Source organism: Arthrobacter sp. B2I5 (assembly GCF_030816735.1).
In the GTDB taxonomy this organism is placed as follows: domain Bacteria; phylum Actinomycetota; class Actinomycetes; order Actinomycetales; family Micrococcaceae; genus Arthrobacter.
The window spans coordinates 228,604-283,514 of the sequence record NZ_JAUSYF010000001.1 but is presented as its reverse complement, the minus strand read 5'-3'; the positions used below and the strand labels follow the sequence as shown (position 1 = coordinate 283,514).

At 66.7% G+C, this 54,911-nt stretch carries 55 protein-coding genes, 1 pseudogene and 1 riboswitch (2 of these 57 only partly in view); of the genes and pseudogenes, 34 read left to right on the top strand and 22 right to left on the bottom strand.

Features of this window, described 5'->3' with window-relative positions; translation table 11 throughout:
* The 5 genes from gcl to bcp form a co-directional block, all read left to right on the top strand.
* Positions 1-1,139, top strand: partial view of a glyoxylate carboligase gene (gene gcl / locus QFZ60_RS01280; protein ID WP_307087443.1) — the 3' portion only. Its footprint begins 652 nt before the window's first position; only the last 1,139 of its 1,791 coding nucleotides appear in the window; the start codon falls outside the window, past its left edge; its stop codon occupies positions 1,137-1,139.
* A gap of 2 nt (positions 1,140-1,141) precedes the next feature.
* Entirely contained in the window at positions 1,142-2,335 is a 1,194-nt protein-coding gene (locus QFZ60_RS01275; protein WP_307087442.1) for a glycerate kinase, read from the top strand.
* The gene (gene allB / locus QFZ60_RS01270; RefSeq protein WP_307087440.1) at positions 2,328-3,671 is read left to right on the top strand and encodes an allantoinase AllB; all 1,344 of its coding nucleotides are present in this window, start codon (positions 2,328-2,330) and stop codon (positions 3,669-3,671) included. Before QFZ60_RS01275 ends, allB begins: the two co-directional genes overlap by 8 nt.
* Before the next feature lie 9 nt (positions 3,672-3,680).
* The gene (locus tag QFZ60_RS01265) at positions 3,681-4,331 is read left to right on the top strand and encodes a winged helix-turn-helix domain-containing protein (RefSeq protein ID WP_307087437.1); all 651 of its coding nucleotides are present in this window, start codon (positions 3,681-3,683) and stop codon (positions 4,329-4,331) included.
* A gap of 81 nt (positions 4,332-4,412) precedes the next feature.
* Positions 4,413-4,892 carry a thioredoxin-dependent thiol peroxidase gene (gene bcp, locus QFZ60_RS01260; RefSeq protein ID WP_142117891.1) on the top strand — a complete coding sequence of 160 codons (480 nt, stop codon included), beginning with the start codon at positions 4,413-4,415 and terminating at the stop codon, positions 4,890-4,892.
* A gap of 66 nt (positions 4,893-4,958) precedes the next feature.
* Here bcp and QFZ60_RS01255 read toward each other — a convergent pair whose 3' ends face one another.
* Positions 4,959-6,353: an MFS transporter gene (locus tag QFZ60_RS01255; RefSeq protein ID WP_307087435.1), complete on the bottom strand. Its 1,395-nt coding sequence runs from the start codon at positions 6,351-6,353 to the stop codon at positions 4,959-4,961.
* A 97-nt stretch (positions 6,354-6,450) separates the two neighbouring features.
* Between QFZ60_RS01255 and QFZ60_RS01250 the strand changes: the two genes are divergently transcribed.
* Genes QFZ60_RS01250 through QFZ60_RS01240 form a run of 3 tightly spaced genes read left to right on the top strand, consistent with a single transcriptional unit; the run spans position 6,451 to position 8,099 of the window.
* Positions 6,451-6,849: a hypothetical protein gene (locus tag QFZ60_RS01250; RefSeq protein ID WP_307087433.1), complete on the top strand. Its 399-nt coding sequence runs from the start codon at positions 6,451-6,453 to the stop codon at positions 6,847-6,849.
* 9 nt (positions 6,850-6,858) lie between these two features.
* Positions 6,859-7,431, top strand: a complete 573-nt coding sequence (locus tag QFZ60_RS01245) for a GNAT family N-acetyltransferase (RefSeq protein ID WP_307087431.1) — start codon at positions 6,859-6,861, stop codon at positions 7,429-7,431.
* A complete protein-coding gene (locus QFZ60_RS01240; protein WP_307087430.1) occupies positions 7,428-8,099 on the top strand; it encodes a DNA alkylation repair protein in 672 nt (223 codons plus the stop codon). The genes QFZ60_RS01245 and QFZ60_RS01240 overlap by 4 nt, the downstream gene beginning before the upstream one ends.
* A 206-nt stretch (positions 8,100-8,305) precedes the next feature.
* Here the strand turns inward: QFZ60_RS01240 and QFZ60_RS01235 are convergent, their stop codons facing one another.
* A complete protein-coding gene (locus QFZ60_RS01235) occupies positions 8,306-8,587 on the bottom strand; it encodes a hypothetical protein (RefSeq protein ID WP_307087428.1) in 282 nt (93 codons plus the stop codon).
* 262 nt (positions 8,588-8,849) lie between these two features.
* On the opposite strand from QFZ60_RS01235, the gene QFZ60_RS01230 reads away from it, so the two are divergent.
* The 7 genes from QFZ60_RS01230 (at position 8,850) to QFZ60_RS01200 (ending at position 14,616) form a co-directional block, all read left to right on the top strand.
* Complete coding sequence (locus QFZ60_RS01230; RefSeq protein ID WP_307087425.1) at positions 8,850-9,962, top strand: PP2C family protein-serine/threonine phosphatase; 1,113 nt, start codon at positions 8,850-8,852, stop codon at positions 9,960-9,962.
* Positions 9,959-11,917, top strand: coding sequence for a glycosyltransferase family 2 protein (locus tag QFZ60_RS01225; protein WP_307087424.1), 1,959 nt, complete (start codon positions 9,959-9,961; stop codon positions 11,915-11,917). Before QFZ60_RS01230 ends, QFZ60_RS01225 begins: the two co-directional genes overlap by 4 nt.
* A complete protein-coding gene (locus QFZ60_RS01220; RefSeq protein WP_142117907.1) occupies positions 11,917-12,249 on the top strand; it encodes an STAS domain-containing protein in 333 nt (110 codons plus the stop codon). Before QFZ60_RS01225 ends, QFZ60_RS01220 begins: the two co-directional genes overlap by 1 nt.
* Positions 12,242-12,667, top strand: coding sequence for an ATP-binding protein (locus QFZ60_RS01215; protein ID WP_307087421.1), 426 nt, complete (start codon positions 12,242-12,244; stop codon positions 12,665-12,667). Before QFZ60_RS01220 ends, QFZ60_RS01215 begins: the two co-directional genes overlap by 8 nt.
* 225 nt (positions 12,668-12,892) lie before the next feature.
* The gene (uraD, locus tag QFZ60_RS01210) at positions 12,893-13,390 is read left to right on the top strand and encodes a 2-oxo-4-hydroxy-4-carboxy-5-ureidoimidazoline decarboxylase (RefSeq protein WP_307093165.1); all 498 of its coding nucleotides are present in this window, start codon (positions 12,893-12,895) and stop codon (positions 13,388-13,390) included.
* On the top strand, positions 13,387-13,725 hold the full coding sequence (uraH, locus tag QFZ60_RS01205; RefSeq protein WP_307087419.1) for a hydroxyisourate hydrolase: 339 nt from the start codon (positions 13,387-13,389) through the stop codon (positions 13,723-13,725). Before uraD ends, uraH begins: the two co-directional genes overlap by 4 nt.
* Positions 13,726-13,806: 81 nt before the next feature.
* On the top strand, positions 13,807-14,616 hold the full coding sequence (locus QFZ60_RS01200; RefSeq protein WP_307087417.1) for an IclR family transcriptional regulator: 810 nt from the start codon (positions 13,807-13,809) through the stop codon (positions 14,614-14,616).
* A 19-nt stretch (positions 14,617-14,635) separates the two neighbouring features.
* Here the strand turns inward: QFZ60_RS01200 and QFZ60_RS01195 are convergent, their stop codons facing one another.
* Positions 14,636-15,568, bottom strand: a complete 933-nt coding sequence (locus QFZ60_RS01195) for a LysR family transcriptional regulator (RefSeq protein ID WP_307087414.1) — start codon at positions 15,566-15,568, stop codon at positions 14,636-14,638.
* A 151-nt stretch (positions 15,569-15,719) separates the two neighbouring features.
* Here QFZ60_RS01195 and QFZ60_RS01190 point away from each other — a divergent pair, with 151 nt between their 5' ends.
* The 6 genes from QFZ60_RS01190 to QFZ60_RS01165 all read left to right on the top strand — a co-directional run bounded on the left by QFZ60_RS01190 (position 15,720) and on the right by QFZ60_RS01165 (position 24,921).
* Positions 15,720-17,024 (top strand): aromatic ring-hydroxylating dioxygenase subunit alpha, encoded by a 1,305-nt coding sequence (locus QFZ60_RS01190; protein WP_307087412.1) that lies wholly within the window; start codon positions 15,720-15,722, stop codon positions 17,022-17,024.
* Complete coding sequence (locus tag QFZ60_RS01185) at positions 17,021-18,436, top strand: ferredoxin reductase (protein WP_307087410.1); 1,416 nt, start codon at positions 17,021-17,023, stop codon at positions 18,434-18,436. The genes QFZ60_RS01190 and QFZ60_RS01185 overlap by 4 nt, the downstream gene beginning before the upstream one ends.
* 92 nt (positions 18,437-18,528) lie before the next feature.
* A complete protein-coding gene (locus QFZ60_RS01180) occupies positions 18,529-20,451 on the top strand; it encodes a BCCT family transporter (RefSeq protein WP_307087408.1) in 1,923 nt (640 codons plus the stop codon).
* 3 nt (positions 20,452-20,454) lie between these two features.
* Complete coding sequence (gene purU, locus QFZ60_RS01175) at positions 20,455-21,384, top strand: formyltetrahydrofolate deformylase (protein WP_307087407.1); 930 nt, start codon at positions 20,455-20,457, stop codon at positions 21,382-21,384.
* Between the two features lie 39 nt (positions 21,385-21,423).
* Positions 21,424-23,931 carry an FAD-dependent oxidoreductase gene (locus tag QFZ60_RS01170; protein WP_307087405.1) on the top strand — a complete coding sequence of 836 codons (2,508 nt, stop codon included), beginning with the start codon at positions 21,424-21,426 and terminating at the stop codon, positions 23,929-23,931.
* 252 nt (positions 23,932-24,183) lie between these two features.
* A complete protein-coding gene (locus tag QFZ60_RS01165; protein WP_307087403.1) occupies positions 24,184-24,921 on the top strand; it encodes a GAF and ANTAR domain-containing protein in 738 nt (245 codons plus the stop codon).
* Positions 24,922-24,963: 42 nt separating this feature from the next.
* Here QFZ60_RS01165 and QFZ60_RS01160 read toward each other — a convergent pair whose 3' ends face one another.
* From QFZ60_RS01160 to QFZ60_RS01150, 3 genes are all read right to left on the bottom strand, one after another.
* Positions 24,964-27,321, bottom strand: coding sequence for an FdhF/YdeP family oxidoreductase (locus QFZ60_RS01160; protein ID WP_307087401.1), 2,358 nt, complete (start codon positions 27,319-27,321; stop codon positions 24,964-24,966).
* Positions 27,322-27,424: 103 nt separating this feature from the next.
* Positions 27,425-28,045, bottom strand: a complete 621-nt coding sequence (locus QFZ60_RS01155; protein ID WP_307087399.1) for an MBL fold metallo-hydrolase — start codon at positions 28,043-28,045, stop codon at positions 27,425-27,427.
* Positions 28,042-29,148, bottom strand: a complete 1,107-nt coding sequence (locus QFZ60_RS01150) for an S-(hydroxymethyl)mycothiol dehydrogenase (protein ID WP_307087397.1) — start codon at positions 29,146-29,148, stop codon at positions 28,042-28,044. The genes QFZ60_RS01155 and QFZ60_RS01150 overlap by 4 nt, the downstream gene beginning before the upstream one ends.
* Before the next feature lie 282 nt (positions 29,149-29,430).
* Here QFZ60_RS01150 and QFZ60_RS01145 point away from each other — a divergent pair, with 282 nt between their 5' ends.
* The 3 genes from QFZ60_RS01145 to purM are packed head-to-tail and all read left to right on the top strand — an operon-like array spanning position 29,431 to position 32,615.
* Positions 29,431-29,745, top strand: a complete 315-nt coding sequence (locus QFZ60_RS01145) for a hypothetical protein (protein WP_142117935.1) — start codon at positions 29,431-29,433, stop codon at positions 29,743-29,745.
* A gap of 57 nt (positions 29,746-29,802) precedes the next feature.
* On the top strand, positions 29,803-31,473 hold the full coding sequence (purF, locus tag QFZ60_RS01140) for an amidophosphoribosyltransferase (protein WP_307087395.1): 1,671 nt from the start codon (positions 29,803-29,805) through the stop codon (positions 31,471-31,473).
* Positions 31,470-32,615, top strand: coding sequence for a phosphoribosylformylglycinamidine cyclo-ligase (gene purM / locus QFZ60_RS01135; RefSeq protein WP_307087393.1), 1,146 nt, complete (start codon positions 31,470-31,472; stop codon positions 32,613-32,615). The genes purF and purM overlap by 4 nt, the downstream gene beginning before the upstream one ends.
* Before the next feature lie 72 nt (positions 32,616-32,687).
* Here the strand turns inward: purM and QFZ60_RS01130 are convergent, their stop codons facing one another.
* Together QFZ60_RS01130 and QFZ60_RS01125 are read right to left on the bottom strand one after the other, a co-directional pair.
* Positions 32,688-33,467, bottom strand: a complete 780-nt coding sequence (locus QFZ60_RS01130) for a VOC family protein (RefSeq protein ID WP_307087391.1) — start codon at positions 33,465-33,467, stop codon at positions 32,688-32,690.
* 213 nt (positions 33,468-33,680) lie between these two features.
* Positions 33,681-33,914 carry a DUF3073 domain-containing protein gene (locus tag QFZ60_RS01125; RefSeq protein WP_142032484.1) on the bottom strand — a complete coding sequence of 78 codons (234 nt, stop codon included), beginning with the start codon at positions 33,912-33,914 and terminating at the stop codon, positions 33,681-33,683.
* Positions 33,915-34,185: 271 nt separating this feature from the next.
* Between QFZ60_RS01125 and QFZ60_RS01120 the strand changes: the two genes are divergently transcribed.
* Entirely contained in the window at positions 34,186-34,863 is a 678-nt protein-coding gene (locus QFZ60_RS01120) for a septum formation family protein (protein ID WP_307087389.1), read from the top strand.
* A 46-nt stretch (positions 34,864-34,909) separates the two neighbouring features.
* Here QFZ60_RS01120 and clpB read toward each other — a convergent pair whose 3' ends face one another.
* From clpB to QFZ60_RS01095, 5 genes are all read right to left on the bottom strand, one after another.
* Positions 34,910-37,552: an ATP-dependent chaperone ClpB gene (clpB, locus tag QFZ60_RS01115; RefSeq protein WP_307087387.1), complete on the bottom strand. Its 2,643-nt coding sequence runs from the start codon at positions 37,550-37,552 to the stop codon at positions 34,910-34,912.
* A gap of 125 nt (positions 37,553-37,677) precedes the next feature.
* Positions 37,678-38,769, bottom strand: coding sequence for a sulfate/molybdate ABC transporter ATP-binding protein (locus tag QFZ60_RS01110; protein WP_307087385.1), 1,092 nt, complete (start codon positions 38,767-38,769; stop codon positions 37,678-37,680).
* Positions 38,766-39,653 carry an ABC transporter permease gene (locus tag QFZ60_RS01105; RefSeq protein ID WP_307087383.1) on the bottom strand — a complete coding sequence of 296 codons (888 nt, stop codon included), beginning with the start codon at positions 39,651-39,653 and terminating at the stop codon, positions 38,766-38,768. Before QFZ60_RS01105 ends, QFZ60_RS01110 begins: the two co-directional genes overlap by 4 nt.
* Positions 39,650-40,456 carry a molybdate ABC transporter substrate-binding protein gene (gene modA / locus QFZ60_RS01100; protein WP_307087382.1) on the bottom strand — a complete coding sequence of 269 codons (807 nt, stop codon included), beginning with the start codon at positions 40,454-40,456 and terminating at the stop codon, positions 39,650-39,652. Before modA ends, QFZ60_RS01105 begins: the two co-directional genes overlap by 4 nt.
* Positions 40,453-40,863: a molybdopterin-binding protein gene (locus QFZ60_RS01095; protein ID WP_307087381.1), complete on the bottom strand. Its 411-nt coding sequence runs from the start codon at positions 40,861-40,863 to the stop codon at positions 40,453-40,455. The genes modA and QFZ60_RS01095 overlap by 4 nt, the downstream gene beginning before the upstream one ends.
* Before the next feature lie 116 nt (positions 40,864-40,979).
* Here QFZ60_RS01095 and QFZ60_RS01090 point away from each other — a divergent pair, with 116 nt between their 5' ends.
* The 3 genes from QFZ60_RS01090 to QFZ60_RS01080 are packed head-to-tail and all read left to right on the top strand — an operon-like array spanning position 40,980 to position 43,095.
* On the top strand, positions 40,980-41,849 hold the full coding sequence (locus tag QFZ60_RS01090; RefSeq protein ID WP_307087380.1) for a DUF4031 domain-containing protein: 870 nt from the start codon (positions 40,980-40,982) through the stop codon (positions 41,847-41,849).
* Positions 41,846-42,655, top strand: a complete 810-nt coding sequence (locus QFZ60_RS01085; RefSeq protein ID WP_307087379.1) for a 2-phosphosulfolactate phosphatase — start codon at positions 41,846-41,848, stop codon at positions 42,653-42,655. Before QFZ60_RS01090 ends, QFZ60_RS01085 begins: the two co-directional genes overlap by 4 nt.
* Positions 42,656-42,711: 56 nt before the next feature.
* Complete coding sequence (locus QFZ60_RS01080) at positions 42,712-43,095, top strand: VOC family protein (protein WP_307087377.1); 384 nt, start codon at positions 42,712-42,714, stop codon at positions 43,093-43,095.
* Here QFZ60_RS01080 and QFZ60_RS01075 read toward each other — a convergent pair.
* Together QFZ60_RS01075 and QFZ60_RS01070 are read right to left on the bottom strand one after the other, a co-directional pair.
* Complete coding sequence (locus tag QFZ60_RS01075; RefSeq protein ID WP_307087375.1) at positions 43,092-43,508, bottom strand: YccF domain-containing protein; 417 nt, start codon at positions 43,506-43,508, stop codon at positions 43,092-43,094. The genes QFZ60_RS01080 and QFZ60_RS01075 overlap by 4 nt on opposite strands.
* Positions 43,509-43,602: 94 nt before the next feature.
* Positions 43,603-44,214 carry a phosphoribosylanthranilate isomerase gene (locus QFZ60_RS01070; protein WP_307087374.1) on the bottom strand — a complete coding sequence of 204 codons (612 nt, stop codon included), beginning with the start codon at positions 44,212-44,214 and terminating at the stop codon, positions 43,603-43,605.
* Positions 44,215-44,319: 105 nt separating this feature from the next.
* On the opposite strand from QFZ60_RS01070, the gene QFZ60_RS01065 reads away from it, so the two are divergent.
* Entirely contained in the window at positions 44,320-44,889 is a 570-nt protein-coding gene (locus QFZ60_RS01065; protein WP_307087373.1) for a HutD family protein, read from the top strand.
* Here QFZ60_RS01065 and QFZ60_RS01060 read toward each other — a convergent pair.
* From QFZ60_RS01060 to QFZ60_RS01035, 7 genes and pseudogenes are all read right to left on the bottom strand, one after another.
* The gene (locus tag QFZ60_RS01060; RefSeq protein WP_307087371.1) at positions 44,873-46,147 is read right to left on the bottom strand and encodes a Gfo/Idh/MocA family protein; all 1,275 of its coding nucleotides are present in this window, start codon (positions 46,145-46,147) and stop codon (positions 44,873-44,875) included. The genes QFZ60_RS01065 and QFZ60_RS01060 overlap by 17 nt on opposite strands.
* Before the next feature lie 45 nt (positions 46,148-46,192).
* Entirely contained in the window at positions 46,193-47,011 is an 819-nt protein-coding gene (locus tag QFZ60_RS01055) for a hypothetical protein (RefSeq protein WP_307087370.1), read from the bottom strand.
* A gap of 67 nt (positions 47,012-47,078) precedes the next feature.
* Positions 47,079-47,381: pseudogene (locus QFZ60_RS21595) on the bottom strand (glycogen debranching protein); the annotation flags it as partial.
* Between the two features lie 173 nt (positions 47,382-47,554).
* Positions 47,555-48,643, bottom strand: a complete 1,089-nt coding sequence (locus QFZ60_RS01050) for an ABC transporter ATP-binding protein (RefSeq protein ID WP_307087368.1) — start codon at positions 48,641-48,643, stop codon at positions 47,555-47,557.
* Positions 48,644-48,666: 23 nt separating this feature from the next.
* Entirely contained in the window at positions 48,667-49,551 is an 885-nt protein-coding gene (locus QFZ60_RS01045) for a carbohydrate ABC transporter permease (protein WP_307087366.1), read from the bottom strand.
* Positions 49,548-50,336: a carbohydrate ABC transporter permease gene (locus QFZ60_RS01040; protein WP_307087364.1), complete on the bottom strand. Its 789-nt coding sequence runs from the start codon at positions 50,334-50,336 to the stop codon at positions 49,548-49,550. The genes QFZ60_RS01045 and QFZ60_RS01040 overlap by 4 nt, the downstream gene beginning before the upstream one ends.
* Before the next feature lie 125 nt (positions 50,337-50,461).
* Positions 50,462-51,790 (bottom strand): ABC transporter substrate-binding protein, encoded by a 1,329-nt coding sequence (locus tag QFZ60_RS01035; RefSeq protein WP_307087362.1) that lies wholly within the window; start codon positions 51,788-51,790, stop codon positions 50,462-50,464.
* A gap of 145 nt (positions 51,791-51,935) precedes the next feature.
* On the opposite strand from QFZ60_RS01035, the gene QFZ60_RS01030 reads away from it, so the two are divergent.
* The 5 genes from QFZ60_RS01030 to QFZ60_RS01010 form a co-directional block, all read left to right on the top strand.
* On the top strand, positions 51,936-53,117 hold the full coding sequence (locus QFZ60_RS01030) for an ROK family protein (RefSeq protein ID WP_307087360.1): 1,182 nt from the start codon (positions 51,936-51,938) through the stop codon (positions 53,115-53,117).
* Positions 53,118-53,203: 86 nt separating this feature from the next.
* Positions 53,204-53,268, top strand: a riboswitch (guanidine-III (ykkC-III) riboswitch).
* 10 nt (positions 53,269-53,278) lie between these two features.
* Positions 53,279-53,602, top strand: coding sequence for a multidrug efflux SMR transporter (locus QFZ60_RS01025; protein ID WP_056330883.1), 324 nt, complete (start codon positions 53,279-53,281; stop codon positions 53,600-53,602).
* A gap of 2 nt (positions 53,603-53,604) precedes the next feature.
* Positions 53,605-53,964: a multidrug efflux SMR transporter gene (locus tag QFZ60_RS01020; RefSeq protein ID WP_307093163.1), complete on the top strand. Its 360-nt coding sequence runs from the start codon at positions 53,605-53,607 to the stop codon at positions 53,962-53,964.
* A 9-nt stretch (positions 53,965-53,973) separates the two neighbouring features.
* On the top strand, positions 53,974-54,600 hold the full coding sequence (locus tag QFZ60_RS01015; RefSeq protein WP_307087357.1) for a nucleoside/nucleotide kinase family protein: 627 nt from the start codon (positions 53,974-53,976) through the stop codon (positions 54,598-54,600).
* 39 nt (positions 54,601-54,639) lie between these two features.
* Positions 54,640-54,911, top strand: partial view of an aldo/keto reductase gene (locus QFZ60_RS01010; protein ID WP_307087355.1) — the 5' end (the start) only. The gene runs 742 nt beyond the window's last position; the window shows 272 of its 1,014 coding nt (coding positions 1-272); its start codon is at positions 54,640-54,642; its stop codon lies off the right edge, out of view.

The window sequence follows — 54,911 nt, the reverse complement described above, 5'->3', positions numbered from 1 at the left end:
GCGCCTCCGCCCAGCTGGTGGAACTGGCCGAGACCCTGAACGTTCCCGTCATCCCCACCCTGATGGGCTGGGGCACCATCCCGGACGACCACCAGCTCATGGCCGGCATGGTGGGCCTGCAGACCTCGCACCGCTACGGCAACGAGAACTACCTGCAGAGCGACTTCGTGATCGGCATCGGCAACCGCTGGGCCAACCGCCACACCGGCGGCCTGGAAACCTACACGGCCGGCCGGAAGTTCGTGCACATCGACATCGAGCCCACGCAGATCGGCCGCGTGTTCTCGCCGGACCTGGGCATCGCGTCCGACGCCGGTGCGGCGCTGGCCGGGCTGGTCGAGCTCGCCAAAGAGCGCAAGGCGGCAGGGTCCCTGCCGGACTACAGCGCCTGGGTTGCCGAGTGCCAGGAGCGCAAGGCCTCCCTGCACCGCAAGACGCACTTCGAGAACATCCCCATCAAGCCGCAGCGCGTGTACGAGGAGATGAACAAGTCCTTCGGCCGCGACACCACGTACGTGTCCACCATCGGCCTGTCCCAGATCGCCGGCGCGCAGATGCTGCACGTCTTCGGCCCGCGCAAGTGGATCAACGCCGGCCAGGCAGGCCCGCTGGGCTGGACGGCCCCGGCAGCCCTCGGCGTGGTGCGCGCCAACCCGGAGCAGACGGTGGTGGCTCTCTCCGGCGACTACGACTTCCAGTTCATGATCGAGGAACTGGCCGTGGGCGCGCAGTTCAACCTGCCGTACATCCACGTGGTGGTGAACAACTCCTACCTGGGCCTGATCCGCCAGTCCCAGCGCGGCTTCAACATGGAGCAGAACGTGTCCCTGGCGTTCGAAAACGTCAACAGCGCGGACTTGTCCGAAAACGCCCGCGGCTACGGCGTGGACCACCTGAAGGTGGCCGAGGGCCTGGGCTGCAAGGCCGTGCGCGTGGAGGACCCCAACGACCTCGCCGCCGCGTTCGACAAGGCCAAGGCGCTCATGGGCGAGTTCCAGGTTCCCGTGGTGGTGGAAGTGATCCTGGAAAAGGTCACCAACATCTCCATGGGCGTGGAGATCAACGCCGTGAACGAGTTCGAGGAACTGGCGGAGACCGCAGCCGACGCCCCCACCGCCATCCTGGCCCTGCAGGCATAACCATGCGCGTGGTTATCGCCCCGGACAAGTTCAAGGGATCGCTGTCCGCCCCGGAGGTCTGCAGCCACCTGGAAAAGGGCCTGCAGCGCGGTGCCGGCGGGAACCTTGAGGTGGTCCGGATTCCGGTGGCCGACGGCGGCGAGGGCACCCTTGACGCCGCCGTCGGCTCCGGCTTCACCCGCCGGAGCGCAACGGTCACCGGTCCCACCGGCCAGCCCGTGGAAGCGGACTTCGCCGTCCGGGGACATGAAGCCGTCATCGAGATGGCCACGGCGTCCGGGCTCGCGTTGGTGCCAGGCGTGCAAAACGGTGGCCGGCCGGATTCGGCAGCCGCCACCAACGCCACCAGCCTCGGGACCGGCCAGCTCATCCGCGCCGCATTGGACGCCGGCTGCCGCCGGATCATCCTCGGCGTGGGCGGCAGTGCCAACACCGACGGCGGCGCCGGGCTCCTGCAGGGGCTCGGCGCCAGGTTCCTGGACAGCAGGAACAATGAACTGCCACCGGGCGGGGCTGCGCTGGCAAACCTGCACAGCATCGATTTCACCGATTTCGAGCCCCGGCTGGTGGACACCCGCTTTGTGCTGGCATCCGACGTCGACAACCCGCTGCTGGGCGCCCAGGGCGCTGCTGCGGTTTTCGGTCCGCAAAAGGGAGCCACACAACAAGACGTCGGCATGCTCGACGCCGCCCTGGCCAGGTTTGTCGAAGTCCTCGCCAGGGAAATCGGATTCCGCGCCGTCAAGGCTGCCGAGGCTCCCGGAGCCGGGGCAGCCGGCGGCGTGGGCTACGCCGCCATCGCTGTCCTGGCCGCAACGCGGCGGCCGGGCATCGACGTCGTCCTTGAATTCACCGGGCTGGCGGACCGCCTCGCCGGCGCCGACCTGGTGATCACCGGCGAAGGCAGCCTGGACGAGCAAAGCCTGCTGGGCAAGACCCCCATGGGTGTTGCCCGCGCCGCCGCTGCCCAGGGCGTTCCCGTCATCGCCGTCTGCGGCCGGACCACCCTGGACCCCGCCGAGGCGGCTGCCGCCGGATTCGAGGACATCCACGCTTTGACGGCGCTGGAAAGCGATGTAAACAGGTGCATAGCAGAGGCAGGACCGCTGCTGGAGCAGCTGGGCACCCAGATCAGTGCGGGACTCGCGGCCAACAGGCCCGCCACCGCAAGTACCAAGGAGGACCTCCGTGTCTGAAGAACGTTTTGACCTGGTCATCCGGGGCCAGCGCATCCTCACCACCGCCGGCATCGCACCCCGTGAAGTGGGCGTCCGGAACGGCAGGATCGTGGCCATCGAACCGCTGGGCAACGGCCTGGCCGGTGCCGAAGTCATTGAACTCGCCGACGACGAAACCCTGCTGCCCGGCCTGGTGGATACCCATGTCCACGTCAACGAGCCCGGCCGCACCGAGTGGGAAGGCTTCGCCTCCGCCACCCGCGCCGCGGCAGCCGGCGGCGTGACCACCATCATCGACATGCCGCTGAACTCCGTCCCGCCCACCACCACCGTGGAAAACCTGAAGCTCAAGCGCGAGGTGGCCGAGGACCAGGCCTTCATCGACGTCGGATTCTGGGGCGGCGCCATCCCCGGCAACAAAGCGGACCTGCGCCCCCTGCATGACGAGGGCGTATTCGGCTTCAAGTGCTTCCTCCTGCACTCCGGCGTGGACGAGTTCCCGCACCTGGATGCCGACGAGATGGAGGAGGACATGGCCGAGCTGAAGTCCTTCGATTCGCTCATGATCGTCCATGCGGAGGACTCGCACGCCATTGACCGCGCCCCGCACCCCGGGGGTGACCACTACCAGACCTTCCTGGCCTCCCGCCCCCGCGGCGCCGAGAACAAGGCGATCGCCGAGGTCATCGAACGGGCCCGCTGGACCGGTGCGCGTGCGCACATCCTGCACCTCTCGTCGTCGGACGCACTGCCCATGATCGCTTCCGCAAAGCGCGACGGCGTGAAGCTCACCGTTGAAACCTGCCCGCACTACCTCACGCTGATGGCCGAGGAAATCCCGGACGGCGCCACCGCCTACAAGTGCTGCCCGCCCATCCGCGAGGCCTCCAACCGGGAACTGCTGTGGCAGGGCCTGCAGGACGGCACCATCGACTGCATCGTCTCGGACCACTCCCCCTCCACGCTGGACCTGAAGGACCTGGAAAACGGCGACTTCGCCGTGGCCTGGGGCGGAGTCTCCTCGCTGCAGCTGGGCCTGTCCCTGATCTGGACCGAAGCCCGGCACCGCGGGATCCCGCTGGAGCTGGTGGTGTCCTGGATGGCCGAGAAGCCCGCCAGCCTGGCCCGCCTCACCAACAAGGGGCAGCTGGCGCTAGGCTACGACGCGGACTTCGCCGTTTTCGCGCCGGACGAGGCGTTCGTGGTGGACGTGTCAAAGCTCAAACACAAGAACCCGATCACCCCGTACGACGGCAAAGCGCTGTCCGGTGTGGTGCGCAAGACCTTCCTCCGCGGTGCCGCAGTGGACGGCCAGACCCCAACGGGCAGGCTGATCCGCCGCGGCGGCGTCTAGGGACGCGCCATGGCAGTGGAAGTCCACCATCCAAGGACGGCGTACCGTCCACGGGTGGCCCCACCCAAAGCTGCCGCCCGCGGACTCGCCGTATGGGTGGTCCCGGCCGAAGGAACCAGCCCGGAAATCCTGCGCCACGCCGCCCAAATGGTCCTGGCAAGGGCCCTCGAAACTGCTCCGGAGGCGGAAGTCCACTGGCCTGCCGCCGGAGCCCCCACGTCCGCCGCGGAGGGAGCCGAAGCCGACTCCTCTCCGTCTCCTTCCGCGGCGGAGGCAGCCGGCCCGGCACTTTCAAAGGACGACGGCGGCACCCGCCTGCCGCCGTCGGCCGGCCCCGTCAGCCGGGTCGCCGTGGACCTCGCCGCGGACACCGTCCTGCTGGACGGCAGGCGCGTGGCCCTGACCGGAGTCGAATACAAGGTGCTGCGCTACCTGGTGACCCATCTGTCCCGGACGGTGGGCCGCGAGGAACTGCAGGAGTTCCTGGAATCGCTGGATTTTCCCGGCGCCACGGCACGATCCATCGACGTCTACGTGGGCAGGATCCGCAAGAAACTGGGCAACGCCCGCCATGCCGTGGCCACCGTGCGCGGCGGCGGATACCAGTTTGTGCCGGGTCCGCACGCAGCCGTCCGTGGACCGGCGGAATACTGCATATGACGCGCTGGTTTGTATCACTAAGCGGCAACCCGCTTCACTTGATGTTTGGCCATCACTGACCGAGTCTTACAAAGGAACGCCATGAGCCCCACCCTGACCACCAAGCTTCAGCCCGGCACCCCGGCTCCTGAATTCACCCTCCGGGACGCCCAGGGCCGGGAGACCTCCTTGGCCGACTTCCGCGGCAGGAACGTCATTGTCTACTTCTACCCGAAGGCCGCCACCCCCGGCTGCACCACCGAGGCCTGCGACTTCCGCGACAGTCTGGCATCCCTCCAGGGCAAGGGCTACGAGGTAGTCGGCATCTCCCCCGATGCCCAGGAAGCCCTCTCCGGATTTACCGGCGATTTCTCCCTGACCTTCCCGCTGCTCTCCGACCCCGACCACACTGTTGCCCTGGCCTACGGCGCGTGGGGCGAGAAGCTGGTCCACGGCGAAATCCATGAGGGCATTGTCCGCTCCACGGTTGTGGTGGACCCCGAAGGAAAAGTCACCCTGGCCCAGTACCAGGTGCAGGCCGACGGCCACGTTGCCCGCCTCAAGGAAGCCCTGGGCGTCTAGAACGCTCCATCACTTCGGCGCCATTTGACCGGACGCCCTGGCACTTCCTGCCGGGGCGTCCGGCGTTTAACCGGCCGCCTTCGCCTCTGCCGCCACCTGCGCATAGGAATCCGAGACGCGGCGGTAGACCGGCGTCAGGAAGGACAGCAGGGCGGCCGCGATCATGATGATGCCGCCCGCCAGGAAAACCAGGGCGATGCCCCGCGAGGTGCCCTCGCCCAGCAGCGGGGCCAGCCGGGCGGCACCGTCCGCGGACCGCGCATAGGGAATGATCCAGAACTGGGCAATGGGGGCGATCAGGAACGCCGTAACAGGTGCCGCAGCTGACTCGAACGCCATGGCGAAGCCGAAGACCCGTCCCTGCCGCTCCAACGGAACCACCCGCTGGATCACGGTCTGTTCGGCCGCCTCCACGAACGGAACCAGCACCAGGTACAGCCAGATTCCCAGGATGTAGAGCCACGCCCACTCCCGCAGCGTGAACACCGCACCGATTACGCCCATGGCCGCCACCGCAGCCAGCAGGGTCCGCAGTGGATTGGCGCCGAGCCCGAATTTGCCGATCAGGGCCCCGCCGATGATGAACCCGGTGGATCCCACCGCGAAGACGGCGCCCCACATCTCCACGGAGAACATTTCCAGCCCATACGGATCCATCAGGGCCATGTAGACGCCGCCGATGAAGTTGTTGAACGTGGAAAACAGGATCAGCGCGAACAGCCCCGAGATGGCCAGCACGGCAGCGAGCGAGCCCCGGAGGTCGAACCCGCCGTGTGCGTCGGTTGCCGCGGCCCGCACCTCCTCGGGCATCCGCAGGGTCAGCAGGTGGGCAAAGGCCCCCGCCGTGAGCACCAGGGCGGTGGCAATGGTCCAGCCCATGCCCAGCAGCCCCACTGATAATCCGGACAGCAGGGAGGTAACGATGAAAGTCAGCCCCTGCACCATCCCCACCAGCCCGTTGGCGTTGGCGCGGCGCTCCGGTTCGATGAGGATGGTCACGGTGGTGGAGAGGGCAATGTTCCGCAGGTTCTCCACCACGGCGCCTATCAGGATGACCAGGGTGAAGATCCAGAACCACGGGCCCCCCAGATCGAGCAGGGACGTGGCCGGCGTCAGCAGGAACATCACCCCTGACAGCACGAACATCACCAGCGTGAAACACGCAGCAAAGCGCATCACGGCCAGCTTGCGGTACCGGTCCACGAAGGTGCCGAAACTGATGCTGGAGAGGGCAATGAGCAGCATGTATGCGCCGCCCACCACGCCGGTGGCGATCACGTTGCGCGTCTCCAGGTACAGCCAGAACGTCAGGGCGAACCACAGGTAGCTGGTGGTGATGTTGGCCAGGGCGGTGTTGACCAGGATGCCGGTGAAGGTCCGGGAGCGTTCGGCTGGACTGCGCGGGGAGGTGCCGGCGGTATCCGGGTCCGCAGCAGCCTTGCCCGGTTCCTGCTGGGTCATGCGTCCCAGTGTAGTGAGGCGGCATATGTGCCAACAGGGTGGAAACTAGGCTGATGGGGAGGGCGTGTTCGCGCCGGCACATAAGGAAGGGACGGGCATGGACCACGGGACGGATCAGGAAACCCCGGACGACGGGACGGATCCCCGCCTCCTGCTGCTGTTGGACTCGGTCTTTGGGACAGGCCCCGACGCAACCCTGGAACTCACCGTAGTGGTTGACGGTGCCGTCATTTCGGGGTCGGTGGTGTCGGAGCATTCGTGGACCCAGCGGCAGAATGACCAGGTGCGGATCGGCAGCTGGGCCATCGCAGGGGTTCTCGACTCGTGGGAATCCGGGGAGGACGCAGCCGATATCCGCACTGGAGGCCAGCCACCGTACATCCATTTCCTGGGGCCAATCCTGCTTTCAGGAGGTGTCAGGGTGCCCCTCCAGGCAACCAGGGTTGATGTCCGCAAGGTCGCAGCCTGGAGCATTGGCCGGATGCCGGAAGACTAGGATGGCGGCATGGCCATTGAGGTGCACCCGGCGACAAACTTCGAGGACGTGAAGGCAGTGTTGGGACCCAAGCGGCCTGATGCCACGGTCTGCTGGTGCCTCAGCTACCGGATCCCTTCCAAACAGAACGTTGCCCTCCGTGCTGAACAGCGCGGGGAGCTGGTCCGGCAGCTGGTGGCCCAGGACCCACCGCCCGGAGTTTTGGCGTACGACGGCGGCGAACCAGTCGGGTGGGCAGCAATCCATCCACGGGCGGACACCAGTTTCGCCCGCAACCGAAAAATCCCGCACGGCGACGACCAGGACGCCTGGTCCGTGTGGTGCCTCCGTGTCCGTCCCGGCCACCGCGGCAAAGGTATCTCGCACCATCTCCTGGCCGGAGCCGTGGCCATGGCCCGCTCCCACGGAGCACGCACCATCGAGGGCTATCCCGTGGACAACAAGGGCAGCAAGGTTGACCTCACCATGGCCTACGTGGGCACCCGGAAACTGTTCGAGGACGCAGGCTTCACCAAGGCGGCGGACACCCAATCGGTGCTGAACGGCTTCCCGAGGGTACTCATGCGGTTGGAGTTGGCATGACCCGGGCAGTTTTTGAAGCTGTCCTCGCTGAACTGTCGGCGCTTGAGGACCCAAATGTGCGCGGGGCCAACCAGAAGCGCGGGGATGACCATGGCGTCAACCTCGCCCGGCTGCGGGAGATCGCCAGGCGTCTAAAGACCCAGCAGGACCTTGCCCTGGATCTCTGGGCTACCGGTGACACGGCCGCCCGGCTGCTGGCAGTGTTGATCTGCCGCCCGAAAGACTTTGGTCCGGACGAACTGGACACCATGCTCCGCGAGTCGCGCGCACCCAAACTGCAGGACTGGCTGGTGAACTATGTGCTCAAAAAGACTCCTCACGCCGAGGCACTGCGGCTCGCCTGGATGGCTGATCCCGACGAACGGGTGGCAAGTGCCGGGTGGGAGCTGACCGCCGACCGGGTGGCCAGGAAACCTGATGGACTGGATCTGCCGGGCCTCCTGGACACCATTGAAGCGCAGATGAAGGACGCTCCGGGCCGGCTGCAGTGGTCAATGAACACCACCCTCGCTCGAATCGGCATTGGACACGCGGATCTCCGGGTCCGGGCCCTGGACATCGGCGAGCGCCTGGGCGTCCTGAAGGACTACCCCACGCCGCCCAATTGCACGTCGCCGTACGCGCCTGCATGGATCAATGAGATGGTCGGCCGGCAGCAGGGGGCCTGACCGACAGTACTCCCAGGCAGTCCCGCAAGCAGGGCGAGGCTACTTCCGCCGCCAGTATTTGCCCCAGTCGACTTCCATGGCCCACAGCGCCAGAAGCAGCGCGTCCATGGTCATCAGCCCTGCCAAAAGGTACGCCCAACCCGCCAAAGCACCCACTGCAATCTCCTGACTATCCCCAGCCAATCGATTGCTGCTAAGTGTGGCACCTAGAGCGCCGGGACGGAATGCCCTCCACCCGCAGTTTTGAAAAGCACGCCCAACCTGTGGTGTGTCTCGGTCTCCAGTTTGAGCCGGCGGGTCAGTTTCTCCACGTGCCGCGACATCTCCTCTCCCACCGGGAGCCGGTCCCCCGGCCAGCTGGACGCTTCCCGCGATTCCGCGAGCGCGTGCCCCAGTTCCCTGGCCGCTGCCCGCACTTTGCGTGAGTGGAAGTAAAGGCGGAGCAATGCTTTGGCCTTGTCCGCACCGTTCCTTTTCATGTGTTCCATTGGCTTCCCCGCCTTCCGCAAGCCGTGCAGCCTCCGAGCGGCCGTCGTCGTACCGTCTCTTGTGGAAGCTGCTGTGTCCCTTCGAGTGTGACCGGCGTTCCTCAACGTCCCGGCAAGCAGATGCCAAGATTTCCGCAAGATCTGCTGAGTGACCATAAGGAGGGGCGGAAATGGACCCATACAACGGTGCTGTCAGCGACGTCACGAAAGCCGTGGAGCGCACGACATGCCCTGTGCGCCTTAATACTGTAGAAGTAGAGCTATGGTCTCTCCCCCTGAAATCCGCCGTGCCGTGGTCATTGAAGATGACCCGGACATCCGAGGGCTGCTGGTCCGCGTCCTGGTCAAGCAGGGCTTCGACGTCACCCAGGCCGGTGCAGGGTTGCCGGGCGTGGAGGAGGTCCGCCGCACCAAGCCGGACCTGGTGACTCTGGACCTGAACCTGCCGGACCTGGACGGGCTGGAGGTGTGCAAGCTCCTGCGGGAATTCTCTGACGCATTCATCGTGATGCTCACCGCCCGTGCGGACGAACTCGACAAGCTGACCGGCCTGGACAACGGCGCCGACGAATACATCAGCAAACCGTTCAGCCCCCGGGAACTGCAGTCGCGCATCAATGCCCTGTTCCGGCGCCGTCCTTCGGCTGCAGCCGAATCCGCAGCCCGGGGCGAGCTGGAACGCGCCACCGAAGTGCAGCAAAGCCTCCTGCCCAAGGAAGATATCCGGGTTGACGGTTACGACGTCGCCGGCCTCTTCCGCCCGTCCCGCAGCGTGGGCGGGGACTTCTACGACTGGTACCAGACGCCTGACGGGCTGCACCTTACCTTTGCCGATGCCATGGGCAAGGGCATGGGGGCAGCGCTGATCGCGGCAACAGTCCGGGCAGTGATGCGCTCCACCGGCCTGCGGCAGGACCTGGACGCCGGGTTCGCGGCCGCCAGCAAAGCGATCGCCGCGGACCTGGACTCCTCCAATTCCTTCGTCGCCCTGTTCCACGCCCGCCTTGACGCGGCCTCCGGCAAGGTGAGCTATGTCGACGCCGGGCACGGCCTTGCGCTGCACGTCCAGCCAAGCGGCCCGGCAGACCGCCTCCCCTCGGCGGGACCGCCGGTTGGCGCCTGGCCGGGAACCCAGTGGCCGCAGGCGGACCTGGAACTCGCCCCCGGCGATTCGCTGGTGGTGGTCAGCGACGGAGTGCTGGATGTTTTCGGGACCGTGGAGGACTTCGCCGACGCGGTGCAGCAGGCAACCCAGTCCGCAGGTTCGGCGCAGGAAGCCAGCACCTCCATCCTTGGCCTCGCCCCCGCCGAGACGGCCGAAGACGATGTCACGGTGGTTGTGGTCCGGCGCCTGCCCCTGGAGGCCGCGGCGTGACCCGTTTCTGGACCCGGCTGGTGGTTGTCCTCACCGTCCTGACCGGCCTGAACTACATCGCGTGGCGCTGGATGGCGTCCCTGAACTGGGATGCGTGGTGGATCGCCCTGCCCCTGGTGGTGGCGGAAACCTACAGCCTCATCGACGTCATGCTCTTCGGCATGACCGTGTGGAAACTGAAGATCCGCAAGGGCGCCCCCGCGCCGCCGCATGATGCGACCGTGGACGTCTTCATCACCACTTACAACGAAGACCTGGACATGGTCCTCACCACGGCGCTCGCTGCCCAGAGGATCCGGCACCCGCACAGCACCTGGATCCTGGACGACGGCGCCCGGCCCGAGCTCAAGGCCCTGGCCGAACAGCATGGCCTGGGCTACGTGACCCGCAGCGGGGACTGGACCAAGGACCTCCCCCGCCACGCCAAGGCCGGCAACCTGAACAACGCCCTCATGGTCACCCACGGCGAGTTCCTGCTGATCCTGGACGCGGACCAGATCCCCGAGCCGGACATCCTGGAGAAAACGCTGGGTTACTTCAACAACCGCCGGGTGGCCCTGGTCCAAACCCCCCAGTACTTCAGCAATGTCCCCGCCGATGATCCGCTCGGCAGCCAGGCGCCGCTGTTCTACGGCCCCATCCAGCAGGGCAAGGACGGCTGGAACGCCGCGTTCTTCTGCGGCTCCAACGCCATCCTGCGCCGCGAGGCCCTCATGCAGCTGGGCCTGGTGGGCTACGTCAAGGAAACCGAGAAGAGCATCCGCCGCGCCCTGGCCGCCTCCCGTGCAGCCATCAAGCAGGCCCGCAAGTCAGCGGACGTGGACTCACCCCTGGTGGCGGAGGTCCTGGACGAGGTGGAGGCAGCCACCCGCGAAGCCCAGGAGGAAGTGGACGCCGGCAGGCCCCTCGGCGAGGTCACGTACCGGGTCCGCCGCCGGGTGGATGCCGCCGTGCAGACCCTGGTCCAGGCCGACGTCGCCGCACTGCAGGCGGACCTCGAAGAGATCGCCGCCATGGAACTGGCCCACGTGGGCGAGTCCGGCGTCCCGGTGGTGGCTGACGACGCTGTCCAGCGCATGTCCGCCCGCGACTGGTCCCCGCTGGGCGCCCTGGAATCCGTCCAGGCCGTCCTGGATGCCCTGACGGTGGAGCGAAGCGACGAAGCCCAGCCGGTGATGCCGCTGGCCACCATCTCCGTCACCGAGGACATGGCCACCGCCATGCGCATGCACGCCATGGGCTGGGAGAGCGTCTACCACCACGAGATCCTGGCCTACGGCCTGGCGCCCGAGGACATCGCCACCATGCTCACCCAGCGCCTCCGCTGGGCGCAGGGCACCATCCAGGTGCTGCTCCGCGAAAACCCGCTGGTCCAGAAGGGCCTCAAGCTGGGCCAGCGCCTGATGTACTTCGCCACCATGTGGACCTACCTCAGCGGGTTCGCGGCGGTCATCTACTTCGCGGCCCCCATCATCTACCTGCTGCTGGGCATCCTGCCGGTCAGCAGCCTGAGCTGGGACTTCTTCAGCCGCTTCATCCCGTTCATGGTCGTCAACCAGCTGCTGTTCGCCGTGGCCGGCCGCGGCATCCCCACCTGGCGCGGGCAGCAGTACAGCCTGGCGCTGTTCCCCACCTGGATCAAGGCGTGCACGACGGCGGCCCGGAACGTCTGGTTCGGCCGTCCCCTGGGGTTTGCGGTCACCCCCAAGGCCCGGCAAAGCGGCGGACCCAGCTGGAGCCTCATCCGGCCCCAGATCGTGGTGTCCATCCTGCTGGCCGTCGCCGCCGTCGTCGGAATCATCCGCCTGGCCACGGGACTGGCGGAACCGCTGGGCACCCTGGTCAACGTTGTTTGGGTGGTCTTTGACCTGGTGGTCATGAGCATCCTGGTCCGCGCCGTGCTCTATAAGGGGTACGAACCGGCCGCAGAACCTGCAAACAGAGAGGAACCCTGATGGAGTTCAGTTACGAGGTCAAAGATTCGTACGCCGAGGTCAAGGCGGACGGTCGGCTCAACATGGTCTCCGCGCCCAAGCTGCGCGAATTCGTTACGGACGTCATTGCCGGTGGCTCCAACCGGATCGTGGTGAACCTGGAAAGCACCGCCTTCATGGACTCCTCCGGGCTGGGCGCACTGATCGGCTGCCTCAAGGCGGCCCGCCAGGCAGGCGGCGACCTCCGGATCGCCGCGGTGCAGCCACAGGTGAACATGGTCTTGAAGCTGACCAGCATGGACAAGGTCCTCACGGCCTACGCCACGGCCGAAGAGGCGTTCAGCAATGACTGAGGTCCTGGCCTCGCGCAGCTTCCGGGGGCCCGCTGCCGAGGACGCCATCGAGGCGGTCCACAACGACCTGGACAGCCTCTGGCTGGACGTTCCGTTCGTCAACGACATGGACCAGATGACGTTTACGACGGCGGTCATTGAGTCCGCGTCCAACATCGTCCAGCACGCGCAGCCCGCCGGTGACCGGGAAGTGGAGCTTGGGGTGGAGACCACCGTGGAGCCCGCGCTGCTGCAGGCCCGTGTCAGCGCCTACTACGCCAAGCCGCCGTTCGGCCCCATGGAGCCGGCCACGCCGGGCGACGACGCCGAGTCCGGCCGCGGCCTGGCACTGATCGAGGCGCTGGTCACCACGGTCACCTTCGAGCGCCAGGGCGCCACGAACACCTGGGTGTTGTCCAGGACGTCCTCCCAGGATTAGGACTCATCCGGCTGGCCGCTGGCGGCTGGGACTGCCGGTGACTGAAGCTGCGACGTCACCGCTTGACACCTCCCCGGGGCTGCTCTTGAATATTACGTATGCTGAAATAACAGTTCCATGATGCGGAAGCTTGTTCGTGGAGTTCCATGAACGGGCGCCGGGCTCTCCGGCATCCGCATAGCCGTCACCATGGATGCCAGCATGACCATCGAGGAAGACGCCAGCATGAAGCTTGCCGAATTCAACGCCGCCGGTTCCGCTGCGGCCCAGGCCACCCTCCGGCCCTGCATCGACGTCAGCCGCTGGGTGGAGGCGGTGGCGGCAGCACGGCCGTTCACCAGCCGTGACCAGCTGCTGGAGTTCGCCGCCCAGGCAGCAAATCCCTTCACTCCCGCAGAGGTTGAAGCCGCCATGGCCCACCATCCCAGGATCGGGGAACGTCCGACGGCGGCCAGCACCGAGGCGTCCATGTCACGTTCCGAGCAGGCCGGGGTGGACCCTGCGGATGCTGCGGCAGCCGAGGCCCTGGCCCGGGGGAACCGCGAGTATGAGGAGAAGTTCGGCCGGGTCTTCCTGATCCGGGCCGCCGGCCGCACCGCCCCGGAGATCCTGCAGGCCCTGAACCAGCGGCTCACCAACTCCCCCGGCGAAGAAGACACCATCGTGGCCCAGCAGCTGCGCGAGATCGCCGTACTGCGGCTTGAAGGACTGATCAGCGAATGAGCGTTTCCCACGTCACCACCCACATCCTTGACACCGGTGCCGGGCGCCCGGCGGCGGGGGTCGCCGTCGTCCTCTTGAAGAACGACGGCGGCACCTGGCGCGAGCTGGCGGCGTCCAGCACGGATGCGGACGGCCGGGCGAAGGACCTGGGGCCGGAGCAGCTGGAACCCGGGCACTACAAGCTGAACTTCGCCACGGGCAAGTACTACGCCGGACTGGGGACGGCAACGTTCTTCCCGGAGGTGGACCTGGTCTTCGAAGTCACCGGCCCCGAGCATTACCACGTGCCCCTGCTCCTGAGCCCGTTCGCCTACTCCACCTACCGCGGCAGCTAAGCGCCAACTCGCGGGCCTCAGCATCAAGCGCCTTAACCCAATGTCAAGGCCGTCACAGTTCCCGGCATAGGATCAGGAAGTATGGCTTCGAAGAGAGATCCTGAATCCGATATCGATGCCGACGGAGGCCAGTCCGGCGGGGTGCAGTCCGTGGAGCGCGCCCTGACGGTCCTGGAAATCCTGGCACGGGAGGGGCATGCCGGGGTGAGCGAGATCGCCGAGGAGATGGGGATCCATAAATCCACCGTGTCGCGGCTGATGGGGTCGCTGGTGAGCCGGGAGATGGTCCACCAAAACACGGAGCGCGGAAAGTACCAGCTCGGATTTGGCATCCTGCGCCTGGCCAGCTCCATTCCCGGGCGGCTCAGCCTGGTCCACGAGGCACGGCCCGTCCTGGAAAGCCTGGCGGAGGAATTCAAGGAAACGGTCAACCTTGCCGTCCTGCGCTCCAACTACGCGGTGAATGTGGACCAGGCCATGGGCCCCTCCACGCTGGCCACCTACGACTGGGTGGGAAGCCTGACGCCGCTGCATGCCACGTCCAGCGGAAAGGTCCTCCTGGCCGCCCTGGATGCCGGCGAAAGGGACCGCATCTTGAAGGAGACCGGGCTGGGGGCACGCACTTCCCGGACCATCACCAGCCGCAAGGAACTCGACGCACAACTGCTGGAGGTAGCCGCCAAGGGGTACGCCGTGGTGCGCGAGGAGTTCGAGATCGGCCTCAATGCAGTTGCGGTGCCCGTCTACAACCATCAGGGTGAGGTTCTTGGCGCCCTCAGCATCTCAGGCCCGGCCTTCCGCTTCGAGCCGGAGCAGACTCCGGGCCTGCTGGAGAAGCTCAAGGAAGCCGGATTCAAGGTCAGTGCCAACATGGGCTACAGGCACCGCTGAGGACGCACGCCGGCAGCGCTCAAAGATCCTCGTCGAGCCGGCTGGTGAGGATCCGGTTGGCGTTGACCTGCAGGATGTCGAGCGACTCCTGGATCAGGGGTGAGGCGATGCTGCCCCTGCGCACCGCGGCCACAATGCGGCGCGTGGGTTTTCCCTTCCCGGTGATGCGCAGCCGAACCACGTTTTCGGCACCGTGCAACGGCGCCAGCCGGGGCAATAGCCCGACGCCCAGCCCCGCACCCACGAATGCGATGTGGGTTTCCCATTCAACGGCCTCATGGGCAATCCGCGGTGTCACCCCAACTGCCGTGAACGCCGCGGTGAAGAGTGAATGGTAAGTGGAACCGGCGGCCTCCGTGATCCATGGTTCCGACGCCAGCTCTTCAAGCGTCGCTGTTCCCCGTGATGCCAGTGGATGGTCACCGGGAATGATCACGTCCAGCGGATCATCGAGCAGAACTTTCTGCTCGAAGCGCGGGTCATCCTCGCCATAACTGCCGGACTGCATTGCAACAATGACTGCTAGGTCGATTCGTTCCGCAACCAACAAGTCGAAGCAGCGGGCCGGATCAGCCTCCAGAACCTGTACCTCCAGCAGGGGGCGTGTTGAGCGCAGCGTGGCGGCCAGCGGCGCCAACAAGTGGGCGGCCGCAGAGGAGAATCCACCGAGGCCGAAGTGGGACTGCACCTGGTCGCCGGCCTCCATGGCTGCGGCGCGCAGGCTCTCCCACTCGGCAATAAGGGGATCCGTGCCGGCCACGAGAAAACGTCCTGTGGCGGTAAGCCGCAAGCCCCGGCCGTCTTTCGTCAGCAGCTGCATTCCAAGCACGCGCTGGAGCTCCCGCAATTGAGCGGAGACGGCGGAGGCAGAGTAGCCGGTAAGTTCCGCGGTGGCGCCGATAGTGCCACAGCGGGCAAACACCCGAAGAGTGATGAGCCGCGGATCGATCATGCACCTATTCTGCATGGTTATCTTCAAAATCTCGCGCTTTTGTTGCACCTCCTGTGACCCTAATCTCATGACTACAAGTACTTTGACCCTGCCGCCAGCACCCGTGGTCAACACGCAACACCCACTACCCATGCCTCCCGGGAGGAAGCCCATGACTGCTTCAGTGAACGTCCCCCTCAATTCACGCGGAAAACTCGCTGCCTCATTGCCTGCCGAGCAGCTGGCAGAGATCACCGCCCTGTTTGAGTTCCGGCGCACCGGCTACTCCCTCGATGCCCCCTTCTACACCGATCGCTCGATCTTCAACCTCGACATGGAGGCGATCTTCGGCCGGCACTGGATCTTTGCCGCCAGCACCGCCGAACTGCCGGAGCCGGGCGACTACGTCACCGTTGACTACGGGCCCTACTCCCTGATTGTGCTGCGGAACGACGACGGCGGCGTGAACGTCCTGCACAACGTGTGCCGCCACCGCGGCGCCCGCGTTCTCACCGAAGCTGCCGGGTCAACCGGAAACCTTGTCTGCGGCTACCACTCCTGGACCTATTCCCCGGAGGGCAACCTGATCCATGCCTCCGCGCCGGGGGAAACGAAGTTCGACAAGAGCTGCTTTGGCCTCAAGCGCGCCCACGGCCGCGAGGTCGCCGGCCTGATCTTCGTCTGCATTGCGGATGAACCGCCGGCAGACTTCGACGAAACCGCAAAGATCTTCGAGCCCTACCTGGCGCCCCACGATCTCTCGAAGACAAAGATCGCCTACCAGCAGAACATCATCGAAGAGGGCAACTGGAAGCTCGTCATGGAGAACAACCGTGAGTGCTACCACTGCGACGGCCACCCTGAGCTCGCCTGCTCCCTCTTCCCGACCTGGGGCCTGACGGAAGGCCTGATCCCGGCGCACCTTGAGGAGGTGTGGGACCGTAACAAGCAAGCCGAGGCCTCGCTCGAGGAGCGTTGCCGCCGCTACGGCCTTCCCTACGAGGTGGTGGAGCAGCTGGACACGCGCATCGCGGGAATCCGCATTTCACGGGAACCCCTCGATGGCGAGGGTGAATCCTTCTCCGCTGACGGGCGGAGGCTTTCCAAGAAGCTGCTCGGTGACTTGCCCGACTTCCGCCTTGGCCGCTGCTCAATGCACCTGCAGCCCAACAGCTGGTTCCATTTCCTCGGCGACCACGTCATCACGTTCGGTGTTTTCCCCATCAACGAACACCAGAGCCTGGTACGCACCACGTGGCTGGTGGCTGACGACGCCGTGGAAGGCGTCGACTACGACCTGGAGAAGCTCACCTACACCTGGAAGCAGACGAACCTGCAGGACAAGGCGTTCGTGGAGCTGTGCCAGCAGGGTGCCGGCAGCCCCGCCTATGAGCCCGGTCCCTACATGAAGAGCGAATACCAGGTGGAGGCGTTCATCAACTGGTACGTGCAGCGCGTGCAGGAGCACTTGGCATGATTGAACTCCTCACCGAAACGGCAATCCAGGAACCACAGCGAATCCGCGGTCTGGAGATGCCGTGGAACAGGGTGATGGGAAGCCCGGAGACACCCGCCCGGGCAGCCCGCGCATTGGGGCCATGGCACCCCCAGGAGTTCATGGCCGAATGCGTCGAGACCGTTCCCGAGGCCGGCGCCATGATGACCTTCGTGTTCCGCCGCTGCGACGGTGCACCCCTGGCATTCCGTGCGGGCCAGTACGTGAACGTTGCATTTCCGGTCAATGGCGAGGACCAGGAGCCGGTAGACCGCAGCTACTCGCTGTCCAGCTCACCCACCCAGCCGTGGACCTTCAGCATCACCGTCAAGTGCGACCCCACAGGACTGGTCTCGCCCTGGGTGCACGAGAACGTCAGACCCGGCACCATCCTTGAGATGCTGGGACCGGTAGGAGCCTTCCACCTGCCCGACGCGGACCGGCGGGCACGGTATCTCCTGCTTGCTGCCGGCGCAGGCATCACTCCGGTCATGTCCATGGTCCGGACCATCCACTCACTGCCCGGGCACGCCGATGTGGTGGTGCTCTACCACGGCTCGGATGCCGGCGGCTTTGCCTTCCACCGGGAACTGGCCTATATCGCCTCCGTGGACTCTCGCTTCAAGGTCCACTACTCCCTGGGCGACCGCAGCGTACCGGAGCGGTGGGAAGGGCTTAGAGGAAGGCTGACGGCGGCCATGCTCGAGGAGGTGGCCCCCGATGCCAACGGCCGCCAGGTATACGCCTGTGGTCCCGAGGGCTACCTGAACACCGCCACCGAGCTCCTCCAAAAGGTCGGCGTCGATGACACTTCCATTTACATGGAGTTCTTCTCGGGAGACCGCCAGACGCTCCTTGAATACCAGGCGGAGGTGGCGCTGGCAACGGACATTGCAGAGGAAATCGCCGAGGAAATCGCTGATTCCGCCGAGGACTACTTTGAAGGCCAGCCCGCAGCGTTCGGGCTCTACGAGCCCGGCTACGACGCCGACGGGACTCTGGAGGCCTCGGGGCTGCCGCTGGAAATCAGTGGCCCGGAAGCACCCGGCTCCGACCCCGCCGTCGACAGCCCGGGCATGGAGCCGGAAGCCGGTTCCCCGGATGCCTCAAGCTTCGACACCGTGGGAACAGGCAGCCTCACCATGTCCTTCATGCGTACCGGCATCAATGTCCGGATCGACCCCACCCAGCACATCCTCGAGGTGGCCCAGCGTGCGGGCGTCAGGATTGGCGCGAACTGCAAGGAAGGCATGTGCGGCTCCTGCAAGGTCGTCAAGCTTTCAGGGGAGGTCGAAATGAACCACCAGGGCGGGATCCGGGCGCGGGAAATCTCTGCAGGCAAGTTCCTGCCCTGCTGCTCCACGGCCCAGACGGACTTGGTGATAGACGCCTAGCACTTGTTCAACCCAGGAAGACCCATCTTCCGCCCGGCTCGGGGACGCCGGAGTACAACCTCAGCCCATGAATTCAAACCAAAGGACTTGACATGGCTTTGAACAGCGACATCCGCCCGGATGCCCAACCCCACCTTGAGCTGGAGGAGCCCAACCCCGTTTCCGCAACGGAGAACCCTCCTTCCTCCCACGAACCACATGACGTGGAGGACACCCAGCAGATCATGCAGGAACTCCGCCAGACCAAGGCCGAACACGCTGTGGCACAACGGCGGAACCGTAAACTCACCCTCGACAAGGCCACCTTTGGCATCACAGGCGTCCTGGCACTGGCCTTCGTGGCCTGGGGCTTCCTGGGCCGGGACAGCCTGGCCGCCACGTCAACAGCCGCCCTCGGCTGGGTGATGGAATACACCGGCTGGCTCTTTATGGTCCTGGCCTCGCTGTTCGTTGTTTTCGTCCTCTGGCTGGCCTTAGGCAAGTGGGGCAACATTCCCCTCGGCAAAGACGGTGAGAAGCCCGAGTTCCGGACCGTGTCATGGATTGCCATGATGTTTGCGGCCGGCATGGGCATCGGCCTCATGTTCTACGGTGTGGCCGAGCCGCTCTACCACTACATCTCCCCGCCGCCGGGAACGGTGGACGGCCGGACGCCGGCAGCCATCCAGACAGCCATGGCAACCTCCATTTTCCACTGGACCCTGCACCCCTGGGCCATGTACGCCGTCGTGGGAATCGCCATGGCCTACGGCACCTACCGCCTGGGCCGCCGGCAGCTGATCTCCGCTGCGTTTACCTCACTCTTCGGGCTCCGGGCCGTGGAAGGACCCGCCGGGAAGTTCATCAACATCCTGGCCATCTTCGCCACCCTCTTCGGCACCGCCGCATCCCTGGGCCTCGGCGCCCTCCAGATCGGCAGCGGCCTGACCTCGAACGGCTGGGTCGGGGAAATCGGCACGCCGGTCCTGGTGGCCATCGTTGCCATCCTGACGGCGTGCTTTGTGGCTTCGGCCGTTTCCGGCATCAGCAAGGGCATCCAATGGCTGTCCAACATCAACATGGTGCTGGCCGTGGTCCTGGCGCTCATCGTCTTCATTGCCGGGCCCACCCTGTTCATCCTCAACCTCATCCCTGCCGCCGTGGGTGACTACGCGAGGGACCTCGCGGAAATGTCCTCCCGCACCGAGGCGGTAGGTGATGAAGCCCTGCGCAAATGGATGTCCGGCTGGACCATCTTCTACTGGGCCTGGTGGGTCTCCTGGACACCTTTCGTGGGTATGTTCATCGCCCGCATCAGCAGGGGCCGCACCATCCGCCAGTTCGTCACGGGCGTCCTGCTGGTTCCCAGCATTGTCAGCGTCATCTGGTTCGGCATCTTTGGCGGCACGGCCTTCCACATCCAGCAGGAAGCGGACAAGGCGGGAACGCCGGGAATGGTGACCACCACCAACGGGGTCCCGAGCATCGACTTCGACGGGGCACTGTTCGACCTGGTGAAGAACATGTCCATGCCCGCCTGGCTGACCGCGGCCGTCATCGTCCTGGCCATGGTGCTGGTGGCCATCTTCTTCATCACCGGAGCCGACTCGGCGTCGATCATCATGGCCTCCCTGAGCTCCAACGGCGCCGCCGATCCCAAGCGCGGCCTGGTCATCTTCTGGGGGCTCCTCACCGGCGCCGTGGCAGCGGTCATGCTGCTGGCCGGCGGCGACGAGCCTTCGGAAGCGCTCTCCGGCCTCCAGCGCATCACCATCGTGGCGGCCCTGCCGTTCGTGCTGGTCATGCTGCTGCTGTGCTTCGCACTGGTCAAGGACCTGCGCCGCGATCCGCTCTCCCTGCGGCGCCGCCTGGCCGACTCCGTGGTGGAGCGTGCCATCCGCACAGGTGTGGACCAGCACGGCGGCGCCCAGTTCGACCTCGTTACCAAACATCAATGTGATCAGCGCTGTCCCGACGACGGCCGCTGCGCGGCTCCCTCCGCTGACACCCAAGCCCACGCAAAGAACCAGGAGTAGACCATGACCACAGTCCTTGAGGGCCGCCCCACCGCTAACGTGACGGCGGAAGCAGGCGCCATCGCCGGCGTCCGCAGCACCGACACGGCACAGTACGTCCTTACGCTTGCGTGCCCGGAGCGCCCCGGAATCGTCCGGGCCATCACCGCATTCCTCGCTGACCGCGGCTTCGACATCGTTGAACACCAGCAGTTTGATGACCACATGAGCGGCAAGCTCTACCTGCGCACGGCCTTCACCCCGGGAGACAAGGAAGTTTCCCCGGAAGGCCTCAGCGCTGAATTCGCCGCCGTTGCCGACGAATTCGGCATGGAGTTCACCATCCACGACGGCCGCCCGCAGCGCGTGCTGGTTATGGTTTCAAAGTTCGGCCACTGCCTCAACGACCTGATCTTCCGCTGGCGCGCCGGCAGCCTGGGTGCGGAGATCGCCGTCGTGGTGTCCAACCACGAGGACCTCCGTCCCATGGCGGAAGCCGCCGGCCTGCCGTTCATCCACGTCCCCGTCACCGCGGACACCAAGCCGCAGGCCGAGGCGCGCCTGCTGGAACTGGTGGAGGAGTACCAGGCAGACCTGGTGGTCCTGGCCCGCTACATGCAGGTACTCTCGGACGGCCTCAGCAAGACCCTCCGCGGCCGCGCCATCAACATCCACCATTCCTTCCTGCCGGGTTTCAAGGGCGCCAAGCCTTACCACCAGGCCTATGACCGCGGCGTGAAGCTGATCGGAGCCACCGCGCACTACGTCACCGCGGACCTGGACGAGGGCCCGATCATCGAACAGGAAGTGTTCCGCGTGGACCACAGCCTGGACCCGAACGCCCTGGTCACGGTAGGCAGGGACGCCGAATCCCAGGCGCTGTCGCGCGCAGTCAAGTGGCACTGCCAGCACCGGGTCCTGCTCAACAACACCCGCACCGTCGTCTTCCGCTAACGCCAACGCCCGCCAAGCAAAACAGGAGAAACAACACCCATGAGCGCATCACCACGCGTTGTCATTATCGGCGCCGGCATTGTCGGAACCAACCTTGCCGACGAACTCACCGCCCGCGGCTGGACCAACATCACGGTGGTGGAACAGGGCCCGCTGGAACTCGCCGGCGGCTCCACGTCGCACGCGCCGGGCCTGGTATTCCAGAACAACCAGTCACGGACCATGACCGAATTCGCCACCTACACGGTGAACAAGCTTCTGGCCCTGAGCAAGGACGGCCAGTCCTGCTTCAACCAGGTGGGCGGCCTGGAGCTGGCCACCACCCCCGAACGACTGGCCGATCTCCACCGCAAGATGGGCGTGATGACCTCCTGGGGCGTCGAAAGCCGGATCGTCGACGCCGACGAATGCGAAAAGATCTACCCCCTCCTGAACACCGGCAAGCTCACCGGCGGCCGCGAAGTCCTGGGCGGCCTGCTCATCCCCACCGACGGCCTGGCCCTGGCCGCCCGTGCGGTGCAGCTGCTGATCGAGCGCTCCACCGAGGCCGGCGTGACCTACCTCGGCTCCACCACCGTCACCGGGATCGCACAGGAGGGCGGCAAGGTGACCGGCGTCGAAACGGACAACGGACTGATCCCGGCAGACATCGTGGTGTCATGTGCGGGCTTCTGGGGCCGTGAACTCGGCAGGATGGTTGGCCTGGAAGTACCGCTGCTGCCGCTGGCCCACCAGTACGCCATCAGCACCCCGCTGCCCGAACTCCAGGGCGTCAACGAACTCCCCAATGGAGCCAGCAAGCCCATCCTGCGCTTCCAGGACAAGGACCTGTACTACCGCGAATGGGGCGACCGCATCGGTATCGGCAGCTACGCCCACCGCCCCATGCCGGTGGACATGTCCGCCCTGCCGAAGGTCTCCGCAGAGGAAATGTCGGACCACCGCATGCCCTCCCGCCTGGAGTTCACCCTGGAAGACTTCCTGCCCGCCTGGGAGGACAGCCAGGACCTGCTGCCGGCGCTCCGCAACTCGGAGATCCAGGACGGCTTCAACGGCATCTTCTCCTTCACCCCGGACGGCGGCCCGCTCATGGGCGAGGCGCCGGACCTGGAAGGCTTCTTCGTGGCCGAAGCCGTTTGGGTCACGCACTCCGCGGGTGTCGCGAAAGCCATGGCCGAGCTCCTCGTGGACGGCCGGCCGCAGACGGACCTGCACGGCTGCGAGCTCACCCGCTTCGAGAAGGTCCAGACCTCCGACGCGTACGTCAGCGAAACCTCGCAGCAGAACTTTGTGGAGATCTACGACGTGATGCACCCGCTGCAGCCCCGCGAATCCCCGCGGGACCTCCGGGTGAGCCCGTTCAACGTCCGGCAGAAGGAGCTGGGGGCGTTCTTCCTGGAGTCCGCCGGCTGGGAGCGCCCGCACTGGTTCGAGGCCAACCGCGGCCTGCTCGAAGAGCTGCCGGCCGAATGGCAGGCGCCGGAGCGCGACTCCTGGTCCGCCCTGTTCTCCTCCCCCATCTCCGCAGCCGAAGCGTGGAAGACGCGTACCGCCGTCGGACTTTACGACATGACGCCCCTGAAGCGGCTGTCCGTGGTGGGCCCGGGCGCGCAGGCTCTGCTGCACCGGCTCAGCACGGGCAACATTGCCAAGAAGCCCGGTGCCGTGACGTACTGCCTGCTGCTGGAGCACGACGGCGGCATCCGCAGTGACGTGACCGTCGCCCGTCTGGCGGAGGAGGACTTCCAGCTGGGCGTCAACAGCAACGTGGACTTTGACTACCTCCGGGTGGAGGCCCGGAAGCAGTCCGCCGCCGATCCCTCCCAGTGGGTGCATGTCACAGACATCACCGGCAGCACCTGCTGCATCGGCCTATGGGGGCCGCTGGCCCGCGAAGTGATCGGCAAGGTCAGCTCCGACGACCTGACCAACGACGGCCTGAAGTACTTCCGCACCAAGGAAATCTCGGTTGGCGGCATCCCCGTCACGGCCATGCGCCTGTCCTACGTGGGTGAGCTCGGCTGGGAGCTCTACACCACCGCGGAGTACGGGCTCAAGCTGTGGGACCTGCTGTTCGAGGCAGGCCAGGAGCACGGCATCATTGCCGCCGGCCGCGGAGCGTTCAACAGCATGCGCCTTGAGAAGGGCTACCGGCTGTGGGGCACGGACATGACGTCCGAGCACCACCCGTACCAGGCCGGTCTGGGCTTCTCGGTGGCCAAGGACAAGACCGGGTTCGTGGGGGCGGAAGCCCTGGCGGCCCTGCGGGAACAGCCCGCCGCCAAGACGCTGCGCTGCCTGACGGTCGACGACGGAACGTCCATGGTGCTGGGCAAGGAACCGGTGTACGTGGCCGGGGAAGCCGTGGGCTACGTGACCAGCGCGGCGTACGGCTACACAGTGCGCAAGCCGATCGCCTACGCCTGGCTGCCCTCTTCGGTGTCTGAAGGCGACAGCGTGGAGATCGAGTACTTCGGCAACCGCATCGCTGCCACTGTCACCGCCGAACCGCTGTTCGATCCGGGCATGGAGCGCATCCGCGGCTGAGCCGCACCATTAGGGGTGGTTGGGCCTGCTTGAGACCGGCAGGCCCAACCACCCTTCTTTGTCCCCGCGAGATGGCATTTAGCGGTAGTCCCGGCGTCGAACATCGCTGTTGAGTGTCATCTCGCGAAGGAATCCCGGAGTGTCGGCGCAGACGGACGGTAAGAAGCCGGTGTAGCCGGCAGACATCAAAGGTAAATTTGGGTAAGGAGAGAACAGCAGGCGGCGACGTGCCTGGGCAGGCAGGAGATTCTCGTGGTGGACGGCAAACTGAGCAGCACGCGGTCAGACCCGCTCATTGACGTACTCCTGGACAGTCCGGACATGAAAGTGTTCCTGGAACGGTTGGTGGAGCTTGCAAGTGCCGAGCTCGGCCAAGGCCCCGGCGGAGCGTCCTGCAGTGTGACCGTAACCAGGAACCGCAGGCCCATGACCGTCTGCAGCAGTGGTCCCGAGGCAGCCGAGATGGACGAGGTACAGTACGCCTCGAAGCAGGGCCCCTGCCTGGAAGCCATCAGGTCGGGCCACCAGATTGAGGTAGTTGACCTCCATGCCGAGACGCGATGGCCGACATATGTGGCAGCAATGGCCGAAAGCCCCATGCGGTCGGTTTTTGCTGTTCCCATCGTACTCAAAACGTCAGGTGGCGCAGCACTGAACTGTTACAGGCGGGATCCCGGCCCGGTCTCTGAGGATGTGAGGGACGCCCTGCTGGACCTGGCGGCAGCGGCGGCACAGTCGATAGCGCTCAGCGTGAGGCTGGAAACGTCCGCAGAGAAGTCCGAGGACCTTACGGCAGCCATGGAATCGCGCACCGCCATCAATCTCGCAGCCGGTGTGCTCATGGCCCAGACGGGCTGCGGCCATGAGCAGGCAATGGAGGTCCTGATCAAAGCCTCGAGCAACCGGAATGAGAAGCTGAGGGATGTTGCGCACAGCATCCTGGCCCGCTTCGACAGCACCGCCCCCACAACCCATTTCGATTCCTTGTAACTCCCGCGCCCCTGGGCGGCACCCCGCGGCCCAATGACCCGGCTACCCCGCCGGCGCCGGCTCGGGCACGGCCGCGGGCTCCGCAGCCACCGCTGCTCCGCCCCGGTGTGGTTCGAAGCGGACGAACATCGCCTTGAAGCCGGGGGTGTTGGACACGCGGGCCACGTTTTCCTTGTGGACCAGGGCGTTGGCTTCGGGGAAGTAGGCGGCGGCGCAGCCCTTGGCGGTGGGATAGGCCACCAGCCGGAACTTGTCTGCCCTGCGGTCCACGCCGCCGAAGGTGCTCACCACGTCCACCAGTTCGCGGTCCTGGAAGCCGGATTCGGCGAGGTCTTCGGGGTGGATCAGGATCACGCGGCGGCCGCCGGAGATGCCCCGGTAGCGGTCGTCCAGGCCGTAGAACGTGGTGTTGTACTGGTCGTGGCTGCGGATGGTCTGCAGCACCAGGTGCCCTGGCGGCGGCGTCAGGTACTCCAGGGGGCTGACGGTGAACCGGCCGCGGCCGATGTCGGTGGCGAAGGACCGGGTATCGCGCGGCGGGTTGGGCAGTACGAACCCGTTTTTGGTCCGGACCCGGGTGTTGAAGTCCTCGAAGCCGGGCAGGACGCGGGCAATGTGGTCGCGGATCACGTCGTAGTCCTCGGCCATGCCGCGCCAGTCCACGGGGTGGTCCGGGCCGAACGTGGCCTCGGCCATCCGGGCCACGATCACTGGCTCGGCCAGCAGGTGCTCAGACACCGGCGTCAGGCGTCCCTGGGTGGAGTGGACCACGGACATGGAGTCCTCCACGGACAGGAACTGCGCGCCGTTCGGGTGCTTGTCGTCCTTGTCCGTCCGGCCCAGGGTGGGCAGGATCAGCGAGGTGCGGCCGTGCACGATGTGCGAGCGGTTGGGCTTGGTGCTGATGTGGACGGTCAGCCCAATCCGCTGCATGCCGGCTTCCAGCGCTTCGGTGTCGGAGCAGGCAAGGGAGAAGTTGCCGCCCATCGAGACGAACACGTCCACGTCGTCGCGTTCAAACGCCTCCATGGACTCCACCGCGTCGTAGCCGTGATGCCGGGGCGACGTGATCCCGAACTCGGTATCCAGCGCTGCGAGGAGCCATTCCTTGGGTTTCTCCCAGATGCCCATGGTCCGGTCGCCCTGGACGTTGGAGTGGCCGCGGACGGGGCAGGCACCGGCGCCGGGCTTGCCGAAGTTGCCCTGCAGCAGCAGGACGTTGACCATTTCCTTGATGGTATCCACGGAGTGCGGCTGCTGCGTCACGCCCAGTGCCCAGCAGAAGATGCTGGCCTTGGATTTGATGAGCATCCCGGCCACGGTCTCAATCTGCGCACGGGTCAGGCCCGTGGCCTTCTCGGTCTCCGTCCAGTCCAGGGTGCGGCGGGCTTCGCGGTAGGCGTCGAACCCGTCCGTCTGGGCCGCAATGAAGGAATGGTCGACGACGGTCCCGGGGTTTTGTTCCTCGGCTTCCAGGAGCAGGTGGCCGAGTGCCTGGAACAGCGCAAGGTCGCCGCCCACTTTGATCTGCAGGTACTCGTCGGCAAGGGGGGTTCCGCCGCCCACCACGCCGGAGACGGTCTGTGGGTCCTTGAAGTTGAACAGGCCGGCCTCGGGCAGCGGGTTCACGGCCACCACCTTGCCGCTCTTGTCCTTGCACTCCTTCAGGGCGGAGAGCATGCGGGGGTGGTTGGTGCCGGGGTTCTGGCCGATGACGAAGATCAGTTCGGCGTCGTGAATGTCGTCCAGGGACACCGTGCCCTTGCCGATGCCGATGGTCGGATTCAGGGCCGAGCCGGAGGACTCGTGGCACATGTTGGAGCAGTCGGGCAGGTTGTTGGTGCCCAGGGACCGCGCGAACAACTGGTACAGGAACGCGGTCTCATTCGCCGTGCGGCCGGAGGTGTAGAACACGCAGCGGTCAGGGGTGGTGGCGCGGATGTGTTCACCGATCAGTTCGAACGCGTCCGCCCAGGAGATCGGCGAGTAATGCGTCTCCCCTTCGCGGATCACCACCGGCTCGGAAAGCCTGCCCTGGTTGCCCAGCCAGTACTCGGTCTTCTCCGACAGTTCCGCTATGGAGTGTGTGGCCCAGAACTCGGCGCCCACGGTGCGGAGGGTGTTCTCCTCGGCCACCGCCTTGGCGCCGTTCTCGCAGAACTCAGCTGTCTTGCGTTTCTTGTCCGATTCCGGCCAGGCGCAGCCCGGGCAGTCGAAGCCGCCGCGCTGGTTCAACCGGAGCAGCGAGTGCGCCGTGCGGGTAACCCCTGCCTGCGCCACAGCGCGTTCCAGCGCCACCATCACGGCCTTCACGCCGGCGGCCTCGGTTTTGGGCTTGTGGACCTCGAGGTTGTCCTCATTGATGTCCGCAACGGGGGCGGGCTGCTTTCCGAACTTCATTGTTCCAACTTCCTTACCGGCTTACGCTGGTCGACCTCCAGTGAAAGGCGCACCGGGTGTTCCCGGCGCGCCTTTCACTGGCACTTCAATGGCTTCCCGCTGACTACTGCGTGACCTTGGCCAGCGTTTCCTGCTCCGCGGCGATGGTGGTGCTGTCACCGTGGCCGGTGCGGACCACGGTTTCGGCCGGAAGCGTCAGCAGCCGTTCCCGGATGGACTTCAGGATGGTGGGGTAGTCGCTGTAGGACCGGCCCGTGGCACCCGGGCCGCCGTTGAACAGGGTGTCGCCGGTGAAGACGGTCCCCTCGCTTTCCAGGTAGAAGCAGGTGGATCCGGGTGAGTGGCCGGGCGTGTGGATGGCCCGCAGCGCAGCTCCGCCCACCTCGAACACGTCACCGTCAGCGTGGTAGCGGTCCGGCTGGGTGTCGGGGTACACCTGTTCCCACAGGACCAGGTCCTCCTGGTTCAGGCAGATGGGCGCCCCCAGGGCATCGGCAACCTCGCGGGCGGCGCCAATGTGGTCGTTGTGCGCGTGGGTCAGCAGGATGGCCTTGACCTTACGGCTGCGGACCTGGTTGATGATCGCGGCGGCGTCGTGGGGGGCGTCGATGATGACGCATTCCTCGTCATCGCCCACAATCCAGACGTTGTTGTCCACATCCCAGGTGCCGCCGTCGAGCGAAAACGTGCCCGAGGTGACCAGGTTCTCAATGGTGACGCTCATGCGGACGCCCCGGCAGGCTGGATCTCGACGACGGACCGCAGGACCTTGCCCTCGTGCATCCTGCCGAAGGCTTCCTCCACCTGGTCGATGCCGATGCGCTCGGACACGAACGCGTCCAGGTCCAGGTTGCCCTGCTTGTAGTGCGAGACAAGCATGGGGAAGTCGCGGGACGGCAGGCAGTCGCCGTACCAGGAGGACTTCAGCGAGCCGCCGCGGCCGAAGACGTCCAGCAGCGGCAGTTCAAGGGTCATCTCCGGCGTGGGGACGCCCACCAGGACCACGCGGCCGGCCAGGTCACGGGCATAGAAGGCCTGCTTGTAGGTTTCAGGACGGCCGACGGCGTCAATCACCACGTCCGCTCCATGGCCTCCGGTGAGGGCGCGGATGGCTTCCACGGCGTCCTCCTGGCGCGAGTTCACGCCGTGGGTGGCGCCGAGGGACGTGGCCATCCCGATCTTGTTGTCGTCGATGTCCACGGCGATGATCGTCGTCGCACCGGCCAGCCTGGCCCCCGCGATCGCCGCGATGCCCACGCCGCCGCAGCCGATCACCGCCACGGACTCACCACGCTTGACCTCACCGGTGTTGATCGCGGCGCCGATGCCCGCCATGATGCCGCAGCCCAGCAGGCCCACGGCCGCGGCGTCAACCTCCGGGTCCACCTTGGTGCACTGCCCGGCAGCCACAAGCGTCTTTTCGGCGAAGGCACCGATGCCCAACGCCGGCGAGAGCACGGTGCCGTCCTCCAGGGTCATCTTCTGGGTGGCATTGTGCGTATTGAAGCAGTACTGCGGCTGGCCCTTGGCGCAGGCCCGGCACTCGCCGCAAACGGCCCGCCAGTTCAGGATGACCCGGTCACCGGGAGCCACCGAGGTGACATCAGGGCCCACCGCGCTGACCACACCAGTGGCCTCGTGTCCCAGCAGGTAGGGGAAGTCATCGCCGATGCCGCCCTGCTTGTAGTGCAGGTCCGTGTGGCAGACACCGCAGGTGAGGATGTCCACCAGAGCCTCCCCCGGGCCCGGATCCGGCACCAGGATGGTTTCCAGCGACACCGGCGCGTTCTTCTCTTTGACTACAACTGCCTGGACTTTGTGAACCATGGTTCTTGTGTTCCTTTCCTGGATCCGGCCGGATCCCGTGAGTCGGCACCAAGTGCCAATGTAGCGGACGTGCACTCCCGGGGACCCCCGCCATCACGTTGCCCTTGCCGCACGCAATTGCGTATTGCACAACATGATGCGCATAGCGCCTACTGCGAATATGGCAGCGGCCGCCGTCGCTGTCAATAGATATATCAGTCCGCGGGCAGCTGGTCGCCAGCCGCTCGGAGCGCCATGCAGCCGCATTACGTGCTGTAAATCGCGGGCAGTAGGCTGGATGGCATGGCTTTTGAAGAATCTCCGGCCGAGCGGCGCGAAGTTAACGTCCGCCGGGCACCCAAGTACGTCCCCTTCCTGATCCTGGGGGCGCTGGTGGGTGTTGCTGCGGCCGCGGTAGTGGCTTATGCGGTGCCGGGCGATGAAACCTTCGACCCGGGCGCAGTGTTCGGGTTCTTCCTGGTGATGTTTGCCGCCGGCGGCGCAATCCTGGGCGCCGCACTGGCGCTGGTCCTGGACCGCCGGAGCCTGAAGCGGCAAGAGAAAGCCGTGGTGGAGGCCGTTCCGGATTCGGAGCCGGACACGGATCCCCAGGGTTAGCAAGTCACAAACCAGCGGCCGGAAAAGTCGTACCCCATATCGTGAGATAATCGACCAGTGGCACGCGGCGATGGAAAACTTTCCCATGATCTTCTCCCCGGCGAAAAAGGCCCGCAGGACGCTTGCGGCGTCTTCGGCGTCTGGGCCCCAGGCGAAGAAGTAGCAAAACTTACCTATTACGGGCTGTATGCACTGCAGCACCGCGGTCAGGAGTCAGCTGGCATAGCTACCAGCGACGGCAAGCGGATCAATGTCTACAAGGACATGGGCCTCGTGTCCCAGGTCTTCGACGAGACCACGCTGAACACCCTGACCGGGCACCTGGCCGTCGGCCACTGCCGCTACTCCACCACCGGCGCCAGCCACTGGGCCAACGCGCAGCCCACCCTGGGCGCCACCGCCACCGGCACGGTCGCCCTGGCCCACAACGGCAACCTGACCAACACCGCCGAGCTCAACGCCATGATCACCGAGCGCAACGGCGGCCAGCTCACCGGCGAAATGAAGCAGGGCAACACCTCGGACACCGCCCTGGTCACCGCACTTCTCGAAGGCGAGCCGGGCAAGAGCCTCGAAGAAACAGCCACGGAGCTCCTGCCCAAAATCAAGGGCGGCTTCTGCTTCGTCTTCATGGACGAAGGAACCCTCTACGCGGCCCGTGACACCTACGGAATCCGCCCGCTGGTCCTGGGCCGGCTGGAGCGCGGATGGGTTGTCGCTTCCGAGCAGTCCGCCCTGGCCACCGTGGGCGCCAGTTTCATCCGGGAGATCGAGCCGGGCGAGTTCATTGCCATCGATGAGGACGGCGTGCGGTCCAAGCGGTTCGCGGAGCCGACGCCGGCGGGTTGCGTCTTCGAATACGTCTACCTTGCGCGCCCGGACGCCGCCATTGCCGGCCGCTCGGTCTACGAGTCCCGGGTGGAGATGGGCCGCCAGCTGGCCCGCGAAAACACGCAGCAGGCGGACATCGTCATCCCCGTGCCGGAATCCGGCACCCCCGCGGCTGTTGGCTACGCCGAGGAATCCGGTATCCCCTTCGCGCACGGCTTCGTCAAGAACTCCTACGTGGGCCGTACGTTCATCCAGCCCTCCCAAACCCTGCGCCAGCTGGGCATCCGGCTCAAGCTCAACGCCCTTGAATCCGTGATCCGCGGGAAGCGCGTCGTAGTGGTGGATGACTCGATCGTCCGCGGCAACACCCAGCGCGCCATTGTGCGGATGCTCCGGGAAGCCGGCGCCGCGGCAGTGCACGTGAAGATTTCGTCCCCGCCCGTCCAGTGGCCCTGCTTCTACGGCATCGACTTCGCCTCCCGGGCCGAGCTGATTGCCAACGGCGCCACCATCGAGGAGATCTCCCAGGCCATCGGCGCGGACTCACTGGCCTACATCTCCGAGGACGGCATGATCGGTGCCACCCGGCAGCCGCGCGAACGTCTCTGCACCGCCTGCTTCACCGGCAAGTACCCCATCAAGCTCCCTGATGCGGACAAGCTGGGCAAGAACCTGCTGGAACGCACGGACCTGGGCGGGCTGAAGCCTTCCCCGTCAGCGCTTCCCGGTGAAACCGCCGCCCTGGCCGTTGACGCCACCGAGGACCCCGCGGAGAAGCCCGGAGCCACCGGCTGCGACCCGGGCCCGGACTCCGAATTCGAGAACCTGCTGACTGAAGCCGACCTTGTGCCCGACGTACCCGCCGCCACCAGCGCCGACAAGAAAGAGTCCGTATGACTTCCGCTAACACCGCCGCAGATAACTCCGGCATCACCTACGCCTCTGCAGGCGTCGACGTTGAAGCCGGGGACCGCGCCGTCGAGCTCATGAAGGATGCCGTCAAGGCAACCCATAACTCCTCGGTGATCGGCGGGGTGGGCGGCTTCGCCGGCCTCTACGACGTTTCCCGGCTGCTGACCTACAAGAAGCCGCTGCTGGCCACGTCCACGGACGGCGTGGGCACCAAGGTTGCCATTGCCCAGGCCATGGACATCCACGACACCATCGGATTCGACCTGGTGGGCATGGTGGTGGACGACATCGTGGTGGTGGGCGCCGAGCCGCTGTACATGACCGACTACATCGCCTGCGGCAAGGTGGTCCCGGAGCGCATCGCGGGCATTGTCCGCGGCATTGCCGCCGCGTGCTCCGTGGCCGGCACCGCGCTGGTGGGCGGCGAGACCGCCGAGCACCCGGGCCTGCTGGGCGAACACGAATACGACGTTGCCGGCGCAGCCACCGGCGTTGTGGAGGCCGATGCACTGCTGGGCCCGGACCGTGTCCGTGCCGGGGACGTGGTGATCGGCATGGCCTCGTCCGGCCTGCACTCCAACGGGTACTCCCTGGTCCGCCGCGTCATCAACCACGCCGGCTGGGCCCTTGACCGGCAGGTATCCGAACTCGGCCGCACCCTGGGCGAGGAGCTCCTCGAGCCTACCCGCGTCTACGCCGCCGACTGCCTGGACCTGGCCCGCACCTTCCCGGTCAGTGCCGGCGCGGCCGTTCACGGCTTCAGCCACGTCACCGGCGGCGGCCTGGCCGCAAACCTGGCCCGCGTCCTCCCCCAGGGCCTCGTGGCCACCGTGGACCGCGCCACCTGGGAACTGCCCGCCATCTTCAAGCTGGTGTCCGAACTCGGCAACGTGCCCCTGGCGGACCTGGAGCGCACCCTGAACCTCGGCGTCGGCATGGTGGCCATCGTGTCCCCCGAAGCCGCCGATGCCGCTGTTTCCCGCCTGAACGACCGCGGCCTGCCGTCCTGGATCATGGGCACCGTCACCGAGGATTCAGAGTCCATCCTGAAGTCCGGCCCGGATTACGTCCAGGGCGCCAAGGGCGTGGACGGCGGAGCAGTCCGCCTGGTCAACGCCTACGCCTAGGACCCTCCATCGAGTGCTCCGCACTTGTCGTTTTCACACCCGAAAACGACAACTGTGGAGCACTCGATGTGTTTAAGCGACTTGGATGAGGTTGAGGATTCCACCCTGGGGGTCCTCGATGGTGGCCAGTGATCCTGGAGCCGGATGGTCATCCGGCTCCACCAGCACTTCGCCCCCTGCCGCCAGGGCGGCCGCTGCCGCCTTCGCGATATCTGCCGCCCCAAAGTAAATCTGCCAGTCGGCGTCTTCGTCTTCGTCTTCGTCGGCAGGAACAATGCCGGCCACCTCACTGCCGGCAATGAGCAACGTGCAGTAGCTGCCGCCGTCGTGCTGGGGGTACTCGGTGACACCATGGCCGAAAAGCTGCTGGAAGAATCCGATGGCGGCCTGCGGCTCGGGCGTGAAGAGCTCGGCCCAGGCCAAGGCGCCGGGTTCATTGAAGAGATGGCTGCCGTAGTGGGTACCCGCCTGCCAGATCCCGGTGGTTCCGCCGCCGGGAGGGGCCAGGAAGCCCAGTACGCCGGTATCCCCCACTTTCTCGGGCCCAAACTGCACGGTACCGCCGGAATGACGGGCATCGCGGAGCAGCTCCGCGGCGTCCGGGACCGCAAAGTAGACGTTCCATTCGGCGGCAGTCCCTGCCTCCAGCTGCAAGGGATTTTGCGGCGCTATGGTGGCCACCAAGTGCCCGCGGACAAAGGCCTGAGCATAGCTGCGGCCGTCCGGTGTGGGGAAGTCCTGGTAGGTCCAGCCGAAGACCCGTCCATAGAAGTCTTTGGCGGCAGCAACATCGGGGGTCTGCAGATCCGCCCAGCAAGGCTCGCCGCTGGCGTATGTGGTCCGAACAGTCATGCGGTCAGGTTACCAACCAACACGGAAAGCCCGCTGCCCTATACCAGTAATCCGGTATGGCAGCGGGCTCCGTGAAGTAAGCGGTCACCCGAAAACGGGTATCAAAAAGGAGGTCCGCACATTCCCTGGGTCCAAACAGCAGCTACTGCAGAACCAGAATGTGCTTTCGCGCCACAGCAGCCGGGCCCGGAGGCCACAGCAGGCTTGCGACAACTAGCCGATGCGACGGTGGTCTACCTCGTCGTCATCGTCATCCAAATCATCCGCGTACTTATCCACATAAGCCGAATAGTCCGGTTCGACCGGTTCATTCGAGTAATGGCTCGTTGAACGGCTGCCCGGGCCCGTCAGCTCGCGCTGAAGTGCCGAGTAGTCAGTGTTCGGGGAGTAGTACTTAATGTCCCGAGCCTGCTTGGTAGCTTTTGCCTTTTGACGGCCGCGCCCCATGGCGTGACCCCCTTTTGTACTTGGACCGGAGGTGGTCACCTTGGCGATCGGTGAGGCCCCGGAATGTTTGGTCAATTTGTCGTACACCTAGATTACATGCTTTCGGCGGGCCCCGCTTGCCGCCTCGGGGTCCGGACGGCCGGGTGGGGTACCATGGCGCACCTCGACCCGCGGGATTCCGGCATTTTTCTTGGGTAGAGTCACTTAAGAACTGCCGATTTTGTCTGGCCTTTGGCGAGCCGCGGAACCAAACCCAGGAGGATGCGAACCCGTGAACCACCAGGACATCCCGCCCAAACCCGCCTCGCCCCCGCAGACCGGAAGCGTGCCACAGATCCAGGGCGGGACCGGCCCGGCCCCGGCTCCGGAATCCGTCACCTGGTCCCAGCCCCGCCACGATCCCGCCCCAGAAAATCACGTCAACAGGAAGCCTGCCCTGTGGAAGGCGCTTCTCGTCACCGTTATCGTCGCCGTAGCGGGCTCACTGGTGTGGCTTGCCGTCTGGCTGAATTCTTCACCCGGCAGCGAGGTGGCAAAGAATGATGCACAGGGTGTGCTGCAAACCGCCGTCACGCCGCCGGCCACTCCCCAGCCCCTTCCCCGGGAGGGTGTTGCACCCGCTGCCTACGCGATTGGTGACTGCTTCAAGGATTTCGATCCGCAGGCCCTCGCGTCCACCGTGGTGCCATGCGATACCGGCCACTCAGCCCAGCTCGTTGCGACTCTCCGCTACCCGGACAGCGCTGAGTATCCAGGGGCCGAGTCACTCAAGGCCAAAGCCCTGCAAGTCTGCCAGGCGGCGAAGCTCGGACCGGCGGCCAAGCAGTTCCAGCTCAACTACCAGCGCAGCTTCCCCAGCAGCACCAGCTGGGAATCCGGCGACCGGAGGGTGGATTGCTACGTCGCGGCCGACACCGGCAATGTGATTAACGCAAGCGTGCTGCCCTGACGGTTCACCCGCCAAGGCAGCACGGTCCGCATCACAAGGCCGGCGGCTAGTCCTTCCGCCTGACCGACAAGCCGGAGCTCGGGGCGCCAGTCATTGTGTCCACGTTGCCCTCGGTCAGTTCGCCGAAGTCCGGCGCCGTATCAACCAGCACGGTGTCACCGTCGCTGATCTCACCGGCGAGGATGGCCTTGGCCAGCCGGTCGCCGATCTCGCGCTGCACCAGGCGTCGCAGCGGCCGGGCGCCGTAGGCGGGGTCGTAGCCGGACAGCGCCAGCCACGCCTTGGCGCTGTCAGTGACATCGAGGGTGAGCCGCCGCTCGTGCAGCCTACGCCCCAGTTCGGCCACGTGCAGCTCCACGATGTGGGCCAGCTCCTCCACCGTGAGGGCGTCGAACAGCACCACTTCATCGAGCCGGTTGAGGAACTCCGGCTTGAAGGACGCGTTCACCGTGGCCATAACGGCATTGCGCTTGGCCTCGGCGTCCAGGGACTGGTCCACCAGGAACTGGCTGCCCAGGTTGGACGTGAGCACCAGGATCACGTTGCGGAAATCCACGGTGCGGCCCTGCCCGTCGGTGAGGCGGCCGTCGTCGAGCACCTGCAGGAGGATGTCGAACACCTCGGGGTGCGCCTTCTCCACTTCGTCCAGCAGCACCACCGAGTAGGGACGACGGCGGACGGCCTCGGTCAGCTGCCCGCCTTCCTCGTAGCCCACGTAGCCCGGAGGCGCACCCACGAGCCGGGCCACAGAATGCTTCTCGCCGTACTCGGACATGTCGATCCGCACCATGGCGCGTTCGTCGTCGAACAGGAAGTCCGCCAGGGCCTTGGCCAGCTCGGTCTTGCCCACGCCGGTGGGGCCCAGGAACAGGAAGGAACCGGTGGGCCGGTTGGGGTCGCTGATGCCGGCCCGGGCACGCCGGACGGCGTCTGACACAGCGGCCACTGCCTTGCTTTGGCCGATGAGCCGCCTGCCGAGCTCCTCCTCCATGTGCAGCAGCTTCTGGCTTTCGCCCTGCAGCATACGGCCGGCGGGGATGCCGGTCCAGGCGGAAATGACCTCGGCGATGTCTTCCGCCGTCACTTCCTCCGCCACCATCTGTGCAGACTTGTCCGTCACGGCAGCCTCCGCTTCGGCAGCGGCGTTCAGCTCCCGTTCCAGCGCCGGGATCTCCCCGTACAGGACCCGCGAGGCGGTCTCCAGGTCGCCCTCGCGCTGGGCCTTGTCCGCGGCGGAGCGCAGCTCATCCAGCTTGGCCTTCAGGTCACCCACCCGGTTCAGGCCGGCCTTTTCGGCCTCCCACCGGGCGTTGAGCGCGGAGAGTTCCTCTTCCTTGTCCGCCTTGTCGGCGCGGAGTGCGGCAAGCCGTTCCACGGAGGCGGCGTCGGTCTCGCCCTCCAGCGCGAGCTCTTCCATGGTGAGCCGGTCCACCTGGCGCCGCAGCTGGTCGATCTCCTCCGGCGCGGAGTCGATCTCCATGCGCAGCCGGGACGCGGCTTCGTCCACCAGGTCGATGGCCTTGTCCGGCAGCTGGCGGCCGGAAATGTAGCGGTTGGACAGGGTGGCGGCGGCCACCAGGGCGGAGTCCGCGATGGACACTTTGTGGTGCGCCTCGTAGCGCTCCTTGAGGCCGCGGAGGATGCCGATGGTGTCCTCCACGCTGGGCTCGCCCACGTACACCTGCTGGAAGCGGCGTTCCAGGGCTGCGTCCTTTTCGATGTTCTCGCGGTACTCATCAAGCGTGGTGGCACCGATCAGTCGCAGCTCGCCGCGCGCCAGCATGGGCTTGAGCATGTTGCCGGCGTCCATGGACGAATCACCGGTGGCGCCAGCCCCCACCACGGTGTGGATCTCATCGATGAAGGTGACGATCTGGCCCTCGGAGCCCTTGATTTCCTCCAGGACCGCCTTCAGCCGCTCTTCGAACTCACCGCGGTACTTGGCGCCGGCCACCATGGAGCCGAGGTCCAGGGAGATGAGGGTCTTGCCGCGCAGGCTTTCCGGAACGTCACCGGCCACCATCCGCTGCGCCAGGCCTTCCACTACTGCGGTCTTGCCCACGCCGGGTTCGCCGATGAGCACCGGGTTGTTCTTGGTGCGCCGCGAGAGGACCTGGACCACGCGCCGGATTTCGGAGTCGCGGCCGATTACGGGGTCCAGTTTGCCGGCGCGGGCCATGGCGGTGAGGTCGGTGCCGTACTTCTCGAGCGCCTGGAAGGTGTTTTCGGGGTCCGGGCTGTCCACCTTGCGGTCACCGCGGACTCCCGGCAGGGCAGCCAGGAGCGCTTCGCGGGAGGCGCCGGCGTCGCGCAGCAGGCGGGCCGCGGCATCGTTGCCGGCCGACAGGCCCACCAGGAGCACCTCGGTGGAGACAAAGGAGTCGCCCAGGCGGTCCGCTTCCTCCTTGGCATGCTGGATGGCCTGCAGGGCGGGCCGGGACAGCTGTGCCTGCTGGCTGGAGCCGCCGGAAGTGGCGGGCAGGGCCTTGATGGCGCTGCTGGCCTGGACACTGACAGCGTCCGGGTCCGCGCCGGTGGCGCGAAGCAGCGCGACGGCGACGCCCTCACGCTGGTCCATCAGCGCCTTGAGGAGGTGCGCTGGTTCCACCTGCGGGTTCCCGGCCGTCGAGGCGTTCATTGCGGCGGCGGAAAGAGCCTCCTGGCTCTTGGTGGTGAATTTGACGTCCAAAGAGAGCTCCTTTCGGGGGCTTGTTGACTAAGTTGAGTCTACTACGCTCAACTTTGGACGGCGAGGTCCAGTAGCCATGTTTGCCCAAGGCGAAATACCTGTCCAGAGCCGGAGGTCCTGCAGCGCTAGGTTCCGTACACGGAGACGGCGGCGGCCTTGACCACAAAGTGCACCTTCATGCCGGGGACAAGGCCCAGGTCCGCGGAGGCAGCCGGGGTGATGTCCGCGGCCAGGCCGCCGGCGCGGACGCGGATCTGGTCGCCGTGCGGTTCGAGGTCAGTAATGGTGACGGCGAACGAGTTCCGGGGGCTGCCGTGCGCGTCGCGCAGGAACACGGAGACGGCCGACGGCGGAAAGACGGCCACGCCGGGGCCGTCCGGCCTGGGCGGCGGGGCAGGTTCGCCGTAAGGGCTTGGCTCCGCGGCGAAGGATTCGTCATCGTGGCCGGTGATTGTGAGCCCATCACTGGTCCGCACCCCGGCACCGTCCAGGGTGCCCGGAATGAAGTTCAGTCCGGCGAGCCCGGCCGCAAAGGAACTGCGCGGCCGCTCCAGCACTGTGCGGGTCGGGCCTTCCTCAACGATCCGGCCGTCCTCCAGGATGACCACCCGGTCCGCGAGCATCAGCGCGTCCAGCACGTCATGGGTGACGATGATCGCCTGCCGTCCGGCAAGGACCCGCTTGAAGAGCCGGCGCAGCAGCGGGGCGGAGTGGATATCCAGGGCGGCCAGCGGCTCGTCGAGCAGGAGGAGCGCGGGATCGGCGGCGAGCGCCCGGGCCACGGCCACCCGCTGCGCCTGGCCGCCGGAGAGCTGGGCGGGACGCCGCGCGGCCAGGTCTCCGGCTTCGACCTCAGCCAGCCAGCGCCGCGCCCGCTCCTCCGCCGCCCGTTTGGGCATGCCGGCGCTGCGGGGGCCGAAGGAAACATTGTCCAGGGCGCTCAGATGAGGGAAGAGCAGGGGTTCCTGGGCGAGGAGGGCGGTCCCGCGGTGGTGCGGCGCCGCCCACGTGCGCTTTCCGCCGTCGAGGTCGAAGAGTGTCCTGCCGTTGAGCTGGGCCTGGCCGCTGTCCGGCCGCAGCAGGCCCGCGATACCGGCCAGCAGGGTTGATTTGCCGGCGCCGTTGCGTCCCATAACGGCCACGGTCTCGCCCGGCCGGACCGTCAGGGCCACGTCGAAATCCCGCCCGGCCAGCACTGCCCGGAAGGACAACGTCACCGGACGTCCCCTCCCGCCGGGGCCGGCGTCGTCGTCCGTTGTCCTGATCCGGCACGGTCCGCTGCCGGGCGCCGGTAGGCAAGCGCAACCACTGCCACGGCGACCGCTACGAGCACCAGGGACAGGGCGACGGCGGCGTCCGGGTCCGTTTCGCGCTGCAGGTAGATTTCCAGCGGCAGGGTCCGGGTCACCCCCTGCAGGCTGCCCGCGAAGGTCAGCGTGGCGCCGAACTCGCCCAGGCTCCGGGCGAAGGACAGGACCGCGCCGGACGCCAGCCCGGGCAGGACCAGCGGAAGCGTGACGCGCCGGAACACCGTTCCGGGCCGGGCACCCAGCGTTGCCGCCACAGCCTCGTACCGTGAGCCTGAGGTCCGCAGTGCCCCCTCAAGGCTCACCACCAGGAACGGCAGCGCAACGAACGTCTGTGCCAGGACCACCGCCGTGGTGGAGAACGCGATCTGCAGGCCGAGCACATTCAGCGTCTGCCCCAACAGCCCCTGCCGGCCGAACGTGTAGAGCAGGGCGATTCCGCCCACCACCGGGGGAAGCACCAGCGGCAAAAGCACCAGCGAGCGCAGCAGCCCCTGCAGGCGGAAGGTGTCCCGCGCCAGGACCAGGGCCAGGGGAACGCCCAGCACAATGCACAGAAGGGTGCTCGCCGCCGAGGTCCGCAGGCTCAGTCCCAGCGCAGTCAGCGACGACGAGGAGGTCACCAGCGGAAGGAATTGTGCCCAGTCCACGCGGAGCACCATAGCCAAAAGCGGGAGCACGACGACGACGGCGGCCAGGACGGCCAGCACGCGGACCCAGGCGGGGATGCCAGAGTAGGCAGGACTCGGGGTGCGCAGGCGTGCCGGCGGCGGGCCGGCTTGCTGCCGGGTCATGTGCTGCCTCCTTGACCGGCACCCGGCGGGCCGAATCCAGCCCCAGCGAGAACCTCCTGCCCTTCCGGGCCGGTCACCAGGTCCAGGAAGGCCTGGGCCGTGGCCCTGTTCCGGCTGCCGGCAACCCCGGCGATGGGGTAGATGTTCACCGCGCTTCCCGACTCCGGGAACTGGATACCCGCCGCCTTGGACCCGGCGGCCTTGATGTCCGTGCCGTAGACCAAGCCGGCGTCGGCCTCGCCGGAGGTGACCTTGCCCAGGACGTCGGTGACCGCGTTCTCCTCACTGACCGGGCTCAAGGTAACTCCGGCCGCCTCCGCCGTCCTGGCCGCGGCTGCCCCGCAGGGCACCTGCCTGGCGCAGGTGACCAGTTTGACGCCCGGCCGGGCCAGGTCCTTGAACCCGGCGATGCCCGCGGGGTTGCCCGGCGGCACCGCGATGGCAAGGGTGTTGGTGGCGAACTTCCGGGGCGCCCCCTCCGTAAGGCCGCCGTCCTGCAGCTTCTGCATGGTGGCCGCGTCCGCGGCGGCGAAGACGTCCGCGGGTGCCCCCTGGCTGATCTGGCTGGCCAGGTCCGAGGACCCGGCGAAGCTCAGGGTGACTGTAGTGCCAGGGTTTTCCGCCTCGAAAGTGCGGGCCAGCTGGGTGAAGGTGGCCTTGAGGGAGGCGGCGGCGAAAACGGTGATGGTGCCGCCTGGCTTGGCCCCGGAGCCGGCTCCCGGAACACTGCCGGTTACTGCGCAGCCGGAAAGGACGGCCGCCAGCAACAGCACGGCGGCCGTCAGGATGCGTCCCCGGATCATGCCGCGGCCCGTCCCTTCGGGGACTCGATAATGACCGTTGTTGCCTTGACCACCGCGGTGGCCACCGAGCCGGGCTCCAGGCCCAGCTCGCGGACGGCTTCGCTGCTCATCAGCGAGACCACCCGGAACGGCCCGCACTGCAGTTCCACCTGCGCCATGACCTTGTCCGTAATGACGTTGGTAACCAGGCCAACGAACCGGTTCCGCGCCGAGCTGCTGCCGCTCTTGGGGTCGTCGGGAAGCTGGGCCAGCTTCTGTGCATGCGCTGCCAGCTCGAGGCCGTCCACTGCGAGCCGCCCGGACTCGTCCCGGAGCGGCGTCAACGTTCCGTGCTCCGTCCAGCGCCGGACGGTATCGTCGCTCACGCCCAGAAAACGGGCAGCTTCAGAAACGCGAATGAGGGCCATACTCCGATTCTAATCCGCAAATGCGGCAATACGTCCGGCGTCAGCAGGTATTTGAGGATTTCGGCTGGATACGTCGTTTCCGGTCTGGGCACCAGGGGCGCCACTAGACTCCTTCCATGGCCATCTACATCGACCCGCCGCTGTGGCCTGCCCACGGAACACACTTCTCGCACCTGGTCTCGGACACGTCCCTCGACGAGCTGCATGCATTCGCCGCTGCTGCCGGGATCCCTGAGCGGGCGTTCGACGGCGACCATTACGATGTGCCGGAACGCCGCATTGAGGAGCTGGTGGCGGCCGGGGCGGTCCCGGTGGAGGGCAGGGTGCTGGTCCGCAAACTCATAGCCAGCGGACTGCGGATCCCGGCGCGACGCCGGAACAAGTCCCTGAAAGTCCCGCTGCTGACCCGCTGGGAAGCCATCATGCCCAGCCACGACGCACTCTTCCTGGACCTCCTGGACCGGTGGAGCGAACCGCACCGCCACTATCACGGCTGCACGCACCTGTTATCGGTGCTGGAGGCGCTGGACCTGCTCACCGAACCGGAAGAGGTGCCCCGGACAGTGCTGCTGGCGGCCTGGTTCCACGATGCCGTGTACCGCGGCGCGGCGGGCCAGGACGAGGACGAGTCTGCCCGGCTGGCGGAAAGCCGGCTGGCCGGAACCGGACTGCCGGAAGATGAGGTGGCGGAAGTGGCACGGCTTGTCCGCCTTACGTCGGACCACCGGCCGGAGCCAGGGGACGACGACGGCGCCCTCCTCTGCGACGCGGACCTTTCGGTCCTGGGCGGCGAACCTGAGGAGTACGCCCGCTACCTCGCCGCCGTCCGGAAAGACTACGCCCACATCGGTGACGCCGACTTCTCAGCCGGCAGGGCCGCCGTCGTGCGCCACCTGCTGGAACTGGACCCGCTCTTCCACCACCCGCGGGCCCGGGAACTGTGGCAGGACGCCGCGCACCGGAACCTGAAAGGTGAACTGGCATGAACGCTCCGGGTTCCAGCCCGCGGCACACGCACTCTGCCAATGCCGCACACCGCCAGCTCCCTTTCACGGTCAGGCTGGACTGGGGGCTGGAGGGAGCCAGGACCGTGGCATCAGGCGCCGACATCGCTGTGGTGGTGGACGTCCTTTCCTTCGGCACCTGCGTCAGCGTGGCCCTGGACCGGGGCGCTGAAATCTTCCCCTATCCCTGGCGGGATACCAGCGCCGAAGACTTCGCCGCCCACCACCAGGCCCAGCTGGCCGGCCCCCGCGGCGGCGGCGGCCTGAGCCTCTCCCCCGCCAGCTTCCGCGCTGCGGAGTCCCTGGAAAGAGTGGTCCTGCCCTCCCCCAACGGGTCGGAACTCTGCCATGCGCTGGCCGCGGACGTGCCGCTGGTCGCCGCCGTGTGCCTTCGGAACGCCGCAGCCACTTCCGACTGGGTGGCGGCGAACCTTCCGGCGGACGCGGTACTGGCAGTGGTTGCCGCCGGTGAGCGGTGGCCGGACGGCAGGCTGCGGCCTGCCGTGGAGGACCAGATTGGCGCCGGGGCGTTCATCGCCGGGCTGGCGGCCGCCGGCAGGGGCGGTTATGAAGCAGGGGACGGCAGGCACGGCTACGCGCCGGAGGCTGTGGCCGCCATGGCCGTGTTCGAATCCGCGGAACCGCGGCTGCGCGAAATGCTGCAGCAGTGTTCCAGCGGCCGTGAACTGTCCGGAGCCGGCTATGCCGAGGATGTGGACATCGCCGCCGAACTGGACCAAAGCGATTCGGTGGCCATCCTCCGGAACGGGGCGTTCCGGCCGCTGTGAGGGACCGCCGCTTTCCCGGGTTTACGGATTGCGGAACCGGATGCAAAACTGCACGGATGAGCCTGCGCATCCAAGCCCTCGCCATTGATTCCACCGACCCCCGGGTTCCTGCAGCCTTCTGGGAGGAGGCGCTCGGTTGGCGCCGCACCCATGAGGAAGACGACGAGATTGTGCTGGAACCGCCGGCGGGCAGCCCCGAAGACGGGGTGCTGCCCGACCTGCTGTTCCTCAAAGTCCCGGAGCGGAAGGAACTGAAGAACCGCCTTCACCTGGACCTCCGCCCGGAAGACCAGGACGCAGAGGTGGCCAGGCTGGAAGAACTGGGCGCCCGCCAGATCTCGGTGGGACAGGGTGCAGCGGCAACCTGGGTTGTCATGGCTGACCCGGACGGCAACGAGTTCTGCGTGCTCCGCGCCCTGCGCGCGGGCGAACCTGCCTAGCGGTAGCTGGTGACCGGGTAGTTGCTCACGAACGGCGTATTGGTGGGCACGATCTGCTTGCCCAGTGGCATGAGGGATACCGGAATGAGCTTCAGGTTGGCGATGGCCAGCGGAATACCGATGATGGTCACGGCCATGGCGAACGCGGTCACCACGTGGCCGATGGCGATCCAGATCCCGGCCACGAGCAGCCAGATCACATTGCCCAGCAGCGAGAAGACACCGGTGCCGCCCGGCTTGTCCACCACCATGCGGCCAAACGGCCACAGGGTGTAGGCGGCAATCCGGAATGAGGCAATGCCCCAGGGAATGGTGACGATCAGCAGGCAGCAAACCACGCCTGCCAGGAAATAGCCCAGGGCCAGCCAAAAGCCGCCGAAAACCAGCCAGATGATATTCAGAAGTGTCTTCATGCACCTATTGTGCCCCCAGCCGGTGCGGGACCAAGCTGGGGGACTCCCCTGATTCTTGCCCTGATCTACGGGCCTGCGTGCCGGGTGGCAGCGCCTAAACCGTGGCGGCCGCCTTTGCCGCCTGGACAAAGGCCCGGACTTTGGCCAGGTCCTTCACGCCCCGGGATGCTTCGACGCCGGAGGAAACGTCCACTCCCCAGGCATGCGCGGCCGCTGATGCCTGGCCAACATTGGCGGCATCGAGGCCGCCGGCGAGCAGCCAGTTCCGTCCCTGCAGCGCCGGCAGGGCGGCCACGGAGGCGTAGTCCCAGGATTCCCCGGAACCCGGCACGGCGGCGTCAATCAGGAGCAGGTCCTCGCCCCAGTCTTCGAACTCATCCTGGCCGGCCCCCATGGCGACGGCCCTGATCAGCTTCATGCCGGCGTCGTGCACTGTTGCCACGTCCGTACGCGACCGCGCGCCGTGCAGCTGGATCCATTCCAGGCCCGCGGCCCGGGCGATCGCGATGGCATCCGCCACCGGCTCGTCCCGGAAGACCCCGATCGGGGAAACGCCGCTGGGGACCGCTGCCAGCAGGGAGGCAGCCTGCGACGGCGAGACAACCCGGGGGCTGGCCGTGAGCACAAATCCCACGGCATCCGCGCCGGCATCCACCGCTTCGCGCACCGATTCGGGGGTGCTGAGACCACACACTTTGACGAACATTCCCGGCTCCTTCAGGCTGTTTTCGTGATGACCCCCCGCAGGAGAGTAGCAGGCACAGGGCACGCGCTGCGACGCGTGACCACCGCGGCGAACTAGGCTGGGCTGATGCAGATCATCCGCTTCGCTGACCTCAAGGCCGAACCATGGCGCAACGGCGGCGGCGTGACCAGGGAAATCGCACGCAAGGGCACCGACGACGGCGGCTGGGACTGGCGGGTGAGCATCGCGGACGTCGCCAAGGCGGGGGACTTTTCCGCGTTCCCCGGCATGGAGCGGGTCCTGACGGTCATTGAAGGAGAACTGCTGCTGCTTACCGTGGACGGCGCGGAACAGCCCCTGGAAAAGTACCGGCCCTTCAGGTTCGACGGCGGCGCGGCCACCGCGGCCAAGCTGCCCACCGGCGACATCCGGGACCTCAACGTCATCACCCGCACGGCCGCCTGCAAGGGCTACACCTCCATCATTGAGCTGTCCAAAAAGCGCGCCCACCCCGTCTTTGAGGGGCAGCTTGGGGTGCTGCTGCAGGGACAGGCGAAGGTCAGCGAAAGCGGGTCCGAGCCGCTGGAGCTGGGCCGGTACGACTCCGTGGTGGGTTCCGACGCCGATTCCCCCGAGATCCTGGGCCGTGGCTTCCTGGCCGTGGTGTCGATCGACCCGGTCACAGCAAAGGGCTGAACCCCTCCACCGGGACGACGGTCCCCCGCCGGCGCGCCTCCTCGGCCGCGAAAACCACTGAATGGCTGACCAGCGATTCCGCCAGCCCCGACACCACACCCGACCAGTCACCGCGGGCGAGTGCGCTGACCCAGGCTTGAACAAGTCCCCGGTCGCCGCCTTCATGCTTTTCACCCGCCACGGTGGAAGCAGCAGCGGGGACCGTGTAGTCGGTGCTCGTGCCGGTCAGGAAGTCGTGGACCGAGACACTGCCTGCCTCAACGGAGATCTCACCGTGACTCCCGAAGATCCTGGTGCGCCGCGGGCCTGCGGCGGTGAAGGCAGTGGCGGTGAAGGCGGCCGTTGTGCCGTCTTCGTACTCAATGTTCACCACCTGGTGGTCCACTACGTCGTTGCCTCCGCCGTAGACGCAGCGACCGTAGGGCCCGCTTTCCAGTGCCTGCCACAGCGATTCGCGGGTGCCGCCCGGGTCCACGACGTCGGTAAAGTAGGCCCGTGCCGGGTCCGCCGCGGCACCGTCCGGAGGGCGGCCCGGCCCGTAGATCCGCAGGGCGGAATAGGGGCAACCGGGCTCCGCCGGACAGTCCGTGCAGCGCCGTGACGCGCCATCCGGCGCCTCCTCCGGCCGGAAATGCGAGAGCCTGCCAAAGGAGGACACCCGCACGGGCCGGCTTCCAATGATGAAGGAAAGCCAGTCGACGTCGTGGGTGCACTTGGCCAGCAGGAAGGGGCTGGATTCTTCCTCCCGTCGCCAGTTCCCGCGCACGTACGAGTGCGCAAAATGCCAGAAACCCACAGGCTCCAAATGCTGGACCGAGATGATCCGGCCTACGGCCCCTTCAGCGAGGAGCTGCCGCAGAAGCGCCGTCAGCGGGGTGTAGCGCAGGACGTGGCAGACGGCTGCCCTGATCCCCGCTTCCTGCTGGAGGCGGGCCAACTCCGCGCAGCCGGCCGGATCGGGGGCGATGGGCTTCTCCAGCAGGACGGGGTAGCCATGGGCTGCCGCGGCGGCGAACGGCCTTCCGTGTTCGCGGTCGGGGGTGGCAATGATGATGCCGTCCGCCGGCAGCCGGGTGCGGAGCATGGTCTGCCAATCCTCGAAAACACCCGCGGCCGGCACGCCAAGCTCCGCCGCGAGGGTTTCGCGCAGCGGCCGGCGCGGCTCCGCGATCCCCACCACCACGGCGAGGCCGGTATCCACTGCAAGCCGGGCATAGGCGGAGCCCCGTGCACCGGCGCCGGCAATGAGGAGGCGCACAGGTGCTTTGGGCAGCAGAGCGGACGACGGCGGTGCCTCCACGGGTCAGCGGGCGTCGGTAGCGTCTGGGTCGGCGAGCCATTCCAGCGCGACGGCCGCCGTCCAGGACTGGTCCATGCTGCCCAGCGGCTCCCCCGTAAACGGCTCGTAGTACTCGGCGAAGTGGCCTTCCATCAACTGGGCAAGGGACGCTTCACGCAGCCGCCGGTACCGTTCCTCGTCGCCGCGCCGGCGCAGGCAGCCCGCCAGGTACCAGTTCATCACCGGCCAGACCGGTCCCCGCCAGTATTGCCGCGGTTTGAGGCCCTCATAGGTGGTAGAGGTTGATGCCGGGAGCGGGAAGGCCAGTCGCGGGTCTCCCGTCCAGTCCGGCCCCTCGAAGATCTCCAGCTGCCGCCGCAGCAGGGCGTTGTCAGCCGTGGAGATCAGCGGGGCGAAGCCGGCCATCGTGGGCAGCCCGATCCAAACACCTGCCAGCACATCCCGGTCCCGCGCAAGCCCTGTGTGTTCATCAACCGTGGCGTCCACGCCTTCCCGGAACTCCTGTGCCCACTCCCGCAAGCGCGGCGCGTCCCCGCGCAGGCCGATATGTTCCGCCAGCACGGCCAGGTCCTCGTTGGCCGCCGCGAAGATCGCCGACATGAAGACGTCCTTGACCTGGAAATCCATCACGCCGGGCAGCCGTGCGTCGTCGAACCGGACGTCGGCCATCTGCTGCACCAGCCAGAGGTAGCGGCTGTATTCCTCGTCGCTGGGCCGCTGGCTCAGGTCGGTGACCTTCAGTGTGTCGGTCCGGACAAAGGGCTCCATTTTCCCGGGTCGGACCCTGGAGTAAGGTCCGTCGAACCTTGGCGAGTTGTCCATCCCGGGACTCCCAGCCATGGTAGATGGTGAGCAGGCCCGAGCCGTCGCCGCCGCGGCTGCTGCGGAGCCAGGCGTGCCAGCGGATCCACTGCGGCAGCGTCCGCCGGGTAAAGTCCTCGGCAAGCGTGGCATCCTCGCCGCCGGCCGCCGTCGCGCGTTCCACGATGCGGCGCAGCAGCGTCGCATGCACAGGCGGCTGGCAAATGCCGCTGGACTGCACTCCCTCGGGTGACGCTCCCCGGGTTCCCCACCGCTCCACGTCCGGGAAATAGCCGGGGACGTCGGAGAAGACAATGTGCGGAATCATCCCGCTCGTCCACTGCGCCGCCAGAAGGTGGTCCAGCTCCTGCAGCGCCCGGGCCACGCTCATAGTGGACAGGCCGGTGGCCACGAACGCAGCATCCCAGCTCCACATGTGCGGGTAGAGATTCGGTGCGGCGGTGACCATCGTGCCCAGGTCATTCCCGGCCAGGACATCCCTGGCCCGCTGCCGCATCTCCCCAAGGTCTCGAAGCGGAAACCCGTATGCGTCCGCTTCTGCGCTCACGCCGTCAGTCCCAACTGGGTTTCCGTATCGAAGAAGCGGAGGGCGCTTTGCTCGAAGCGCAGCCCCACCGTCTCCCCTGCGGAAACCTTGTCCGTGGAGGGGACCTGGACCTTAACGCTCTGGCCACCCAGGTCCACCGTCAGCAAGGTGGCGTGCCCCAGCGGCTCCACCACTTCCACGGCGGCATCCAGGGACCCCTCCGAGCCGCGCGGGGCCAGGGCAATATTCTCCGCCCGGATCCCGACCATGACCGGGGTGCCACCCGTGCGCGCCGCTGCCCTGGCCAGGAATTCGGGCGCCGCGATGCTCTGGCCGCCAACTTCCAGGGCACCCTGCTGGGTGATGCGGCCGTCAAGGAAATTCATGGGCGGCGAGCCGATGAAGCCGCCCACGAAACGGTCTGCCGGCTCCTCGTACACCGTGATCGGATGGCCCAGCTGGGCGATCTGGCCCTTCTTCATCACCGCAACCCGGTCGGAGAGGCTCATCGCCTCCACCTGGTCGTGGGTGACGTACAGCGTGGTGGAGCCAAGCTGCTGGACAATCTTCTTCAGCTCGGCGCGGAAGTCGAGGCGAAGGAGGGCATCAAGGTTGGACAGCGGCTCATCCATGAGCAGCACATCGGCGTCCATGACGATGGCCCGGGCGACGGCGACGCGTTGCCGCTGCCCGCCGGAGAGGTTGGCCGGGTAGCGGTCCAGGTACGGGCTGAGCTGCAGCAGGTCCGCGGCCCAGGCCACCTTCCGCTCCAGTTCCTCCCGCGGGACCTTCTTCATCATCAGCCCGAACCCGATGTTGGTCCGGACATTCCTGTGCGGGAAGACGGCGTAGGACTGGAACACCATGGAAAGGTTGCGGTCCTGCGGCGGCAGGTAGGTCACGTCCCTCCCGCCGATGGAGATGCTCCCCTGGTCCGGGAAGTCCAGGCCGGCCACCATGCGCAGCAGGGTGGTCTTTCCGCACCCGGAAGGACCCAGCAGCACCATGAACTCGCCCTCCGCAACCTCGAGGGAGACGTTGTTGGTGGCCAGCTCGGTGCTGCCCGGGTAGGTCTTGTGCAGACCCTTGATGGAGATGTCAGCCATGGGACGGCCTCTCTGGGACGCAATCAGCGGATGGTGGAGCCCCACATGTTGGTGAGGTAGCGGCGCATGAAGAAGATGAAGACCAGGGCCGGGACCACCAGCAGGAAGCCGCCGGCGAAGCGGTAGGCGAGCGGCGATTCGGCGAGGGAACTGAGGACCTGGGCGGGGAGTGTTCGCTGGTTCAGGGTCAGGATCGACGCGCCCAGGACTTCGTTCCAGGACATGACGAACGTGAAGATCGAGGCCGCGGCGATGCCGGGGATGGCCATGGGCAGGACCACTTTGAGGAAGGCCTGCACCGGGCTGCAGCCGAAGATCCTGGCCGCTTCCTCCACGTCGCGCGGAACACCGAGGAACACCGAGGCGGTAATCAGGATGGTGGTGGGCAGGGCCAGTGCGCTGTGGAGCAGGACGACGGCGAGGACGCTGTCGTAGAGCCCCGTCTGCAGGAAGAGCTGGGCCAGCGGCACGGACAGCACGACGATGGGCAGGGCGCGGGTGAACAGCAGGAACAACTGGTAGGGCTCCCTGCCGCGGAAGGCGAAACGTGCCACGGCGTACCCTGCGGGAACACCGATAAGCAGCGACAGCACAAGGGTGAACACGCCCACCTGGACGGAGTTGATCAGGCCGCCCAGGATGCCGGTGGACTGCAGGAATGTCTGCATGGTCTCGGTGGAGAAGTTGTCCGGGATGAAGCTGAGCGGAAACTTCTGCAGCGACTGCCTGCTGGACATCGCGGCCAGCGCGATCAGGTAGATCGGCAGTGCCATGAAGAGGGTGATCAGGATGCAGGCCACTTGGAGGAGCACCCGGTTGCGGCGCCGCCGCGCCAGCGGCCTGCGGTCCACGCCGGGTTCAGGCCAGGTGGTCCCGGCATCTGTCCTGGACGTTGTTGCGTGGCTCATCGTGCCGCCTCCGTCTGGTCCCTCAGGAGTTTCAGGTAGCCCACTGCCGTGACCATGGACACGGCCATGACCACCAGGGCCAGCGCGGATGCCACGTTGGGGTCCTGCAGGCCCGTGTACCAGCGGTAGGTTTCGCCCACCACCAGCGGAAAGTTCTGGCCGGTGAGGGCAAGGGCCACGGCGAAGGTCTGGAAGGCCAGGATGGTCCTCAGGATCAAGGCTGTTTGGAGGCTGGGGCGCAGCAGCGGCAGGGTCACGTGCCACAGCCGGTTCCAGAAGCTGGCCCCGAAGACGCCGGCGGCTTCCTCGTAATCCTTGGGGATGGACTGCAGGCCGGCCACGACGATCACGAACACCAGCGACGTGGCCCGCCAGACCTCCGCGATCAGCACGGCACCGAACATGGACGGGTAGTTGTCATAGGCGAGCCAGGAGACGGGCTGCAGGCCCAGGGACGCCAGGAGCGAGTTGAGGTAGCCGCGGTCCGTGAAGACGGTCAGCCACACCAGGCCGGCTGCGAGGTCGCTGACTGCCAGCGGGATGGCCCAGATGTAGAAGTAGGCAGACGCCCCCCGCGGCTTGGCCCTGATAAGCAGGGCCATCGCCAGCGCCAGGACAAACTGGATGGGGATCATCACCACGATGAGCAGGAGGGTGTTGCCCACCGAGGACCAGAAGTACGGGTCCTGGGACAACCTGGTGAAGTTCGCCGTCGTCAGGCCTTCGGGGCCGCCGAACGCCTGCAGGACGCCGCTGACCATCGGCCAGCCGAAGAGCAGCGTCATGAACACGATTGACGGGGCGATCAGCAGCAGCGCCGCGGAACTCCCCCTTCTCCTGGGCGCACGGACTCTTGGGCCGGGAGGGGGAACGTGCGGCCTGGCTGCCGCCGGCGCATCCGGGGCGGCCATCACGCGACCTTGCAGGGCGACGTCTTGGGATCCGGTGCCCAGCACGGGACGTTCAGGCTGTCCATGATCTTGGCCAGTTCCGCCCCCTGCCGGTCCAGCGTGGCCTTGACGTCCGCGTTATTCAGGCAGATCTCCTGGAAGCAGTTCTTGAACAGCTGGGAGACCTGGGGGTCCTTATCGCCCAGGCCCACCGGCGGCAGGGCGAGCAGGGCGTCGGAGGCCTCCTGCTGCGCCTTGACTGCCTTGGCTTCAAGGGCCACGCCGCCGGGGAGGTCGCCGCCGATGTCCGTCTTCACCACAGGGAAGAAGGAGTTGGATTTCAGTGTCTCAATCTGCGCCTCGGGCTTGGACAGCGACTTGATGAGCTCGAAGGCCTTGTCCTTCTCAGGCGAACCCTTCGGCACCGCCATACCGCCCACGATCAGGAGGTAGCCCCTGCCCTTGGGCCCGGACGGCGCCGGAACCATCTGCCAGTCGTCCGGCTTGTCCTTCACGGCCGTAATGAGGCGCGCCACGTGGTCCCAGGCCACCATGACCTCGCCATTGGCCAGGGGCTCCTGCATGAAGTCGTAATTCGTGGAGGCCGGATTCGTGTTGGCCCAGAGCTCCCTCATGTACGTCCAGGCGCTGACGGCATCCTGGTTGCGGAAGGTGGTGATTTGCCCGCCCGTGAAGCTGGGAAGCAGGAAGCCCTGGTAGAAGCGGTGGTGCAGTCCCTTGGGGCCGGCCGGCAAGCCGAAGACGGGCCGGCCGCTGGCATCCTTGGCCGCCTTTGCCCACTCCAGGTACTGGTTGTACGTGAGCTTGTTGACGTCGGCTCCCGAGGGCAGCCACTGCAGCGCCTTCTTGTTGACCGCCAGCACGTACGTGGCCTGGATCCAGGGGATGTACCGGGGAACATCGGTGCCGAGTTTGGCCAGCTCAGCCACGTCCTTGGAGTAGCCGGCCGAGGACAGGTCGTTCATCAGCGAGCTGAGGTCCTCCAGCTGCGAGGCGAAGGGGGCGAGGTCGCCGTGGAGCCCACCTGCGATCCCCACCTCCACTTTCCCCGCGGCGAGCTGGGACTTCAGGGTGGTGTTGAAAACGCCCGTATCAACGGGGTTGTAGGCAACGCTGATGTCCCCCGCGAACTTCTTGAGCGTTGCCTCGTACTTCTGGCGTTCCTCCACCGGGGAGAACTGCGTTGAGAGGAAGCTGACGGATCCCTTGCCGCCGCTTCCGCTGGTATTCACCCCGCAGGCTGCAAGCACCGGGCCGGCCGCCAACACCGTGAGGCCCCCCTTCAACAATGCTCGCCGACTGACGTCATGCTGGGCGGTAACGGACATTAGAGCCTCCTGGGGTGAAGGACTGCTAGGTTTTTTGTCTGATGATCGATCATAATTGTGTGATACAGATCACGTCAATGCTGAGGGGCCAGTCCCTGTGCCCGCAGTGGACGGATCAAACGCATTGGGAAAGGAAGCCGGCCGCATGACGGACCAGAGGACGCTGGTGGGAGAAGTTGCCCAGCCGCCGGCGGGCCCCGCCACCAGCGCCGGGCACCTTCTCCAGCTCCTGCGCTCCAACGCCTCCGGGTACCGCCGGGCCGATCTGCTGGAGATCACCGGAATGGCGCGTTCCACCCTTTACGAGCGGCTCGACGCGCTTTTCGCGGCCGGGCTTGTCTACGAATCCACTCCCCTGCGCGCACAGCGTGGCAGGCCGCCCCGCTCCCTCCGTTTCGACGACCGCAACAAGCTGGTGCTGTGCCTGGAAATCGGCCATACGCACGCCGGAATCCATCTCCTGTCGCTGGGCAGGGAGGTAGTGGCCTCTGCCCGTATCCCCGTGGAGATCGGGGACGCCCAGGAGGTGGTGGTGGGCCAGGTGGTCGGCGAGGCGCTGCGGCTGCTCGACGGCCGGCAGCCGGTAGGAGCAGGAGTTGGGTTGCCGGCTCCGGTTGACCCACTCCACCGCCTGGGGCTGGAGCGGACCGTCCTTGCCCACTGGGACCTGCAGCTGTTGCAGGAGGCGATGGAATCCATGCTTGACTGCCCGGTCCTGCTGGAGAACGACGCCCGGTCCATGGCGGTGGGTGAGGTCCGGGGCCCCCTCGACTCCCTGATCGCGGTGAAGGTCAGCACCGGGATCGGCTCCGGGATCATTGTCCGGGGTTCGCTGGTGCGCGGCGCCCACGGCGCCGCCGGGGACATCGGGCATGTGCGCATCCCGGAGGCCGCCGGTTGCCGGTGCCGCTGCGGCCGGGACGGCTGCCTGGCGGCGGTGGCTTCCGGGCGCGCGCTGCTGGCCGCCCCGCAATTTGCGCATTACGGCACACTGAGGCGGTTCGTTGACGCTGCCGACGGCGACCCGGACGTACAGGCCGCAATTGCGGCGGCCGGAAGGGTGCTGGGACGGGCCCTCGCCGCGATGGTGGGCACGCTGAACCCCGGCCGGGTGGCGGTGGGCGGCCTGGTGGGAGTGCTCCCCGGCTTCCTGCAGGCATGCCGGCAGCAAATCCTCACGGACGCCTTCGAACCTTCCCTGGTGGATCTGGAGATCGTCCCGGCGGACAGCCGCAAGGCCACCGCGGTGGGCCTGTGCCGGCTCGTGGAGGAAAGCCTCTACGCGCCGGAGCGGGTGGAACAGCTGCTGGCCCGGCACGGCGGCTGAGCACGCCGCTGGGCACGCCGCCCACTGTGACTGGTGAGGTTGGGCACCAAGGTGGCCGCCGCCGTCGCGCCTTGCTACCTTGGAATCCAAGGCTCCATCCCGAGCCTCCGGACGACGGTTCAGTACCCGGCACGCGACAAGACTGGCCAAAGGATCTGGTCATGTCCTGGTTAATCCTCATTCTTTCCGGCGCGCTGGAGGCCGTCTGGGCAGCCGCCCTGCACCGTGCTTCCAAGGCTTCCGGGCGCCGGCGGTTGGCCCCTGCAGCCCTGTTCCTGGTGGCCGTTGCCGCGAGCACCGGCGGCCTGGCCGTGGCGATGCAGTCCATTCCCACCGGCACGGCCTACGCGGTATGGGTAGGGGTGGGCGTGGTCCTGACCTCCGCCTACGCAATGGCTACCAGGGTGGAACGTCCGACGGCGGCGCGCCTGCTGCTGCTGTCCGGCATCGCCGCGTGCGTGGTTGGCCTCAAGGTGGTGGCGTGACAATGAAACGTTCGCTTCCCTGGCTGGTGCTCCTGGCCTCCGCTGTCCTGGAGGCAGTCTGGGCGACGGCCCTGGGCCTGTCCGACGGTTTCAGCAGGCCGCTGCCCACGATTGTCTTCGCCGTCACCGCCACCCTGAGCATGCTGGGCCTGGGCATGTCCATCCGGAGCATTCCGCTGGGCACCGCCTACGCCATCTGGGTGGGCATCGGTGCCGCGTTGACGGTGGGCTGGGCCATGGCTACCGGAGTGGAACCATTTAGCGTTGTGAAGCTGCTGTTCATTGCCGGCATCGTGGGCTGCGCCGCCGGCCTCAAGGCGCTGCCTGCGATGGACGCGGCGCCTGCCCGCACCAGTGACTAGGCTTTTGCCATGGACTCCCCCGAGATCACCGATGCCCTGGACGCGCTGCGGCGCCGGGTGGCACCTGGAACGCGCACCATCCTGGGCATCGCCGGGGCGCCGGGCTCCGGGAAGTCCACCTTTGCCGCCTGGCTGCAGAAGCAGTTCACTCCGGGGACGTCGGTTGTGGTCCCCATGGACGGCTTCCACCTGGGCAACGCGATTATTGAGGGAACCCCTCTGCGGCAGCGGAAAGGCGCCATTGATACGTTCGACTCCGGCGGCTACCTTTCGCTGCTGCGGCGCCTGGCGCGCCGGGACGAGGCCGTGGTCTACGCACCGGAGTTCCGCCGCGCCATTGACGAGCCGGTGGCCGCCTCCATCGCCGTCCCGGCTGACGTCCCGCTGGTGATCACGGAAGGCAACTACCTGCTGGCGGACCAGGAACCGTGGAAAGAGATCCGGGCGCAACTGGACGAGGTGTGGTTCCTGGAAACGCCGCCCGCCCTGCGGCTGCAGCGGCTGGTGGACCGCCATGTGTCATTCGGGATGGACCGGGACGCCGCCGTGGCCTGGGCCAATGGACCCGATGAAGCAAATGCCCGCCTGATCCAGGCCACGCGCCCGGCCGCGGACCGCATCATCCCCTGGCTTTAGCCAAACTTTTTGAAAATCAAGGAAACGAACAGGAGCACCATGGCAAACACGTCCACTAATCCCGGTGGCACTGTCCAACTCGGCGACGGCCTGGCCGTCAGCCCCCTGGGTTTCGGGGGCATGGCCCTCACCCCGGTGTACGGCGAGGTTGACCCTGCCGAGGCACTGCGGACCCTGCACCATGCCGTCGATGCCGGCATGAGCTTCATCGACACCGCGGACATCTACGGCGGCGGCAGCAACGAGGAACTGATTTCACAGCTGCTCAAGGACCGGCGGGATGAGGTCCAGCTGGCCACCAAGTTCGCCCT

What these genes read in the sequence shown, in the direction of transcription:
- QFZ60_RS01125 (WP_142032484.1), bottom strand. Translation starts at nt 33,914, where the DNA reads ATGGGGCGCGGCCGTCAAAAGGCAAAAGCTACCAAGCAGGCTCGGGAC.
- QFZ60_RS01130 (WP_307087391.1), bottom strand. Translation starts at nt 33,467, where the DNA reads ATGACTGTTCGGACCACATACGCCAGCGGCGAGCCTTGCTGGGCGGAT.
- QFZ60_RS01015 (WP_307087357.1), top strand. Translation starts at nt 53,974, where the DNA reads ATGGACTCCCCCGAGATCACCGATGCCCTGGACGCGCTGCGGCGCCGG.
- modA (WP_307087382.1), bottom strand. Translation starts at nt 40,456, where the DNA reads ATGATCCGGGGACGCATCCTGACGGCCGCCGTGCTGTTGCTGGCGGCC.
- QFZ60_RS01035 (WP_307087362.1), bottom strand. Translation starts at nt 51,790, where the DNA reads ATGTCCGTTACCGCCCAGCATGACGTCAGTCGGCGAGCATTGTTGAAG.
- QFZ60_RS01275 (WP_307087442.1), top strand. Translation starts at nt 1,142, where the DNA reads ATGCGCGTGGTTATCGCCCCGGACAAGTTCAAGGGATCGCTGTCCGCC.
- QFZ60_RS01040 (WP_307087364.1), bottom strand. Translation starts at nt 50,336, where the DNA reads ATGACGCTGCTCTTCGGCTGGCCGATGGTCAGCGGCGTCCTGCAGGCG.
- QFZ60_RS01245 (WP_307087431.1), top strand. Translation starts at nt 6,859, where the DNA reads ATGGCCATTGAGGTGCACCCGGCGACAAACTTCGAGGACGTGAAGGCA.
- QFZ60_RS01105 (WP_307087383.1), bottom strand. Translation starts at nt 39,653, where the DNA reads ATGACCCGGCAGCAAGCCGGCCCGCCGCCGGCACGCCTGCGCACCCCG.
- QFZ60_RS01220 (WP_142117907.1), top strand. Translation starts at nt 11,917, where the DNA reads ATGGAGTTCAGTTACGAGGTCAAAGATTCGTACGCCGAGGTCAAGGCG.
- QFZ60_RS01170 (WP_307087405.1), top strand. Translation starts at nt 21,424, where the DNA reads ATGAGCGCATCACCACGCGTTGTCATTATCGGCGCCGGCATTGTCGGA.
- QFZ60_RS01190 (WP_307087412.1), top strand. Translation starts at nt 15,720, where the DNA reads ATGACTGCTTCAGTGAACGTCCCCCTCAATTCACGCGGAAAACTCGCT.
- QFZ60_RS01025 (WP_056330883.1), top strand. Translation starts at nt 53,279, where the DNA reads ATGTCCTGGTTAATCCTCATTCTTTCCGGCGCGCTGGAGGCCGTCTGG.
- QFZ60_RS01215 (WP_307087421.1), top strand. Translation starts at nt 12,242, where the DNA reads ATGACTGAGGTCCTGGCCTCGCGCAGCTTCCGGGGGCCCGCTGCCGAG.
- uraD (WP_307093165.1), top strand. Translation starts at nt 12,893, where the DNA reads ATGAAGCTTGCCGAATTCAACGCCGCCGGTTCCGCTGCGGCCCAGGCC.
- purU (WP_307087407.1), top strand. Translation starts at nt 20,455, where the DNA reads ATGACCACAGTCCTTGAGGGCCGCCCCACCGCTAACGTGACGGCGGAA.
- QFZ60_RS01240 (WP_307087430.1), top strand. Translation starts at nt 7,428, where the DNA reads ATGACCCGGGCAGTTTTTGAAGCTGTCCTCGCTGAACTGTCGGCGCTT.
- QFZ60_RS01075 (WP_307087375.1), bottom strand. Translation starts at nt 43,508, where the DNA reads ATGAAGACACTTCTGAATATCATCTGGCTGGTTTTCGGCGGCTTTTGG.
- QFZ60_RS01095 (WP_307087381.1), bottom strand. Translation starts at nt 40,863, where the DNA reads ATGGCCCTCATTCGCGTTTCTGAAGCTGCCCGTTTTCTGGGCGTGAGC.
- QFZ60_RS01160 (WP_307087401.1), bottom strand. Translation starts at nt 27,321, where the DNA reads ATGAAGTTCGGAAAGCAGCCCGCCCCCGTTGCGGACATCAATGAGGAC.
- QFZ60_RS01045 (WP_307087366.1), bottom strand. Translation starts at nt 49,551, where the DNA reads ATGAGCCACGCAACAACGTCCAGGACAGATGCCGGGACCACCTGGCCT.
- QFZ60_RS01195 (WP_307087414.1), bottom strand. Translation starts at nt 15,568, where the DNA reads ATGATCGATCCGCGGCTCATCACTCTTCGGGTGTTTGCCCGCTGTGGC.
- QFZ60_RS01230 (WP_307087425.1), top strand. Translation starts at nt 8,850, where the DNA reads ATGGTCTCTCCCCCTGAAATCCGCCGTGCCGTGGTCATTGAAGATGAC.
- QFZ60_RS01265 (WP_307087437.1), top strand. Translation starts at nt 3,681, where the DNA reads ATGGCAGTGGAAGTCCACCATCCAAGGACGGCGTACCGTCCACGGGTG.
- QFZ60_RS01185 (WP_307087410.1), top strand. Translation starts at nt 17,021, where the DNA reads ATGATTGAACTCCTCACCGAAACGGCAATCCAGGAACCACAGCGAATC.
- QFZ60_RS01155 (WP_307087399.1), bottom strand. Translation starts at nt 28,045, where the DNA reads ATGAGCGTCACCATTGAGAACCTGGTCACCTCGGGCACGTTTTCGCTC.
- QFZ60_RS01065 (WP_307087373.1), top strand. Translation starts at nt 44,320, where the DNA reads ATGCAGATCATCCGCTTCGCTGACCTCAAGGCCGAACCATGGCGCAAC.
- bcp (WP_142117891.1), top strand. Translation starts at nt 4,413, where the DNA reads ATGAGCCCCACCCTGACCACCAAGCTTCAGCCCGGCACCCCGGCTCCT.
- QFZ60_RS01255 (WP_307087435.1), bottom strand. Translation starts at nt 6,353, where the DNA reads ATGACCCAGCAGGAACCGGGCAAGGCTGCTGCGGACCCGGATACCGCC.
- QFZ60_RS01235 (WP_307087428.1), bottom strand. Translation starts at nt 8,587, where the DNA reads ATGGAACACATGAAAAGGAACGGTGCGGACAAGGCCAAAGCATTGCTC.
- QFZ60_RS01050 (WP_307087368.1), bottom strand. Translation starts at nt 48,643, where the DNA reads ATGGCTGACATCTCCATCAAGGGTCTGCACAAGACCTACCCGGGCAGC.
- QFZ60_RS01250 (WP_307087433.1), top strand. Translation starts at nt 6,451, where the DNA reads ATGGACCACGGGACGGATCAGGAAACCCCGGACGACGGGACGGATCCC.
- QFZ60_RS01085 (WP_307087379.1), top strand. Translation starts at nt 41,846, where the DNA reads ATGAACGCTCCGGGTTCCAGCCCGCGGCACACGCACTCTGCCAATGCC.
- QFZ60_RS01150 (WP_307087397.1), bottom strand. Translation starts at nt 29,148, where the DNA reads ATGGTTCACAAAGTCCAGGCAGTTGTAGTCAAAGAGAAGAACGCGCCG.
- QFZ60_RS01145 (WP_142117935.1), top strand. Translation starts at nt 29,431, where the DNA reads ATGGCTTTTGAAGAATCTCCGGCCGAGCGGCGCGAAGTTAACGTCCGC.
- QFZ60_RS01200 (WP_307087417.1), top strand. Translation starts at nt 13,807, where the DNA reads ATGGCTTCGAAGAGAGATCCTGAATCCGATATCGATGCCGACGGAGGC.
- QFZ60_RS01090 (WP_307087380.1), top strand. Translation starts at nt 40,980, where the DNA reads ATGGCCATCTACATCGACCCGCCGCTGTGGCCTGCCCACGGAACACAC.
- QFZ60_RS01080 (WP_307087377.1), top strand. Translation starts at nt 42,712, where the DNA reads ATGAGCCTGCGCATCCAAGCCCTCGCCATTGATTCCACCGACCCCCGG.
- QFZ60_RS01030 (WP_307087360.1), top strand. Translation starts at nt 51,936, where the DNA reads ATGACGGACCAGAGGACGCTGGTGGGAGAAGTTGCCCAGCCGCCGGCG.
- uraH (WP_307087419.1), top strand. Translation starts at nt 13,387, where the DNA reads ATGAGCGTTTCCCACGTCACCACCCACATCCTTGACACCGGTGCCGGG.
- QFZ60_RS01055 (WP_307087370.1), bottom strand. Translation starts at nt 47,011, where the DNA reads ATGGACAACTCGCCAAGGTTCGACGGACCTTACTCCAGGGTCCGACCC.
- QFZ60_RS01070 (WP_307087374.1), bottom strand. Translation starts at nt 44,214, where the DNA reads ATGTTCGTCAAAGTGTGTGGTCTCAGCACCCCCGAATCGGTGCGCGAA.
- purM (WP_307087393.1), top strand. Translation starts at nt 31,470, where the DNA reads ATGACTTCCGCTAACACCGCCGCAGATAACTCCGGCATCACCTACGCC.
- QFZ60_RS01020 (WP_307093163.1), top strand. Translation starts at nt 53,605, where the DNA reads ATGAAACGTTCGCTTCCCTGGCTGGTGCTCCTGGCCTCCGCTGTCCTG.
- QFZ60_RS01180 (WP_307087408.1), top strand. Translation starts at nt 18,529, where the DNA reads ATGGCTTTGAACAGCGACATCCGCCCGGATGCCCAACCCCACCTTGAG.